At 28.5% G+C, this 57046-nt stretch carries 62 protein-coding genes (2 of these 62 only partly in view); 38 read left to right on the top strand and 24 right to left on the bottom strand.

Features of this window, described 5'->3' with window-relative positions:
• From L8X40_RS01925 to L8X40_RS01885, 9 genes are all read right to left on the bottom strand, one after another.
• Positions 1-538: the start of an autotransporter outer membrane beta-barrel domain-containing protein gene (locus tag L8X40_RS01925; RefSeq protein WP_263667186.1), read on the bottom strand. The gene continues 1691 nt to the left of window position 1, outside the view; only the first 538 of its 2229 coding nucleotides appear in the window; the start codon lies at positions 536-538; its stop codon lies beyond the left edge, outside the window.
• Positions 539-629: 91 nt separating this feature from the next.
• Positions 630-3644, bottom strand: a complete 3015-nt coding sequence (locus L8X40_RS01920; protein ID WP_263667185.1) for an efflux RND transporter permease subunit — start codon at positions 3642-3644, stop codon at positions 630-632.
• 2 nt (positions 3645-3646) lie between these two features.
• The gene (locus L8X40_RS01915) at positions 3647-4387 is read right to left on the bottom strand and encodes an efflux RND transporter periplasmic adaptor subunit (RefSeq protein ID WP_214100341.1); all 741 of its coding nucleotides are present in this window, start codon (positions 4385-4387) and stop codon (positions 3647-3649) included.
• Positions 4384-5640, bottom strand: a complete 1257-nt coding sequence (locus tag L8X40_RS01910) for a TolC family protein (protein ID WP_263667184.1) — start codon at positions 5638-5640, stop codon at positions 4384-4386. Before L8X40_RS01910 ends, L8X40_RS01915 begins: the two co-directional genes overlap by 4 nt.
• A 35-nt stretch (positions 5641-5675) precedes the next feature.
• Positions 5676-6248, bottom strand: a complete 573-nt coding sequence (locus L8X40_RS01905; protein WP_214100343.1) for an anthranilate synthase component II — start codon at positions 6246-6248, stop codon at positions 5676-5678.
• Positions 6245-7993, bottom strand: a complete 1749-nt coding sequence (locus tag L8X40_RS01900) for a bifunctional chorismate-binding protein/class IV aminotransferase (protein ID WP_263667183.1) — start codon at positions 7991-7993, stop codon at positions 6245-6247. The genes L8X40_RS01905 and L8X40_RS01900 overlap by 4 nt, the downstream gene beginning before the upstream one ends.
• 8 nt (positions 7994-8001) lie before the next feature.
• A complete protein-coding gene (locus L8X40_RS01895) occupies positions 8002-8913 on the bottom strand; it encodes an AEC family transporter (protein WP_261544795.1) in 912 nt (303 codons plus the stop codon).
• A gap of 16 nt (positions 8914-8929) precedes the next feature.
• Positions 8930-9664, bottom strand: a complete 735-nt coding sequence (gene fliP / locus L8X40_RS01890; protein WP_087700482.1) for a flagellar type III secretion system pore protein FliP — start codon at positions 9662-9664, stop codon at positions 8930-8932.
• 143 nt (positions 9665-9807) lie between these two features.
• A complete protein-coding gene (locus tag L8X40_RS01885; RefSeq protein WP_263667182.1) occupies positions 9808-12144 on the bottom strand; it encodes an autotransporter outer membrane beta-barrel domain-containing protein in 2337 nt (778 codons plus the stop codon).
• Positions 12145-12307: 163 nt separating this feature from the next.
• Here L8X40_RS01885 and glmU point away from each other — a divergent pair, with 163 nt between their 5' ends.
• Genes glmU through truA form a run of 7 tightly spaced genes read left to right on the top strand, consistent with a single transcriptional unit; the run spans position 12308 to position 18549 of the window.
• Complete coding sequence (gene glmU / locus L8X40_RS01880; protein ID WP_214136183.1) at positions 12308-13600, top strand: bifunctional UDP-N-acetylglucosamine diphosphorylase/glucosamine-1-phosphate N-acetyltransferase GlmU; 1293 nt, start codon at positions 12308-12310, stop codon at positions 13598-13600.
• Positions 13597-14760, top strand: coding sequence for a bifunctional phosphopantothenoylcysteine decarboxylase/phosphopantothenate--cysteine ligase CoaBC (gene coaBC, locus L8X40_RS01875; RefSeq protein WP_263667181.1), 1164 nt, complete (start codon positions 13597-13599; stop codon positions 14758-14760). The genes glmU and coaBC overlap by 4 nt, the downstream gene beginning before the upstream one ends.
• Positions 14757-15377, top strand: coding sequence for a hypothetical protein (locus L8X40_RS01870; RefSeq protein WP_039626453.1), 621 nt, complete (start codon positions 14757-14759; stop codon positions 15375-15377). The genes coaBC and L8X40_RS01870 overlap by 4 nt, the downstream gene beginning before the upstream one ends.
• Before the next feature lies 1 nt (position 15378).
• A complete protein-coding gene (gene uppS / locus L8X40_RS01865; RefSeq protein WP_087700608.1) occupies positions 15379-16047 on the top strand; it encodes a polyprenyl diphosphate synthase in 669 nt (222 codons plus the stop codon).
• Complete coding sequence (locus tag L8X40_RS01860; RefSeq protein ID WP_263667180.1) at positions 16044-16793, top strand: prepilin peptidase; 750 nt, start codon at positions 16044-16046, stop codon at positions 16791-16793. The genes uppS and L8X40_RS01860 overlap by 4 nt, the downstream gene beginning before the upstream one ends.
• The gene (locus L8X40_RS01855) at positions 16790-17815 is read left to right on the top strand and encodes an LptF/LptG family permease (RefSeq protein WP_214100351.1); all 1026 of its coding nucleotides are present in this window, start codon (positions 16790-16792) and stop codon (positions 17813-17815) included. Before L8X40_RS01860 ends, L8X40_RS01855 begins: the two co-directional genes overlap by 4 nt.
• The gene (gene truA / locus L8X40_RS01850; protein ID WP_261529676.1) at positions 17815-18549 is read left to right on the top strand and encodes a tRNA pseudouridine(38-40) synthase TruA; all 735 of its coding nucleotides are present in this window, start codon (positions 17815-17817) and stop codon (positions 18547-18549) included. The genes L8X40_RS01855 and truA overlap by 1 nt, the downstream gene beginning before the upstream one ends.
• Here the strand turns inward: truA and L8X40_RS01845 are convergent.
• Both L8X40_RS01845 and L8X40_RS01840 read right to left on the bottom strand, forming a co-directional pair.
• Positions 18503-19381 (bottom strand): EamA family transporter, encoded by an 879-nt coding sequence (locus tag L8X40_RS01845; RefSeq protein WP_214136191.1) that lies wholly within the window; start codon positions 19379-19381, stop codon positions 18503-18505. The genes truA and L8X40_RS01845 overlap by 47 nt on opposite strands.
• Before the next feature lies 1 nt (position 19382).
• Positions 19383-19835 (bottom strand): methylated-DNA--[protein]-cysteine S-methyltransferase, encoded by a 453-nt coding sequence (locus tag L8X40_RS01840; RefSeq protein WP_214125462.1) that lies wholly within the window; start codon positions 19833-19835, stop codon positions 19383-19385.
• Between the two features lie 110 nt (positions 19836-19945).
• On the opposite strand from L8X40_RS01840, the gene L8X40_RS01835 reads away from it, so the two are divergent.
• The 11 genes from L8X40_RS01835 to L8X40_RS01785 all read left to right on the top strand — a co-directional run bounded on the left by L8X40_RS01835 (position 19946) and on the right by L8X40_RS01785 (position 30510).
• Entirely contained in the window at positions 19946-21193 is a 1248-nt protein-coding gene (locus L8X40_RS01835) for an ankyrin repeat domain-containing protein (RefSeq protein ID WP_087700614.1), read from the top strand.
• Positions 21190-21936: an SDR family NAD(P)-dependent oxidoreductase gene (locus L8X40_RS01830; protein ID WP_263667179.1), complete on the top strand. Its 747-nt coding sequence runs from the start codon at positions 21190-21192 to the stop codon at positions 21934-21936. Before L8X40_RS01835 ends, L8X40_RS01830 begins: the two co-directional genes overlap by 4 nt.
• A 16-nt stretch (positions 21937-21952) precedes the next feature.
• Positions 21953-23665 carry a Na+/H+ antiporter NhaC family protein gene (locus L8X40_RS01825; RefSeq protein WP_214100355.1) on the top strand — a complete coding sequence of 571 codons (1713 nt, stop codon included), beginning with the start codon at positions 21953-21955 and terminating at the stop codon, positions 23663-23665.
• A complete protein-coding gene (gene trmA, locus L8X40_RS01820) occupies positions 23666-24706 on the top strand; it encodes a tRNA (uridine(54)-C5)-methyltransferase TrmA (RefSeq protein WP_261544802.1) in 1041 nt (346 codons plus the stop codon).
• 54 nt (positions 24707-24760) lie between these two features.
• Positions 24761-25183, top strand: a complete 423-nt coding sequence (locus L8X40_RS01815; RefSeq protein WP_087700618.1) for a MarR family winged helix-turn-helix transcriptional regulator — start codon at positions 24761-24763, stop codon at positions 25181-25183.
• Between the two features lie 11 nt (positions 25184-25194).
• Positions 25195-26367: an MFS transporter gene (locus L8X40_RS01810; protein WP_214125467.1), complete on the top strand. Its 1173-nt coding sequence runs from the start codon at positions 25195-25197 to the stop codon at positions 26365-26367.
• Between the two features lie 68 nt (positions 26368-26435).
• Entirely contained in the window at positions 26436-26795 is a 360-nt protein-coding gene (locus L8X40_RS01805) for a CoA-binding protein (RefSeq protein WP_192866647.1), read from the top strand.
• A 2-nt stretch (positions 26796-26797) separates the two neighbouring features.
• Positions 26798-28009, top strand: coding sequence for a threonine ammonia-lyase (gene ilvA / locus L8X40_RS01800; protein ID WP_087700621.1), 1212 nt, complete (start codon positions 26798-26800; stop codon positions 28007-28009).
• A gap of 43 nt (positions 28010-28052) precedes the next feature.
• Positions 28053-28544, top strand: a complete 492-nt coding sequence (locus tag L8X40_RS01795; RefSeq protein WP_087700622.1) for a PAS domain-containing protein — start codon at positions 28053-28055, stop codon at positions 28542-28544.
• A gap of 85 nt (positions 28545-28629) precedes the next feature.
• Positions 28630-29121: a PAS domain-containing protein gene (locus tag L8X40_RS01790; protein ID WP_214125470.1), complete on the top strand. Its 492-nt coding sequence runs from the start codon at positions 28630-28632 to the stop codon at positions 29119-29121.
• Between the two features lie 15 nt (positions 29122-29136).
• Positions 29137-30510, top strand: a complete 1374-nt coding sequence (locus L8X40_RS01785) for a methyl-accepting chemotaxis protein (protein WP_263667178.1) — start codon at positions 29137-29139, stop codon at positions 30508-30510.
• Positions 30511-30526: 16 nt separating this feature from the next.
• On the opposite strand, the gene lon is transcribed toward L8X40_RS01785, so the two are convergent.
• Complete coding sequence (lon, locus tag L8X40_RS01780) at positions 30527-32905, bottom strand: endopeptidase La (RefSeq protein WP_263667177.1); 2379 nt, start codon at positions 32903-32905, stop codon at positions 30527-30529.
• Positions 32905-33561 carry an outer membrane protein assembly factor BamD gene (locus L8X40_RS01775; protein WP_214125471.1) on the bottom strand — a complete coding sequence of 219 codons (657 nt, stop codon included), beginning with the start codon at positions 33559-33561 and terminating at the stop codon, positions 32905-32907. Before L8X40_RS01775 ends, lon begins: the two co-directional genes overlap by 1 nt.
• Before the next feature lie 177 nt (positions 33562-33738).
• On the opposite strand from L8X40_RS01775, the gene fliW reads away from it, so the two are divergent.
• The 5 genes from fliW to L8X40_RS01750 are packed head-to-tail and all read left to right on the top strand — an operon-like array spanning position 33739 to position 36292.
• Positions 33739-34134 (top strand): flagellar assembly protein FliW, encoded by a 396-nt coding sequence (gene fliW, locus L8X40_RS01770; RefSeq protein WP_012661666.1) that lies wholly within the window; start codon positions 33739-33741, stop codon positions 34132-34134.
• Positions 34134-34862: a pyrroline-5-carboxylate reductase gene (locus L8X40_RS01765; RefSeq protein ID WP_263667176.1), complete on the top strand. Its 729-nt coding sequence runs from the start codon at positions 34134-34136 to the stop codon at positions 34860-34862. The genes fliW and L8X40_RS01765 overlap by 1 nt, the downstream gene beginning before the upstream one ends.
• Positions 34859-35155, top strand: coding sequence for a hypothetical protein (locus L8X40_RS01760; RefSeq protein WP_087700628.1), 297 nt, complete (start codon positions 34859-34861; stop codon positions 35153-35155). The genes L8X40_RS01765 and L8X40_RS01760 overlap by 4 nt, the downstream gene beginning before the upstream one ends.
• On the top strand, positions 35139-35867 hold the full coding sequence (locus L8X40_RS01755; RefSeq protein WP_261544804.1) for a type II secretion system protein: 729 nt from the start codon (positions 35139-35141) through the stop codon (positions 35865-35867). Before L8X40_RS01760 ends, L8X40_RS01755 begins: the two co-directional genes overlap by 17 nt.
• The gene (locus L8X40_RS01750) at positions 35864-36292 is read left to right on the top strand and encodes a hypothetical protein (RefSeq protein WP_263667175.1); all 429 of its coding nucleotides are present in this window, start codon (positions 35864-35866) and stop codon (positions 36290-36292) included. The genes L8X40_RS01755 and L8X40_RS01750 overlap by 4 nt, the downstream gene beginning before the upstream one ends.
• Here the strand turns inward: L8X40_RS01750 and L8X40_RS01745 are convergent.
• The 6 genes from L8X40_RS01745 to L8X40_RS01720 form a co-directional block, all read right to left on the bottom strand.
• Positions 36268-36909, bottom strand: coding sequence for a MarC family protein (locus tag L8X40_RS01745; protein WP_087700631.1), 642 nt, complete (start codon positions 36907-36909; stop codon positions 36268-36270). The genes L8X40_RS01750 and L8X40_RS01745 overlap by 25 nt on opposite strands.
• A gap of 48 nt (positions 36910-36957) precedes the next feature.
• Positions 36958-37218 (bottom strand): 30S ribosomal protein S18, encoded by a 261-nt coding sequence (rpsR, locus tag L8X40_RS01740; protein WP_039618521.1) that lies wholly within the window; start codon positions 37216-37218, stop codon positions 36958-36960.
• 11 nt (positions 37219-37229) lie between these two features.
• Positions 37230-37757, bottom strand: coding sequence for a single-stranded DNA-binding protein (locus tag L8X40_RS01735; RefSeq protein WP_214136026.1), 528 nt, complete (start codon positions 37755-37757; stop codon positions 37230-37232).
• A 3-nt stretch (positions 37758-37760) separates the two neighbouring features.
• Positions 37761-38135: a 30S ribosomal protein S6 gene (gene rpsF / locus L8X40_RS01730; RefSeq protein WP_012661658.1), complete on the bottom strand. Its 375-nt coding sequence runs from the start codon at positions 38133-38135 to the stop codon at positions 37761-37763.
• 90 nt (positions 38136-38225) lie between these two features.
• Positions 38226-39191, bottom strand: a complete 966-nt coding sequence (gene holA / locus L8X40_RS01725; protein WP_087700633.1) for a DNA polymerase III subunit delta — start codon at positions 39189-39191, stop codon at positions 38226-38228.
• Entirely contained in the window at positions 39184-41124 is a 1941-nt protein-coding gene (locus L8X40_RS01720; RefSeq protein WP_087700634.1) for an RNB domain-containing ribonuclease, read from the bottom strand. The genes holA and L8X40_RS01720 overlap by 8 nt, the downstream gene beginning before the upstream one ends.
• A 107-nt stretch (positions 41125-41231) precedes the next feature.
• Here L8X40_RS01720 and ilvC point away from each other — a divergent pair, with 107 nt between their 5' ends.
• From ilvC to L8X40_RS01695, 5 genes are read left to right on the top strand one after another with little or no spacing between them, the layout of a single operon-like run.
• Positions 41232-42254 (top strand): ketol-acid reductoisomerase, encoded by a 1023-nt coding sequence (ilvC, locus tag L8X40_RS01715; protein WP_214136025.1) that lies wholly within the window; start codon positions 41232-41234, stop codon positions 42252-42254.
• A gap of 10 nt (positions 42255-42264) precedes the next feature.
• Entirely contained in the window at positions 42265-43323 is a 1059-nt protein-coding gene (locus L8X40_RS01710) for a divergent polysaccharide deacetylase family protein (protein WP_087700657.1), read from the top strand.
• Positions 43310-44077 (top strand): DNA-processing protein DprA, encoded by a 768-nt coding sequence (locus L8X40_RS01705; RefSeq protein WP_087700636.1) that lies wholly within the window; start codon positions 43310-43312, stop codon positions 44075-44077. Before L8X40_RS01710 ends, L8X40_RS01705 begins: the two co-directional genes overlap by 14 nt.
• Positions 44074-44460, top strand: coding sequence for a Holliday junction resolvase RuvX (gene ruvX, locus L8X40_RS01700; protein WP_087700637.1), 387 nt, complete (start codon positions 44074-44076; stop codon positions 44458-44460). Before L8X40_RS01705 ends, ruvX begins: the two co-directional genes overlap by 4 nt.
• Positions 44447-45340 carry an RsmB/NOP family class I SAM-dependent RNA methyltransferase gene (locus L8X40_RS01695; RefSeq protein ID WP_087700638.1) on the top strand — a complete coding sequence of 298 codons (894 nt, stop codon included), beginning with the start codon at positions 44447-44449 and terminating at the stop codon, positions 45338-45340. The genes ruvX and L8X40_RS01695 overlap by 14 nt, the downstream gene beginning before the upstream one ends.
• Before the next feature lie 191 nt (positions 45341-45531).
• On the opposite strand, the gene rpsO is transcribed toward L8X40_RS01695, so the two are convergent.
• Positions 45532-45804 (bottom strand): 30S ribosomal protein S15, encoded by a 273-nt coding sequence (rpsO, locus tag L8X40_RS01690; RefSeq protein ID WP_039618506.1) that lies wholly within the window; start codon positions 45802-45804, stop codon positions 45532-45534.
• A 177-nt stretch (positions 45805-45981) separates the two neighbouring features.
• On the opposite strand from rpsO, the gene L8X40_RS01685 reads away from it, so the two are divergent.
• From L8X40_RS01685 to L8X40_RS01665, 5 genes are read left to right on the top strand one after another with little or no spacing between them, the layout of a single operon-like run.
• Positions 45982-46386 (top strand): Rrf2 family transcriptional regulator, encoded by a 405-nt coding sequence (locus tag L8X40_RS01685; protein ID WP_039618504.1) that lies wholly within the window; start codon positions 45982-45984, stop codon positions 46384-46386.
• A complete protein-coding gene (gene flhA / locus L8X40_RS01680; protein WP_087700639.1) occupies positions 46379-48538 on the top strand; it encodes a flagellar biosynthesis protein FlhA in 2160 nt (719 codons plus the stop codon). Before L8X40_RS01685 ends, flhA begins: the two co-directional genes overlap by 8 nt.
• 9 nt (positions 48539-48547) lie before the next feature.
• Positions 48548-49600, top strand: coding sequence for a DHH family phosphoesterase (locus L8X40_RS01675; protein ID WP_087700640.1), 1053 nt, complete (start codon positions 48548-48550; stop codon positions 49598-49600).
• The gene (locus tag L8X40_RS01670) at positions 49584-49820 is read left to right on the top strand and encodes a hypothetical protein (RefSeq protein WP_087700641.1); all 237 of its coding nucleotides are present in this window, start codon (positions 49584-49586) and stop codon (positions 49818-49820) included. Before L8X40_RS01675 ends, L8X40_RS01670 begins: the two co-directional genes overlap by 17 nt.
• Complete coding sequence (locus L8X40_RS01665) at positions 49817-50446, top strand: hypothetical protein (RefSeq protein WP_263667174.1); 630 nt, start codon at positions 49817-49819, stop codon at positions 50444-50446. Before L8X40_RS01670 ends, L8X40_RS01665 begins: the two co-directional genes overlap by 4 nt.
• On the opposite strand, the gene L8X40_RS01660 is transcribed toward L8X40_RS01665, so the two are convergent.
• A complete protein-coding gene (locus L8X40_RS01660; protein WP_256374638.1) occupies positions 50435-50566 on the bottom strand; it encodes a hypothetical protein in 132 nt (43 codons plus the stop codon). The two genes, L8X40_RS01665 and L8X40_RS01660, sit on opposite strands and share 12 nt — an antisense overlap.
• Before the next feature lie 240 nt (positions 50567-50806).
• Between L8X40_RS01660 and L8X40_RS01655 the strand changes: the two genes are divergently transcribed.
• From L8X40_RS01655 to dnaK, 3 genes are read left to right on the top strand one after another with little or no spacing between them, the layout of a single operon-like run.
• A complete protein-coding gene (locus L8X40_RS01655; protein WP_039641676.1) occupies positions 50807-51589 on the top strand; it encodes an HrcA family transcriptional regulator in 783 nt (260 codons plus the stop codon).
• The gene (grpE, locus tag L8X40_RS01650; RefSeq protein WP_087685043.1) at positions 51586-52095 is read left to right on the top strand and encodes a nucleotide exchange factor GrpE; all 510 of its coding nucleotides are present in this window, start codon (positions 51586-51588) and stop codon (positions 52093-52095) included. Before L8X40_RS01655 ends, grpE begins: the two co-directional genes overlap by 4 nt.
• Before the next feature lie 22 nt (positions 52096-52117).
• Positions 52118-53980 carry a molecular chaperone DnaK gene (gene dnaK / locus L8X40_RS01645; protein ID WP_114640400.1) on the top strand — a complete coding sequence of 621 codons (1863 nt, stop codon included), beginning with the start codon at positions 52118-52120 and terminating at the stop codon, positions 53978-53980.
• Between the two features lie 30 nt (positions 53981-54010).
• On the opposite strand, the gene L8X40_RS01640 is transcribed toward dnaK, so the two are convergent.
• From L8X40_RS01640 to L8X40_RS01630, 3 genes are read right to left on the bottom strand one after another with little or no spacing between them, the layout of a single operon-like run.
• Positions 54011-54664, bottom strand: a complete 654-nt coding sequence (locus tag L8X40_RS01640) for a DNA/RNA non-specific endonuclease (protein WP_263667173.1) — start codon at positions 54662-54664, stop codon at positions 54011-54013.
• A complete protein-coding gene (locus L8X40_RS01635) occupies positions 54661-55104 on the bottom strand; it encodes a GatB/YqeY domain-containing protein (protein WP_263667172.1) in 444 nt (147 codons plus the stop codon). Before L8X40_RS01635 ends, L8X40_RS01640 begins: the two co-directional genes overlap by 4 nt.
• A gap of 10 nt (positions 55105-55114) precedes the next feature.
• Positions 55115-56074, bottom strand: coding sequence for a Ppx/GppA family phosphatase (locus tag L8X40_RS01630; protein WP_263667171.1), 960 nt, complete (start codon positions 56072-56074; stop codon positions 55115-55117).
• 55 nt (positions 56075-56129) lie between these two features.
• Here L8X40_RS01630 and L8X40_RS01625 point away from each other — a divergent pair, with 55 nt between their 5' ends.
• Both L8X40_RS01625 and pdxA read left to right on the top strand, forming a co-directional pair.
• Positions 56130-56897, top strand: coding sequence for a pyridoxine 5'-phosphate synthase (locus L8X40_RS01625; protein WP_263667170.1), 768 nt, complete (start codon positions 56130-56132; stop codon positions 56895-56897).
• Positions 56894-57046, top strand: the start of a protein-coding gene (gene pdxA, locus L8X40_RS01620) for a 4-hydroxythreonine-4-phosphate dehydrogenase (RefSeq protein ID WP_263667169.1). The gene runs 948 nt beyond the window's last position; the window shows 153 of its 1101 coding nt (coding positions 1-153); its start codon is at positions 56894-56896; the stop codon falls past the right edge of the window. Before L8X40_RS01625 ends, pdxA begins: the two co-directional genes overlap by 4 nt.

Raw genomic sequence — 57046 nt, 5'->3', positions numbered from 1 at the left:
GAGTAGATTGATCTGCTGTAAAATTTCCATTTACTTCAAGAGAGCCTTGTAGGCCATGTCCATCGGCGATTAAAATAGCTGAAGATTTTATATCATCTAAAACACCCTCTGCAGGATTAGATGAACCTTTTATACTAAAATCTCCATTTACGATGGATTTTCCATCTAAGCTTTGAAATATCACATCTGTTGCCTCAGTTTTTTTAGCATTAATGGTATAGTTTGTTACATAACTAGCACCTTCTGAAGTATTTTTAAAAGTAAGGTTGTTGGAACCTAAGTTAATATTTACTCTTGAGAGATCTTTAAATTCATCGTTAGCTATAGCATTAGCTAAGTCTGTGTAGGAAAGATTTAGAGTTAAATCACCATTAGTATGATCTGTTTTTAAGTTGAAATTTCTACCATCACTAGTTTCAAAATACTGATTCATAGTGCCATCTGTTATGGTAATTTCTTGTGCTAAGATAGCACTGCTTAATAATGCACTAATACCAACTCCCATTAAAACTTTACTTGTGTAATAAGAAAGTTTCATTTGATTACTCCTTGTAAATTTAAATTGAAAAAAGCAATTATACCCCCCCCATAAATTTAAGTTTAAAGTAAATGAGATTTTCAAAAAGTAATTAAATTTTTTCTCTTTGGTAGATTTTTTTAATTTTCACATCTAAATTATGAGCAAATTTAAATAAAGCTGGCACTACTAAAAGTGTAAGTAAGGTTGAGCTAATAAGACCAAATATAATAGCAATGGCCATAGGAGAATTTCCTTCAAAGCCAGAGCCCCTTGAAAGTGCTAGTGGAAGCATGGAAAAAATCATCGCAAAAGTTGTCATTAAAATGGCTCTTAAACGACTTTTTCCTGCATAAATTAGTGCTTTTTCTACTTCCATACCTTCATCGCATTTTTTATTAGCTACATCTACTAATAATATAGCATTTTTTCCTACCATTCCAAAAAGCAAAATAATAGCTACAAGTACAAATAAAGAAAAGTGATTTCCTGTCATAAAAATTCCAAAACAAGCTCCACCAAAAGCCAAAGGCATGCTTATCATGATGATTAAAGGAAGTATTAAACTTGAATACAAAGAAGCAAGGATTAAATAAATCAAAATCATCCCCAAAGATATGGAAAATAAAAACCCACTAATGGTGTCATCTAAAAAGTCCAAAAAACCAGAATAAGCAAAAGATAGGTCATTGTTTCCTAAAATATAAGCTAAATTGGACTCAAAAATTTTTCTTACTTCACCTAAAGAAATGTTTTCTATGCTTGAAGTGAGTTTTATACTAGTAGTTTTATTGTGTCTGTTAATTAAAGAAAGATCTTTTTTATAAGAAAAGCTAGCAATACTAGCAAGTTTTATACTTTCATTGTTATGATTTTTAAGTTCTATTAGCTCTAAACTGGTTGGATTTTGTTTAAAAGCTTCATCAAAGCTAAGGATAATTTCATCTTTAAAATTTTTATAATCCATATTTCCAACGCTTAAATTTCCAAAGGAATAAGCCAAGACATAAGCAAGTTCTTGAGGATTAATACCAAGTTTGGCAGCTTTTTCTCTATTAATATTAATAGCAATTTCTTCTTTTAAATCCCCTTCATTATCATCTATAGCAACAAAACCTTCGTGTTTTAAAAACACTTCTTTCATTCTATTAATAGCTTCTTTTATTAGCTTTAAATCATCACCTAAAATTTGAATTTGAACTGGATCTTCAATGCCTGCTCCTTCTATTTTAGGGAGTTCTAAAACTTTTATTTTTAAGTCTTTATAGGAGTTTAATTTTTCTTGAAAAAGGCTAATAAGCTTAGGTTGTCTGAATTTTCTTTCATTTAAAGGTTTTAATTTTACATAAATTTTTGCTTTTTTAATTTCCTTTGCGTCATTATATCCTATAAGTAAATATGCATAAGCAACATTTGGATCTTGCTTTATATTTTCATATGCTTTTAAACTTTTTGCCTTCATAGCTTCTAAAGATAGGTCGTTTTTACTTTCTAATAAGACTTGTATTTCACTATCTTCTTCTATAGGTAGAAAATCTAAGCCTATTTTAGGAGCTAAAGAAAAACATAAAATAATTATAATAAGCGTTGATAGGATAAATTTAATCTTGTTAGCTAAAACTTTATAAAGTAGCTTTTCATAAAATAAGTCAAGTTTTATAAATAAAAATTCACTTTTTTTATAAAATGTACTTTCACTAGTATTTAAAAATCTAGCACTTAAGGTAGGTACTAAAAATACACTTACAAGATAGCTTATAATTACCCCAGAAGCAACACTAGTAGCTAATACATTAAAAAATAAACCAGGAACTGAATTCATATAAGCAATAGGTATAAACACACACAATAAAACCGCACTAATGCTTAAAACGCTAAAGCCTATTTCTTTAATCCCTTCAAATGAAGCTTGTAAAGGAGGGAGTGTTTTTGCTTTTTTGGCTATACTTTCAATGATAACTATAGCATCATCTATAAAAATTCCTATACTTAAAGTAAGAGCTATGATGGTTAAGCGATTAATATCATAACCTAAAAGATTAATGAGAAAAAAACTAGAGATAATTGAAGTTGGTAAAACAATAAAAGCTAAAATAGTCGCACTGATATTTCTTAAAAATACATATACTATTAAAAGTGTTAAAATCACGCCAAAAACCATATCAAAAATAACTTGATTGATATGTTTTAAGATGTTTTGGCTCTTATCATAAACTATTTTAATTTCTACATCATTGCCTGCTATTGTTTGCAGTGTTTTTAAGGAATTTTTGATATTTTCTATAACTTTTAAGGAATTATAACCAGAAATTTTATTAAGCTCAAGCAACACCCCATCTTTTGTATCAAGCATTGCAAATTGCTTTTGATCTTCTAAGCCATAGCTAATATTTGCTATATCTTTTAAAAATATTCCACTAAAAATACGTATATTTTCTAGCTCTTTTAAATTTTGTGCTTCAAAATATCCTTTGATGGTGAAATTATCTTTTGAATTTTCAAACTCACCTAGATATTGTTTAAAATTATGGCTTTGGATGATTTTAGCTACATCAAGTGCATTAATATGATATTTTTGTAAGGCATTAGGCAAGAGTTTGATTTGAACTTGTGGTTTTAAAAAGGCTATATCATTGATCGTTCCAACTCCTGAAATTTTCTGTAAAAATGGTTTTATATCATTGTCAATTTTTCGCATAAGTTTTAAATGATCCTTAGAACTTAAAAATAATGATACAACAGATCCTGCATCAGGGGATATTTTTTCTAAGGTTGGCTTTGCTGGAAGATTGATGGTATTAAGTTTATCTCTAATATCGTTTGCAGCTACTTCTAAGTTTTTGCCTAATTCAAATTCAACAACAGAAATAGAAAAATTATTATAACTTGTAGAATTGATATTTTTTATCCCTTGTACATCTGAAATTGCATTTTCTATTTCTTTGGTTATTTTAGATTCTATGAATTTTAAATCTCCATTAGCGGTTGTGGTGATTTTAATCAAAGGAATATCTACTTTTGGATAAAGATTAATAGGCATACTAAAAATAGAAAAAGTACCAAAAATCACCAAAGCGATAAAAAACATCAAAACAGCAATAGGATTGTTAATAGCAAAACGATACAAGATTAATCCTTGGTGATGATTTTTCCTTCTCCAAAAGAACCTGGAGTAAAGTTTAAGGCTTCAACTTCTGCATAAATTTTTCGTGTTTTTATGTCTATACTTGGATAAATAAGTGTAATTTTGCCTTGATATTCTTTTTCATCTGAGTCTATTTTATAAATAAAAATATCACCAACTTTTACCTTATCTTTAAATTTTTCATCAAAACTTAAAAGCAATTTTACTTTTGGATAAGAAAAAAATTCAAATAAAACATGAGAAATTCCCCTAGCTCCATCTCCTATGTCGATATATTTGTTAGAAATAATCCCATCATAAGGGGCTTTTAGAGTTTTTTTATCGATTAAGTCTTTATAATATTGTATATTTAAAAAAGCTTTTTGCTGCAGACTTTGTGCTTTTTGAAACTCAAATAAAACATTTTCATAGCTTTGCTTGTCTATAACTTCTTGTACCTTTTTAAATTTTTCCAAAGAACTTTTAGCATGTTCTAGTGCAAGAGTGGCAAGTTTGTATTCATTTTGTGCTAATTTTAAGGCTATTTGCTCGCTAGAATCTTCAAGTTTAAGTAAAAGTTGATCTTTTTTTATCTTATCATTAACATTCACATAAATTGCCTTAACTATACCAGCACTTTGCAAGGATAATTTTGATTGATTTTGTGCGAGCACATCAAAACTGGCATAAATTTCTTCAGCTTTTAAAGTGAGTAAAGAAAATAAAATTAAAAATACTAATTTCATTCTAAAACCTTTGTTTTTATATCAATTCCAGCTGTAAAATAATACCTTGCTTTTGTGATTTCATATTCATTTTTAGCTAGTTCAAGCTGACTTTGACTTTTGTATTTTAATTCTAATGCATTTAGGTATTCTACATATGAGCAAAGTCCTGCGGTGTATTTTTTCTCAATGGCCTCAAAAGCTAAATTAGCTGCTTTGAGGCTCGCATTTAATGCTTTTATTTTAACTTTAGAAATTTCAATTTCTTGTAAAAGATTATCAAGTTCTATATCTACTTTTCTTTTAGTTTTTTCAAGTTCTAATTGAGTGATTTTGCTTGTATATTTTTGAGCTTCTAGAGCTTTTTGATTAGCACCAAAATCAAAAATTTTCCACTCAAAAGCTAAAATAAAACGATTGCTTTGTCCATGTTCTTTTAGAAAGCTTTCGCTTGTTGATTTTAGCTCATGCGGTAATTTAGGATTGTAGTTCATATCATAAAAACTAAAACTATTTTGTAAAAATATTTTTGGAAACAACTCAGCTCTAGCAGAGTCTATTTTTAAATTTTCTAAATTTAATTTTTCTTGCATAAGGGCTATTTCATAGCTTTTGTTTTTTTCTACACTTGGTTCTTGTAAAATATTTTGAAAAGAAGGCGTAAAATGCATTTTGCTAAGATTATAAATTTCATTTTTTAATTCATATAGTTTTAATTCATTTTGAGCTAATTCATAAGTGCTTAACTCAAATTTTGCTCTTATGCTTTCAAGCTCACTTTGGCTAGCAAGTCCAGCTTGGTAAAAATTTTCTAAGCGCTTGAGTTGATTTTGCAGAGTGATTTCTTTTTGTTTATCACTTGCTATAATACTTTCTAAACTAAGATAATTAAAATACAAAACACTAGCACTAAGTGCCATATAATTTGCCATGTTTTCTTTTTCAAGATGAGCAAGTTGTTTTAGACTTTGCATGCTAGCGATTTTTGCTTCTCTATTACCTCCATCAAAAAGTAAAAATTTAAGCGAAAGGGTGCTCATTAGACTTTCTTGAGGTTCTATGATAAAGCGATCTTTGTTTGAGCCAAGATAAGAAACACCTAAATGTAAACTTGGTAAATAAGCATTTTGCACACTTTCTTGTTCTAAAATACTTTTTGAAAATTGGAGTTGTTTTTGTAAGTAATTTTCATTGTTTAAACTTAAATCTATAAAATCTTTAAGATTGTTAGCTAGCAAAAATAAGGGCAAGAAAAGTAGATATAAAATTTTCATTTTTAAACTTTTTGTTTTATTATAGAAAATATAACTTAAAGTAATGATAAAGCAAGAAAATTTTTAAGTAGCTTTTTGCCATTTTGACTTAGTATGGCTTCAGGGTGGAATTGAACCCCGTAAATATCGTATTTTTTATGTTTTAAAGCCATGATAATATTATCTTCACTTTGGGCTAAAATTTCACATTTTTTACCTATATGGCTAACATAAAGAGAGTGATATAAACAAATTTTAAAATTTTGCTCAAGATTTTTAAAAAGAGGGTTTGGTTTAAATTTTATAGTTTTTACCTTACCATGAGTTGGGTTTGGAAGTTTAGAAATTTTACCACCAAAAACATGTGCTATACATTGGTGTCCTAGACAAATTCCAAGAATTTTTTTATCTTTTTTAAAATATTTTATAGCTTTGAAACTTAACTTTGATTCTTTGGGTGAATTTGGTCCAGGGGAGATTAAAAGATGAGTAAAATCATATTTTTTAAGTTTTTTGGGGTTTTTAAATTTATCGTTTTTGATGATTTTATAAGCAATATTTAATTCTTTTAAATAAAAGGCTATGGTGTAGGTAAAAGAATCATAATTATCTATAATTAAAACTTTCATAAAAACACCTTTTTTAAGCCTCTTAAAGAATTGATAGCATAAATTTCTTTAGCATTTAAAAACTCATTTTTAGTGATATCTTTTTCTTTGATGAGTTTATGTTTTAAGAGTGCTTGTCTATAAATGCCATTGAGGCAGTTTTTAGCATAAGGAGTAAAATACTCATCATTTAAATTTACGATAATGTTGGTTCTTGAACCCTCACAAAGTATGCTTTTTTCATCAAAAAAAACTATATCATAGCAAATATTTTCTTTCCATAGATATGAATTTGCTTCATATAAACTACGCAGAGAAGTTTTATGGTGTGTTAAAAGATTTACTTTTACGATGTCTTTACTTATGAGTAGTTTTTTACTTGAATTTTCTTGTATATTGTTAAAATCAAACTCATAAAGGCCATTTTTGAAAAGTTTTAGTTTAATAGCTTTTGAACCTTTTTGAGTAAAATTACTTTTTGTAAAAAAATGATGATGGTTGAAAACAAAATTGTTAAAATTTTGTAAAGATTTAAAATGGAATTTTTTATCTTTACTCTCTAGTATATTTTTAAAATCATGTATTAATCTTTGAGTATCAAAGCCAAAAAATTTAGCTGAGTTTAAAATTCTTTGTAAATGTTCTTTGAAAAATAAAATAGAATGGTTTTTATAATACATTGTTTCAAATAAATAAAAGTTAGGTTCTAAAATTTTGCTTTTTAGTTTTAATTCTTCAAATTCATCTTGTTTTTGTGAGTCCCACACAAGCCCACTTCCCACACCATATCTTAAAAAATCATCATTATTTTTTTTCTCTAAAGTGCGTATGGCTACGCTAAATTTTGCTTTGTTTTTATGGATTAAACCTATCGCTCCACAATAAATCCCGCGTTTTCTTTGCTCTAAATTTTCTATGAGTTTAATGGTTTCTATTTTAGGTGCACCTGTGATGGATCCACATGGGAAAAGGGCTTTGAAAATTTTAAAATAATCATTTTCTTGTTTTAATTTTCCGCTTATTTTTGAAATGAGTTGGTGTAAGGTAGGGTAGGTTTTAACCTTAAAAAGTTCGCATTTTAAAGAATGCTTTTTGATGAGTTTTGAAATATCATTGCGTAATAAATCAACTATCATTACATTTTCACTAATGGTTTTTTCATCGCATTTTAAAAAGTTTTTTAGAATTTCATCTTCTTTTGGATTGTTTGAGCGTTTGATTGTGCCTTTCATGGGTTTTGTGATGATTTTTTTATTTTTGATTTTAAAAAAAAGCTCAGGTGAAAATGAAGCTAGTTCTAAAAATTCATTTTTCATATAAGCTTTATAAGGGGTATTTTGCTTAGGATAAAGACTTAAAAAACTCTCATACACATTAAGATTTGATTGTAAATGTAATTCTTGAGTGAGATTGATTTGATAACTTTGACCTTTAGCTATAGCTTCTTTGACTTTGTTAAAGTTTTCAAAATATTTTTCTTGATTTAAATTGGATGAAAAATTTGGATAAAAGTCTAAATTTTTTTCTTCACTTATAAAGATTTTTTTTGATTTAAAAGCAAAAAAATACAAAAAAGGTTCTTTGCTTTTATAATTTTTATCTTCTAAATATTTATAAAATTCATATTGAATATAGCCTAAAAAATAATATCGATTTTTGTATTTTTCTATGATTTTAAAAGCTTTTTTACTTTCTTTTTGAGTATGGGCTTTAAGAGTGAAGGCAAGATCATCATAAAGGTATTTTCCAAATATAGCAAATGCCATTTATATCCTTAGCTTAAAAAATATACCCAAATAGGTAAAGAAATAAAGGCAAAAACTATACCAAAAGCCACAGAACTAACCGCTAAATTTGTATCAAGTTTTGCTTTCATGATCATTGCTGCAACCATTGTCATAGTAGGCATAGCTGATTCAAGTAAAGCGATGATAGAGCTAGGATTTAATTTGAAATTTAAAAGCTTTAAAAGTGCTAAAAATATTAAAGGTGTGAGTATCATTTTTCCAAAAATGACTATTATAGTTGCTTTATAAGAAGTTTTTATACTTAAAAAGCCTAAATTTAAACCTATGGCAAAAAGCGCTATAGGTGTGGCACTAGCTCCAAGCATACGCAAAGGTTCAAAGATAAAATCAGGAAGTGCGGTAAGCTTAAAACAAAGTCCTAAAATCAAAGCAACAAAAGGTGGAAAAGTAAAAACTTTTTTAAGATTTTGTAAAAAACTTACCTTTTGCTCGCTAGCTAAAGAGATGATAAAAGGAGCAAGCAAAGCTACAGGTAAAGAAGTAGCAAGAGCATCATAAAGGATAATCTCACCCAGAAAATGAGGATCTTGATAAATTCCACTAATAATAGGTATACCTACAAATAAAGTATTTCCAAAGCTAGAAAGTAAAAAAATACTTACAAGAGTACTTTTACTAAATTTAAAACAAAGAGCTAAAAATACACAACATAATGCTGAAACAATAGCACAGCCCAACCCAAGCAATATAATAGCAATCAAAGAAAAATCAAAATTTAAATGATAAGCACGCTCAAAAATCAAGCAAGGCAAGGCAAAAATAATAGCAAAATCTAAAAAAGCACGTGCTTGTTTTTGTTTTAAAATTTTGATTTTTTTGGCAAAATATCCACCAAAAAGTAAGCAAAATATACTAAATAAAGAGGAAAAAACATACATATCTTACTCTAAATTACTAAGTTAAAAAACTTTTGACTAAATTTTGTATGAGCAAATTCCATCCATCTACTAGTACAAAAATAAGTAATTTAAAAGGCATAGAAATCATAACAGGAGGTAGCATCATCATACCCATAGACATTAATACAGAACTTACCACCATATCAATAACTAAAAATGGCAAGAAAAGTAAAAAGCCTATTTCAAAAGCAGTTTTAAGCTCACTTATCATAAAAGCTGGCACTAAAACTGTTAAAGGTACATCATCTATGGTCTTTGGATTTTCTAAATTTCTAATCCTATAAAAAAGTGCTAAGTCTTTTTCTCTAGTATTTTTAAGCATAAAATCTTTAAAAGGTTTAACACCTTTAGCAAAAGCTTCTTCATAGCCTATTTGCTCAGCAATGTATGGTTTTATACCTTCATTGTATGATTTTGTAGCCACAGGCTCCATAATAAAAAAAGTTAAAATTAAAGCCAAAGTTATTAGTATGGTATTTGGTGGCATAGTTTGGGTGCCAAGAGCTGTTCTTAAAAAAGAAAATACTACGACAAGTCTTAAAAATGAAGTCATTACAAAAATAATAGTAGGGGCAAGAGCTAGTATAGTTAAAACTATAACTATGTTTAAGGTTGTTACAAGTTGTTGAGGACTATTTGGGGCACTAAGGCTTAAATTTACAGTTGGTATGGTTGCTTCAGCACCAAAAAGAGTTAAACTTAATAAAAATAAAACTAACAAAACTCTCAAAATTTTTCCTTAGTTAAAATTAGAAGCAGTATTTTAGCAATTTTACTCTTAAAAATGCAATTTATATGATCGAATTAATGGTTTATTTTTAAAATGCTAGAGTGAAAAACTCTAGCATTTAGGAGTTTCTCAAAAAATATTTTTTAGAATTTGTATTTAAAACCTACTTGACCACTTACATAAGTTTCATTTTTACCATCTGTTTTACCAGCTAGTATTTGTTTAGCTCCAATACCTGCATTTAGGCTAAATTGCTCGTTAATATCTACATTTCCACCTATGATGATTTGTCCATAAGTTTTTTTCTTATCATTACCTTTGATGATAAAATTTGAATTTGATCCAACAAATCCAGCTACATAATCATCTCCATTATTCATTACATATTGTTCTATTTTTGGAGTGATAAATAAATATGATGTTTCGCTCATATATTTTCTAAATTCAGCACCGAGTTCTAAAGATATAGAATTATTTGTCATGCTTTGAACTTCTTTTGCAAACATACCACTTTCTTTATAACTTGGAGTGTGTGCGTAGTAGTAATTTATACCAGCAAAAGGCTTGATAAATAATGATGATGAATTTGGATTAAAAATTCTACCAGCATTAGCGCTTAAGCCAAAGAATTTACTATCAAAATCAGCATTACTAGAATCACTTAGCATTGCTACACTTTGATCTGTTGGAGAAATTTGTCCATAAGCTCTTAAATTAATTTCCCATTGATCATTTGGATTAATCAAAGAATAAATACCAAATTGATAGTTATCTGATTTTTGCTCCATAACACCATCTTTGATAGTTGAATCAGCATAGGTAAAGTAAAAACCAAGTAAAGCATTATCATTGATTTTTCTATCAGCACCTAGTGTAAATCCATATAAAGCACCACTATCTCCATCTATGATATTTGCACCACCAAAAACATTACCCCAAAAGCTATTGTTAAACGAAGAATTTCCATAATAATTATAAACATCACTTGCTAGTGCTACTATATGGGTTGTAGCAAATTTTTCTACTAAAGCTTTATCTTGATAAGGATTTGAAAGTTTTGCTACTCTTGTTCCAATGGCTAGATCATTTGCTACACCTATAGATGAATTAACAGAAGAATTTTGAGCATTATTTACTATAGCTTTTGCACTTGCTTTTGTATTTGTAGTAAGTGTGTTTAGATTTTTTCCTGTGGTATCTAGAGTGAGTGCTGCAACAGCATCATTGCTAAGTTTAGAATCTAAAATACTATTTAGCATATTTACAGCTAAATTTTTATTTTCTAAACTAACATCTTTCATATTTTCAACTAAATCACCACCATCAAATTTTCCACCATTATCTTGTATATCTTGGATTTGTTGTTCTAATTTTTTAATTTGTTCTTGCAGTTCTTTTTCTGCTTGCGCTATGGCTTCAAGCATAGCATCATCGCCAATATATCCTGGTTTTTGGTAGGAATTTTTGTTATACTCTTCATCATATTCTATATTCTTTTTTATATTCTCAAAAGTATCTAAGGCTTCTTTTCTAATATCAATTTCAGATTTTAATATTTTTGATAAATCTCTTACATTTTCATTAGCACCACCGCTAATTAAAAGACTTTTGCCATCATTAGAAACACTAAGTTTATAATCTGTAAATTGAGCCAAATCAGTATCTTCAAAAAATACATTTTTTGGAAGTAAATTGCTTGTTTCAAGCATGCTCGTTATATCTTTAGTATATAGTGCTGTTACTATGTTTTTATCTATATCTTGGTTAAAATTGCCTGTTGTTTTTATAGCTACATAGTTATTTATACCTAAATTTGAAACACTATTTGTACTTATACCTATAGCCGAATCTTTTATATTTACATCTCCATTTACAGAGATTAAACCACCTTTTTTATTTGCATCAAATATACCAATAAAAGAATTATTTACATTTAAATTTCCTTGTATGCTCATATAGCCATCTTTTTCGCCATATCCATTCCATACAAATAAACCAGGTCTATCAAGTTCTTCGTTGTATATATTGTCAATTGTTATAGGTGAGCTACCATTGAATGTAACATTTCCCTTTATATTAAAGGCTTTATTTGCTTCTAAAGTAGCTCTATCAGAATTTAAAATGATTTCTTTTGCTTCTAAATTAACGCTATATAAATCATATTTTGCTTCATTAGTCGAAGTGCTACCTACATCTATCCAATTATCTCCATCTCCAATAGTTAAAATACCACTTGTTTTGATATTAAATTCTTTTATAGGTTTATCATGATTTTCTCCACCATAGTATGATTGAATATCTGAAGGGCTTATTTTTAATTCTATATTTTCTTTAGAATCTAAACTCCAAATTCCATCTTTATAGTTAAAAAAATCAGATAAATTTATATAATTTATCTCTTGTGCTAAAGCAGTGCTGCTTAATAAAGCACTAATGCTAACTCCCATTAAAACTTTACTTGTGTAATAAGAAAGTTTCATTTGATTACTCCTTATAAATTTAAATTGAAAAAAGCAATTATACCCCCCCCCATAAATTTCAGTTTAAAGTAAATGAAAATCTGTAAAAAACAAATAACAACTAGTAAGAATTTTTACTTTAGCTTGTTAAAATAAGCAATAATTTTTAAAACAAAGGTAAATTATGAAAATTTCTGTGCTTATTTTGGCTGCTGGACTTGGCACGCGTATGAAATCACAAAATCCAAAAGTGCTTCAAAAAATTTGCTCAAAAGCAATGATTTTACATATTTTAAAACAAGCATATAAGATTAGTGATGATGTATGTGTAGTGCTTTCTCATCAAAAAGAAAAGGTTGAACAAGTTGTTTTAGAGTATTTTCCAAATACACGTTTTTTAGAACAAGACTTGCAAAATTTTCCAGGTACTGCAGGGGCTTTAAGGGGCTATGAGAGTAAGCATGAAAAAGTATTGATTTTATGTGGTGATATGCCTTTAGTTAAAGCAGATGATTTGGAAAAAATAGCTTTAAATGAGAGTGATTTTAATGTGGCTGTTTTTGAGGCAAAAGATCCAAAAAGTTATGGAAGAATAGTATTAAAAGAAAATAAAATTCAAAAAATAGTAGAAACAAAAGATGCAAGCAAAGAAGAACTTGCTATAAACATTTGCAATAGTGGTGTTTATGCTATAAAAGCACAAATTTTAAAAGAAGTATTGCCTTTGATAAAAAATGATAATAAAGCTAAAGAGTATTATTTAACCGATGCAGTTTATTTAGCAAAAGAAAAGGGCTATGAAATCGATGCGGTGTTTGTAAATGAGCAAGATTTTATGGGGGTAAATGATAAAATTGAGCTTTGTCTAGCTCAAGATCTTATGCAAGAAGCAATTAAAAAAGAATGGATGAAGCAAGGAGTGATTTTTCACATGCCTGCGACGACTTTTATTTCAGATGAAGTTGAGTTTGTAGGCGAGTGTGAAGTGTATGAAAATGTGCGTATAGAAGGAAGATCAAAAATCATTAATTCTATCATTAAAAGTTCAAGTGTGATTGAAGATAGTATAGTAGAAAATAGCGATGTAGGACCTTTAGCACATTTGCGTCCAAAATGTCAGCTTAAAAATACCCATATAGGAAATTTTGTAGAATGTAAAAATGCTTTATTAAATGGAGTTAAAGCAGGACATTTGAGTTATTTAGGAGATTGTGAGATAGATGAGGGAACTAATATAGGTTGTGGCACTATCACTTGTAATTATGATGGGGTTAAAAAACATAAAACCAAAATAGGTAAAAATGTTTTTGTGGGTTCAGATACGCAATTTATCGCTCCAGTTGAGATAAAAGATGAGGTAATCATCGCAGCAGGAAGCACAGTGCATAAAAATGTAGAAAAAGGTTCTTTGTATATTAGTAGAGCTAATGCTCAGATTGTAGAAAATTATTATTATGAAAAACTAGGTAAAAAATGAAAACAATCTTACTAGCAGTAAGTGGAAGCATAGCCTTTTATAAAGCTTATGAGCTGATTTCTTTATTAAAAAAAGAAGGCTTTAGGGTTAAAGTTTTGCTAAGCTTGGGCGCTTTGAAATTTGGCACTAGGCTTAGTTTTGAAGCTTTAGCAGATGAAGTTTTATGTGAAGATAATGAAAGTTGGCAAAATACTAATAATCATATAGCCTTTAGCAAGACTTGTGATTGTGTGCTTTTTGCACCTGCTAGTATAAATTCTATTAATAAGCTAAACTATGGTATAGCAGATAATTTATTTATTCAAACTTTAATAGCAGTAGATAAAAATAAACCATTTTTAATCGCACCTGCTGCAAATACAAACATGTATTTACATTTTAGCACTCAAAATTCTTTAAAAAATTTAAAAGAGCAAGGTTATATCATCATTGATCCTATAGTTAAAACTCTAGCTTGTAAAGATGAGGGTTTAGGAGCTTTGGCTGAACTAGATAGCATTATAAATGCTTTAAAAAGAAGTCTAATGCAGGAAGATTTTTTTAAAGATAAAAGTTTTGTTATAAGCGGTGGCGGGACTAAAGAAAAGATCGATGATGTAAGATGTATTAGTAATTTTTCAAGTGGTAAAATGGCAAAGGCTATTGCTGATGCTTTATATTTTTTAGGTGCTAAGGTGGCGTTAGTTAGCTCAGTAGAGTTTAAAACACCTTATGCATTGGAAAAATTTGAATCTTCTTTAGAATTAAAAGAAAAATTGCAAAAATACAAAGATTTTGATGCTTTAATTATGGCTGCTGCTGTGAGTGATTTTACTCTAAAAGCTTATAAGGGTAAGATTAAGAAAAATGAGCATTTAAACGGACTTAATTTAAAATTAAAGCTGAATGAAGACATCTTAAAAAATTTAGATTTTAAAGGTAAAAAAATAGGCTTTAAAATGGAATTTGATGTGCAAAATGCTTTAGAAAATGCTAAAAAATCTTTAGTTAGTAAAAATTTAGATATGGTGTGTTTAAATGTCTTAAATGAGCAAATGAACTTTGGAAGTGATGAAAATAGCATTTGTTTTATCACTAAAGATAGCACCTCTCAAAGTTCTAAACAAAGCAAAGAAAAACTTGGTTTTATTTTAGCACAAGAATTAAGGAAGCTTTGGTGAATATCATCAACTCAACCTTACCTGTAAGAATGCAAATTTTAGAAAAACGTGCATATAACCGCTATGTATTGCTTTTAAACACTAAAAAGCTTGAAACGAAAAGCATGATAGAGCTTGAAGTAGGGGAGGAGTATTTAGCTGAAGTTTATGAAGATAAAGGCGTGATTTCTTTTAAAAATCTTTTGAAAAAGCCTAAAATTAGACTTTTTGAAGAGGGAGCTGAACTCATAGAAAAACTTTTGCAAGAAGGTGATGAAAAAGCTTGGTATAAAAAATTCATCATTCAAAGACTTATGGAAAGTAAAAGCGCATATGAGTTTGAAATTTATAAAGAAATGTTTTTTGCATTTTTTGAAGGAATTTATCATATACCTTTTGTTTATGAGGGAAATAGGGCTTTGTTTGAAGCTAAGAAAAATGGAAATATTTTAGAAGTGTATTTGTATTTTGAAATTTTTGGTGCTTTAAAAATTATAATTGATAATGGTAAAATCACACGCATACAAACACCTTTTGCTAAAGTAGCGCATTTTTTAAACGAGTATTTTAAATTTGAAGTAGTTAATACGCTTAACCCTATGTTTGTTTTTAAAAGATTGATGGATATAAAGGGATAGAATGAATGAATTAAAACATCTTGCTGTGGTAATGGATGGCAATAGAAGATGGGCTAGAAAAAATGGACTTTTAGAAAAAATTGGCTATAGTCAAGGTGCTAAAGTTGTTGAAAAAATCATAGAAGTATGTATAGATGAAAAAATTCAAAATCTAACCCTTTATGCTTTTAGTACAGAAAATTGGCAAAGACCAAAAGAAGAAGTAGAGTTTCTTTTTAAGCTATTAAATAAATATCTTGATGAATCTTTAAATAAATTTATAGCGAATGAAGTGCGTTTTAAAGCTATAGGAAATTTAAGTCTTTTAGACGAATTAACCTTAAAAAAAATACAAAATTTTCAAGAACAAACTAAAAATTACACAAGATTATGCGTAAATTTAGCTATTTCTTACGGAGGCAAGGATGAGATAGTTAGAGCGGTTAAAAAGGTGATTGAAAAAAATCTTGAAATTAATGAAGCAAATATACAAGCAAATCTTGACTTAAGCGAGGATGTAGATTTGTTTTTAAGGGTAGGGAGTGCTAAAAGAATTTCAAATTTTTTATTATGGCAGTCAAGTTATGCAGAAATTTATTTTAGTCAAACCTTATTTCCTGCACTTACTAAAAAAGAAATCGCAAATATCATTACTGAGTTTAAAAAACGCAAAAGAACCTTTGGTAAATGATATTTTTCTTTTTATTATTGGGACTTTGCGTGGGTTCTTTTGTCAATGTTTTGATTTTAAGAACGATTAATAAAGAAAGCACAATAAGTCCAAGATCAAAATGTCCTAAGTGTTTCAAAACTTTGAAAGTTTATCATCTTTTTCCTTTGTTGTCTTTTGTATTTTTAAAAGGCAAATGTGCTTTTTGTAAAGAAAGAATTTCTTTGATTTATCCTTTTAATGAATTTCTTTGCGCGTGTTTGTTTGTCTTTGCTTTTTATTTAATCGAAGATGTTTTTCAAATTTTAATTTTTGCTTGTATGCTAGCTATATTTTTAGCGCTTTCTTGGATGGATTATTATCTAAAAGCAGTGAGTGAGCTTTGGCTTTGGATTTTATTTATTTTAGCTTTTTGTTTTGATTTTTTGCAAAATGGCTTAAATTTAGAGGATTTTCAAGATAGCTTTTTATTTCGAGTGTGTTTTGGGGCAGGGTTAATTTTCATACTAAAAAGTGTGATTAATTTTATTAAAAATTTTAAAAAAAGAGATGAAATTTTAGAAAGTTTAGGGGAAGGTGATGTTATAATAATAGCTTTGATTTTTGGAATTTTTGGCTACGAAAAAGGCTTTTTGATTTTATTTATTGCAAGTTTTTTAAGTCTTTTGATGTTTATAAAAATAGCCAAGAAAGATTATCAAATGCCTATGATTCCTTTTTTATTTTGCGGAATTTTGATTAATCTAAGTGTAGAAAGTATATTATGAAACTAGTTTATAAGTATTTGCTTAATCAGTTTTTAAGCACAATGTTGTCTTTATTTTTTACTTTATTTATTATTGTTTCGATTATATTTTTTATACAACTTGCTAAAATTACTGCTTATATTGAAATTACTTTTTTTGAATTAATCAAATTATATATTTTTCTTTTACCAAAGATATTGATTTTTACTTTACCTATATCTTTTTTCATAGCTTTAACTTTAGCCTTTTATAGGCTTTCTAGGGAAAATGAAAGCACGGTGTTGTTTGCTTTGAGTATAGCTCCAAGTATGATAGCAAGTTTTTTTGCAAAAATTGCAGCTTTAGTAAGTGCTTTTATGCTTGTGGTGGTTTTGGTTTTTATACCTATATCTTTTGAACTTTTTGATAATTTTGTAGATTATAAAAAAATTAGTGCTAAAGTAAGTATAAAAACAGGGGAATTTGGACAAAGATATGGAGAATGGCTTGTTTTTATCGATGCTAAAAATTCTGATGAAACTTATAAAAATATTATAATGTATCATCCAAAGAAAAACCCACAAGATAAAGAACAAGTGATTTTAGCTAAAGAAGGAAAGTTAGAAACAAATGATGGGGTTATTACTTTTAAACTAGATGAAGGAAAGGCTTATGAAATTAAAGAAGAAGATTGGCATATTTCTAGTTTTAAAAATTTATTAATTAAAAGTAAACTTTCTTCTAAAGAATTAAATACTCAAAGTTTTTATGGGTATTGGTCTGATGTAACAAGCAATAAAGAAAAAGCAAAAGAATTTGTTATTTATATTCTTATAGCTTTATTTCCTTTAGCTAGCGTGCTTTTTGCACTCTCTTTTGGTATAGTAACTTATCGTTATGAAAAAGGTTTTGCTTATTTTGGAATTTTTGTGATTATTTTTGCTTATTTTACGCTTTTGATTAGTTTTTATAATCCACCTTTTGTAGCTATTGCTGTGATTTTTTCAAGTTTTTTAATTACTTCTTTGTTTTATTTTAAAGCAAAAATTGCAAGTAAGTATTAATGCTTTTAAAATTAACTTTTTCTTATGATGGTTCTAAATTTCAAGGTTCAGCTACCCAGCCACACAAGCTTAGTGTCCAAGATACCTTAGCGCAGGCCTTGTCGCATTTGGGTATTTATGAAAAGCCTTTATTTGCTTCAAGAACTGATAAAGGTGTGCATGCATTTAATGCAGTTGCTTGTGTCAAAGCAGGAGAACATTTTAAAGATTTTGTATATTTAAAAAATAAAATCAATCATTTTGCACACCCATTTATACATATAAAACATATTCAAAGAATGCAAGAAAATTTCCAAGTGCGTTTTGATGTGCAAAAAAGAGCATATCGCTATATTATAAGTCATGAAAAATATAATCCTTTTTTAGCCTCTTATGTGTATTTTTATCCAAAAATAAATATTAAATTAGCCAAGGAAATTGCTTTTTTATTTGAAGGAGAGCATGATTTTAAACTCTTTCAAAAAGAAGGCTCTGATAATAAAACAAGCATAAGAAAAATGTATAAAACTAGAGTTTATACTTATAAAAATCATACTGTGTTTTATTTTGAAGCAAATGGTTTTTTAAGATCACAAATTAGAATGATGATGGCAAGTATTTTAAAAGTATTAGAAGGAAAAATGAGCCAAAATGAGCTTTTAGAGCAAATCAATGCTAAAAAAGCTCATTGTAGATTTTTAGCTCCTGCTAGTGGTTTGTATTTGAGTAAGATTTCTTATTATAATAATGCATGATTTTTTTATGTATAAAAAATGAAAAAAGAATGATCAAAGTACCTATGCAAAAAGGTAGTAGCTCTACATCTACTCCAAAAATACTCATATTGATAAAAATACTTATAGGTATAATGGCATTATTCATCAAGGCTAAAACCCCGCTATCTACTTCAGTGGAGCCTTTATTCCATAAAAAATATCCAAATCCTGAAGCAATAGTGCCAAGATAAATTAAAGCTATCCAAGAGCTTAAATTGGATGGTAAATTATTATAATCTCCAAAAAATAAAAAAGCAGGTAAGGTTATGCTGGTTGCTCCTAAATAAAAATAAGAAAAAGCTTCTTTTTGACTTAAATTTGCATTTTTTTCTAATAAAATTTTATAAAAACTTTGTCCAGCTCCAAATACTAAATTAGCCCCTTGAATAAGTAAAAAGCCATATAAAAAATTAGAGTTAATATTATCAAATTTAACCACAAAAGCACCTATAATACATATAAAAATACTTATGAAATATAAATATCTAAGATTTTTTGAAAAAAGCCCATAAAAAAGCACAACATAAAAAGGCGTAAAAATAGTAAAAAGTGCTACTTCGCTTACACTTAAATATAAAAAAGAATGATAATAAAATAAATTCATCACGCCAAGTTGCAAAGCTCCAATGCTTATGAGTTTTAGTTTTAAATGCAAATTTATCTTAAAATTTAAAAAAGGTAAAAATACCAATAAAGACAAAAAAACTTTTGCAAATGCTGCAAAAAAACTATCCATTTCTAAGGTAATAAAATGCCCAATCAATGGAAAAGAAAAAGCCCAAATAAAACTTGCTAGCAATAAACTTGGCATTTTAGAGCACGCCTTCTAATTTAAGTAAAGCTTCTTTGATAAATAAACCACCATTATATCCACCTAAGTGATTTTTAGCTACCACTCTATGGCAAGGTATAAAAATTGCAAGTTTATTTTTAGAATTTGCATTGCCCACTGCTCTAAAAGCTTTTGGATGATTGATAAAAGAAGCAATTTCTTGATATGTTTTAGTTTGTCCATAGGGAATTTTAATTAAAGCTTTATATACCTTTTGTTCAAATTCGCTTCCCTGAAGAGCTAGGGGAGTATTAAAAGCAAAAAGCTTTTTGTTAAAATAAAGGTCTAGTTCTTCTAAGGCTTGCTCTAAAATAGCGTGTTTATCTTTGGTAAAATCAGGCTTATATGTAGTAAAATCAACATTAATAAGCTTATCTTTATCACTTTGTAAAAGAATATAAGCAAAACTAGCTTTATAAAAACTTTGATACATATTTTTCCTTATTTTAAAAGCAAGCATTGTATGAATTTTAAATTAATTAATTGTTATTAAAGCAAAAATTTAGTTAAAATAGTGATTTAATTTATATTCAAGGAAAATACTTGAGAATTTTACTATTTAGTTTGATTATAAGTTTAAATGCTTTAGCTTTGGATTATACTTGTGAGTATGTTAAGGAAAATAAGGTTGATTTTTTCAAAGAATTTGAGCCAAAAAATACACAAGATTTTGCTCAAGTGGATTTAAATTGCGCTTTTTCTTTAAAAAATCATCAAATCACAAAAAGATTATATGAGCTTGCTAATGAAATTAGAGGAAGCAATAGTGCTTGTATGGGCGGAGAATATTTTAGCGATTTGAGAAAATTTGATTTTAAATTATTAGAAATTGCACTTGATCCACAAGGTTATCAGAAAACTTTACAAGATCCTATAATACTTGAAGAAAAATTTGCAAAATTAAAAGCTTATTTTAGATTTTGGGCTTATCAAAGTATTGGAAATTTTAAACTTTTTAAGGAATTTTGGAAAGAATACAACAATGCAATCAACCCTTTAACTAAATATTTTCAAGAGGAATTTAATTTAGATAAAGCAAGTGCGATTTATTTTGCTAGTAATGCTTTGAATGAATTTTTAAACTGGGCAGTTGGTGAAACTAAAATTTTTAAAGATATTTCAGATTTTGAAAAATTTGTGGCTAATAAAAATAATTCTTTAGAGCAGATTAAAGAATACATTTATACTAAAAAAATTAGCAATTTAGAATTAAATAATGGTTTTAAATCAGCCTTGTTAAATAATAGAGAAAGTGAAATTGTAAGTGAATTTATAAAATTAGGTGTAAAAATAAATGAAGGTTATGAGTCTGCTTTATTTTTTGCACTAGATAATGCAGAAAATGTTAAGGTTTTGCTTGAAAATGAAGCGGTGGTTGATTATAAAAATTCTTTTGGTAAAACACCGTTGTTTTATGCTGTTGAATATAACAACTATAAAGTTGCTAAACTTTTGCTTGAAAATGGCGCGAATGTAAATCAAAAATATATTAATGATAATGAAAAACTTTCTATTGCTAGCATGGGAAGCAATACTCCATATTTTATTACCTTATGTGCACTTGAGCATACTTCTAAAAATATCTTTATGCATGGGGCAAATTATGCAGATGTAAAAATGCTTAAATTGCTTATAGATTATAAGGCTAATTATAAAGAAATAGATGATTTGGGATTTAATGCACTTGATTTTGCCATCATTGCAAAAAAAGAACAAAATATTAAATTTCTAAAAAAACTTGGTTTAAAAGAAAATGAAAATTTGATGTTATATGAAAAGGCGCAACCATGAAAACTGCTTTAATAACAGGAGTAAGCTCAGGCTTTGGTTTAGAAAGTTTAAAAGCCTTAATAGAGCTTGATTATAAAGTTATAGCTATAGCAAGACGCAAGGAAAGATTAGAAAAACTACAAGAACTTTATGGAGATAAAATTTATCCTATGATGCTTGATGTTAGAGATAAACAAGCAGTTTTTGCGGCAGTTGAAAATCTACCTCAAGATTTACAAAATATTTCTTTACTTGTTAATAATGCAGGTCTTGCTTTGGGTTTAAATGAGTTTGATTCTTTAGATATTGAAGATATTGAGGCCATGGTAGATACTAATATCAAAGGCTTTTTATATATAGCAAGAGCTACTTTGCCTTTACTTAGAAAGGCAGAAAACGCTCATGTGATTAATCTTGGTTCAATTGCAGCAAATGTGCCTTATTATGGAGGCAATGTTTATTGTGGAACCAAGGCTTTTGTAGCGCAATTTTCTAAAGCTTTAAGGACGGATTTACGTGGAAGTAATATAAAAGTAACTAATATCGCTCCAGGACTTTGCAAAACTGAATTTAGTGAAGTAAGATTTAAAGGTGATATTAAAAAAGCTGATGAGGTTTATGAAAATACTAAATATATCAAAGCTGAAGATATAGCAAGAATTATTACTTTTATCATTAGCTTACCTGAGCATATTAATATTAATGAAATAGAACTTATGCCTGTAACTCAAACATGGGCAGGAACTTTTAGCGAAAAAATATAAAAACTTAAGGAAAAATATGAAAATTTTTTATTTACTACTAGCTCCTTTACTGTTACTTGCTGATGCGCAAGCAAATGCAGAACTTTTTGGAGTTTGGACGCTTTTACCGCCAGTGATAGCTATTATCTTAGCTTTTATTACTAAAGATGTGGTGCTTTCGCTATTTATTGGTGCATTAAGTGGCACTTTTATGTTGGGACTTATTGAAAGTAGCATTTATCATGCTATCATAGCTTCTTTTACGGGGTTTATTTCTAAAGTAGTAAATGCTATGGCAAGCCCTGGTAATGCAGGGATTTTATTACAAGTTTTAACTATAGGTGGAGTTGTAGCTCTTATTACAAAAACAGGAGGTACTAAGGCTGTAGCTGTTTGGCTTTCTACTAAAGCTAAGCAAGCAAAAAGCTCGCAATTTGCTACTTGGTGTATGGGGATTTTTATTTTCTTTGATGATTATGCTAATTCATTAATCGTAGGTCCTATCATGCGTCCAGTGACAGATAAATTTAGAGTAAGCCGTGAAAAACTTGCTTTTATTATGGATGCAACTGCAGCACCAATTACTGGTCTTGCTATCATTTCTACTTGGATAGGACTTGAAATTTCTTTAATTCGTAGTGGATATGATCTAATCGATAATGCAACTTTTGCGCATTTGGGTATAGCAAAAGAAGAAATCAATGCTTTTGAAATTTTTGTGCAAACCTTACCTTATAGATTTTATAATCTTTTTATGTTGATTTTTGTTATTTTAACTATTTATACAGGTAGAGAATTTGGACCTATGCTAAAAGCTGAACTTAGAGCTAGAGCGGGTAAATTTTCTCATGGTCATGAGCAAATTGATAATATAGAAGATAAAGTTTTAGAGCCAAAAGAACATGTAAAATTGCAAGCTTCTAATGCTATTATACCTTTGGCTGTTTTGATTGTATTTTCATTTATAGGTTTTTATTTTAGCGGTTATAACGCCTTAGATGATGCAAGTATTAAAGCACAAATTGATGCAGCACCACTTAGTTTATTTGCTTTTAGAGAAACTTTTGGCGCAGCTGATGCTTCTGTGGTATTATTTCAAGCAGCACTTTTAGCTACCATAGTGGCTATTATTTTGGGAATGTATAGAAAAATATTTACTTTAAAAGAAGCTATTGCAGTTTGGACTCATGGTTGGAGAACTATGATTATGACTGTGATTATTTTACTTTGCGCATGGTCATTAGCTTCTGTGATTAAAGATTTAGGAACTTCTAAATATTTAATTGATTTATTTTCAGATAAAACACCTATTTACTTGCTCCCTACGGCAATTTTTATTTTTGCTTCTATTATTTCTTTTTCAACAGGAACTAGTTATGGGACTATGGGTATTTTAATGCCTTTAGCTATTCCTTTGGCTATGGCTGTTGGGGTTCATAATGAATTAAGCGGAGCAGAGTTGCACCAATATATGATTATTAATATTTCAGGGGTTTTAACAGGGGCTATTTTTGGAGATCACTGCTCACCAATTTCTGATACCACGATACTTTCATCTATGGGGAGTAAGTGCGATCTTTTAGCTCATGTTAGCACGCAAATGCCTTATGCTTTGAGTGTTTGTGCTATTAGTATACTTTGTGGTTATCTACCAGTGGCACTAGGACTTAATGTATGGCTAGGACTTGTTTTTGGAATCTTAGCTATGATAGCTTTACTTTTTGTGGTTGGCAAAAAGGTAGATGCATAGATGCATTTTGAAGAAAAAATTGCTTTAAATAAAGCATTGTTTTCTTCTTTATATGATGGAGAAATTCAGTGCTTTAAATCACCTTTAAAAGCTTATAGAACTAGGGCAGAATTTTCTATATATCATCATGAAAATGGGAAAATTTCTTATGCAATGTTTGAAAATAAGAAAAAAATTCCTATTGAAAAATTTGATATAGCAGATGAAAAAATTCAAAAATACATGCCTATTTTATTAAATAATCTAAATGAAAATTTAAAACATAAGCTTTTTGGAGTAGAGTTTTTAGCTACAAAATTAGATTTAAGTGTAACTTTACTTTTCCATAAAAATATAGAGCTAATTACACAAGATTTACAAAAATTAGCAGAAAAATTAAATCTCAAGCTCATAGCAAGAAGCAGGGGTAGAAAACTTGTATTTAATGGGGAAAATTTAAGACAAGCTCTAAAAATCAATACAAATGAATTTTTATATGAGTTTAATAATGATTGTTTTATCCAGCCCAATACTTATATCAATGAAAAGATGATTGAATGGGTTGTATCTTGTGTAGAGAGTGATTTTAAGCAAGATTTATTAGAGCTTTATTGTGGTTATGGAAATTTTACCATAGCCTTAGCAAGAAACTTTAACAAAGTTTTAGCAACTGAAATTTCTAAAAAAAATATCGAATTTGCTTTAAAAAATTGTGTCTTAAATTCTATTGAAAATATAACTTTTACAAGGCTTTCTAGTGAAGAGTTAAGTCAAGCTTTGAATAAAGAAAGAGAATTTAACCGCTTAAAAGGCATAGATTTAGATAGCTTTAGAATATCTCATGTTTTAGTTGATCCTCCAAGAGCAGGACTTGATCTAAGTGTGATTGAACTTATTAAAAATTATGAAAATATCATTTATATTTCATGCAATCCTATCACTTTAAAAGAAAATCTTGAAATTTTATGTCAAAGTCATGAAATTTTAAATTTGGCCTTTTTTGATCAATTTGCCAATACTCCTCATCTTGAATGTGGGGTGCATTTAAGAAAAAAAGCTTAGTATAAGTTAGAATTTATACAAGCTTTGTTATTATAAAAATAGTTGATTTAATCAATTAATTTTTATAAAGGATTTCTCATTTTATTTCAAAAAATTACCTATACAAATAGAAAAATACTCTATAAAGTCAATGAAATTTTAAAACCCTTTGGATTAAAATCAAGTGATTGGAGGGTTTTTGTGTATTTAAATCAGCATGGTTGTAGCACTTTAGCTCCAATATGTGAGTTTTATCAGATGGATAAAGCTATACTTTCTAGAGTTGTTTCTAAATTAGCAAAACTTGAATATATAGAGTTTTTAAAAGCAGATGATAAAAGAGAAAAAATTATTACTTTAAGTGCTAAAGGTAAAGAAATTTTTTTTGATGCAAATGTTTGTATAAGAAAATATGAAAGAAAGATTTTAGATATCTTAGATGTAAAAGATCAGGAAAGACTTTTAAAATTACTTGATTATATCAATGAGAAAATTTAAAAGGTTTTTTCATGGGATTAAGTAAAAAATATAATTTATTTAATATAAATTTTTTCTGTATTTTTGGGATAAATTTTGCTATTTGTCTTGTTTTTTATATGAGTACTATTTCTAGTACAGATTATGTTTTGGGTGTTTTAAATCTTCAAACTAGCACCGCAGGTCTTATCATGGGAGCTTTTGTTATAGGTGCTTTACTCTCTAGACTTTATTTTGGTTCTATAATTGATGATGTTAATATAAAAAAGGTTATAGTATTTTCGCTTTTGTTTTATCTTTTTATTAATTTGATGTATTTGAAATTTTATAATGTATATTTTTTGATTTTGATACGCTTTTTAGCAGGGGTTTGTTATGGAATTTGTTCTTGTGCATGCGGGGCAGCTATTGCTAGGATAATACCTAGCAATAAAAGAGGAGTTGGTATAGGATATTATGCCACAAGTGTTGTTTTAACTTCAGCTTTAGGTCCTTTTTTGGCTATAAAACTTGACTCTATCAATCAATTTTGGCTTAGTTTTTTAATAGCTTGTTTGAGTATTGTCTTTGCATTGGTCTTATCTATTTTTTTAAAAGTAAGAAGATTTAAAAAACATCATCATATAAAAAGAAAATTTAGTATTTATAATTATTTTGAAAAATCAGTTTTAAATTTAGCCTTGGTAACCTTTTTACTCGCATGTCCTTTTGGCGCTATTATAGCTTATATGAGTGCTTATACCCAAAGTTTAAATTTAGCTTTTGCTGGATCTATGTTTTTTGTGGTATATGCTGGATTTTCTATGGTTTTTAGACCACTTGCTGGTAAAGTGTTTGATAAATATGGTGCTAATATAGTGATGATTTTTTCCTTTTTAAGTTTTATAGTGTGTTTGCTTTTACTTACCTTTGCCTCGAGTTTTTATATGATTATTTTAGCTGGAGTTTTTTGTGCACTAGGTTATGCTAATGCTACTTCAAGTGCTCAAGCTTTAGCTATAAAACTTGCACCCAAAGAAAAAATGGGTTTGGCTAATTCTACATTTTTTATAGCCTTAGATTTTGGTATAGGAGTGAGCCCTTATTTACTAGGTATTATAGAACCAAGTATAGGTTTTGCTAATGTTTATGCTTTTTGTGCTTTGTTAGTTGCAATAGCTTTGATTTTATATTATTTGTTGATTGTAAAAAAAGCTTCTTGTTAATTTGATTTTGGATACAATGCTTTAAAAAGGAAAAAGCATTGAGTGATAGTCATAAAATACTAAGTTCTATGAAAAATATAGCCATCATAGGACTTAGCCCTAATCAAGATAAACCTTCTCATTTTGTAAGTAAATATTTACAAGATTTAGGTTATAAAATTTATCCCATCTATCCTAAAGAAGATTTTATTTTAAAGGAAAGAGTTTATAGAAACTTAAAAGATATTCCTTTTGAAGTTGATACTGCTATAATGTTTAGAAAAGCAAGTTTTGCAAATGAAATTTTTGAAGATCTTTTGAGTAAAAAGATTAAAAATTTTTGGATGCAACTTGGCATTATCAATGAAGAAATAATGCAAAAATGTAAAAAATATGGTATAAATTGCGTTCAAGATCGTTGCATTAAAATAGAACTACAAAAAGGATAAACATGGTTGAATTAAATAAAATTTATCAAGCAAAACAAAAAATTGCAGATTTTGTATTAAAAACTCCTTTTGTGCACTCTTCTTTTTTGAGTGAGTTTTTGGAAACTGATGTTTTTTTAAAATGTGAAAATTTACAAAAAACAGGTGCTTATAAAATCAGAGGAGCTTATAATACAATAGCTAATTTAACTAAAGAACAAAAACAAGCAGGTGTAATAGCTGCAAGTGCTGGAAATCACGCACAAGGGGTAGCAATTAGTGCTAAAAAATTTGGTATAGAAGCTGTGATTGTTATGCCTGAAGCTACGCCTTTGTTAAAAGTAAGTGCGACTAAAAATTTAGGTGCAAAGGTGATTTTAAAAGGAGATAATTTTGATGAGGCTTATGCTTATGCACTAAATTACGCCAAAGAACATCATTTAAATTTCATTCATCCTTTTGAGAATGAAAGTATTATAGCGGGGCAGGGTACTTTAATGCTTGAAATGCTTGATGAAATAAGTGATTTAGATATGATTTTGGCTCCAGTTGGTGGGGGAGGTTTGATTAGCGGTGTGGCAAGTGCCGCTAAGCAAATTAATCCTGCTGTAAAAGTTATCGGAGTGAGTGCTAAGGGAGCTCCTGCGATGTATGAGAGTTTTAAAAGTAAAAAAATAATCAATTCAAAAGCTGTTAGAACTATAGCTGATGGTATAGCAGTGCGTGATGTGAATAAAATTAATTTTGATATTATTCTTGAATGTGTTGATGATTTTATTCAAGTTGATGATGAAGAAATAGCTAATGCAGTATTGTATTTACTTGAAAAACATAAAATCACAGTTGAAGGTGCTGGAGCATCAGCAGTTGCTGCACTTTTGCATAAAAAAATAGATTTAAAAAATCATAAAAAAATCGGTGTGATTTTAAGTGGTGGAAATATTGATGTGCAAATGTTAAATATCATTATAGAAAAAGGTTTGTTTAAGGCATTTAGAAAAATGCTTATCAACGTTACTTTGATTGATAAACCAGGTGCTTTAAGTGCTTTAAGTGATGCGATTAAAGAGGCTCAAGCTAATATAGTTAAAATTGACTATGATAGATTTTCAACCAAGCTTGAATATGGCGATGCGATGATTTCAATTACCTTAGAAACTAAAGGAAAGGAACATCAAGATTTAGTTAGAAAAATACTTTATGATAAAGGATTTAATTTCAATGAAATTTTATGATAAATAAAATATAATATTTTGTAAATAAATAATAGGAAAAAAAATGTCGCAAGAAAAAATTTTAGAGCCAGATACTTTAATAACCTCTAAAACAGATTTAAAAGGGGATATTATTTACGCTAATGATGATTTTTTGAAATATGCAGGTTATAAAATGGAAGAAATCTTATATAAACCTCATAATATTGTGCGTCATCCTGATATGCCAAGAACTGTTTTTAAGTGTTTGTGGGATTATATACAAGATGGGAGAGAAATTTTTGCTTTTGTAAAAAATAAAACCAAACAAAATGATTATTATTGGGTTTTTACTAATGTTACGGCTTCGTTTGATGAGCAAGGAAATATTATAAATTATTATTCAGTAAGAAGAAAACCTAAAAGAGAAGCTATACCGACAATAGAGCAAGTGTATAAAATTCTTTTAGAGGCTGAGGAAAAGGGCGGTATAAAAGCTGGAGTTGATGAGCTTGTTAAAATAGTTAGCTCTTATGGTATGAGTTATAATCAGCTAATCTTAGAGCTTCAAAAGTGATTTTTATAAATTTTATTTATAAATTGTTGTTTGTATATAAGATATAATCACTCTCTTTTTTGATTAAAACTGAGGAGATCAAATTATGTCTGTAGAAAAAATTCTAACATCAGATGTTTTGATAACATCAAAAACAAATTTAAAAGGTGAGATTATTTATGCAAATGAGGATTTTTTGAAATATTCTGATTATAAAATAGATGAAATCTTATACAAACCTCATAGTATTATGCGTCATCCTGATATGCCAAGAACGGTTTTTAAATATTTATGGGATAACATTCAACTTAAAAAAGAAGTTTTTGCTTTTGTAAAAAATAAAACAAAATATAATGATTATTATTGGGTATTTGCTAATGTTACTGCTTCGTGTGATACAAACGGAAGTATTTTGAATTATTATTCAGTAAGAAGAAAACCTAAAACAGAAGCCATTAAGACAATGGAAGAAATATATAAGATACTTTTAGTGAAAGAAAAGGATAATGGTGTTAAATCCGGGATTGAAGAGTTGGAAACAATAGTGAAATCTTATGGAATGACTTATAATGAACTAATGATGGAAATTCAAAAATAACTAAAAAGGATTTTTATGAAAAATATTATGTTTATCGGTATTATTTTAAGTATGTTAGGCTGTGGAATTTCTTTGTTTTTTACAGAATTTATTTCCTCTGGATTTTTTTTAGTTTTGTTTTTGTTGCTTATATGCAATTTATTTATCTTAAAAAAGGAAGAGGAATTTAGTGATAAAATTTTACATCTCAGTAGAGAGCTAAAAAATGGTAATTTTGATTCAAGAATTGTATATATTAAATGCAATAATAAAAAACTAAAAGAAATTGCGGATAATCTTAACAATACTATAGATGGTTTAGAAGCTTATTTGAGAGAAATTAATACTTCTATTGCTTGTTCGCAAAAAGGAGAATATTTTAGAAGGGCTATTCCTGAAGGTTTAAAAGGAATTTTTGTTCATAATATTAATTTTATCAATAAAGCTTTGGATGATATAGAAAAAACAGGAAAATCTGTTTTTAAAAATGCTTTATCGAGAGAATTGATGGATTTAAGTTTAAATAGTCAAAATAAAAATTTAAATGATTTATCTTCTGCATTAAACGGGATTATTAAATTAATGAGAGAAGTTTTTGGTGATATTAAGATTATTTCAGATACTGCTCAAAAAAATGGTCTAGAGGTTGGCAACTTGCAAGATTCAATTTCCTCTATGATGCAGGTAGCTGATGAAAGTAAAAACGCTGTTGATACTTTTGCTTCAAATGCTCAAAGCATTAATGCGATTGTTGAAGTTATTAGAGATATAGCAGATCAAACCAATCTTCTTGCACTAAATGCGGCTATTGAGGCTGCTCGTGCAGGAGAGCATGGTAGAGGTTTTGCGGTGGTTGCGGATGAAGTAAGGCAACTTGCAGAAAAAACTCAAAAAGCAACAGGTGAGATTACTTTAGCAATTCAAGTAATGAATCAGGAAATTAGCTCTATACAAGAAAATAGTGAAAAGGTATTTGATATTGCAAATTCTTCTAATAGTAAAATTGCTGATTTTAGTGAAGCATTTAGGGAATTAGAGGATAAAAGTTCCCATTTAGGAAAAGAATTTGTTAGTTTTGCTTCTGATTTGACTTTATCAGCTATGAAAATAGATCATATTTTATATAAATCAGATGTATATTTAACACTTAACGGTTCACAAGAGAAACTTCAAAATTTAGATCCTATTTCTACTTTATGTAAAGATGAAGATGCTAAAAGTATTTTCTGTCCTTTAATTTCTCAAAGCGAAATGGACTCTAAAAGTGAAAAAATACAACATTCTGCAAATAAAGCCATAGAAGTAGCTAAAAAAGAAAATATAACAAAAGAAGATTATGATTCAATTATTAGTGATATAAGAGAGTTAGAAAAAGACAGCAAGTTGATTATGGATAAACTAGAAGCTTAATAAGCTTCTAGTTTTTTTACACAAGAGCTATTTTTAATACTTCATTTAAAGTTTTTACCCCAATTATTTTCATATTTTCTATTACTTCCTCTGGGATATCTTTTAAGTCTCTTTCGTAATTTTTATGTGGGATTATGGTCGTTTTAATATCAGCTTTGTAAGCAGCAATTAATTTTTCTTTTAAGCCACCTATTGGTAAAACATTACCCATTAAGTCAATCTCTCCTGTCATTGCAACATCAGATCTTACTTTTTTATCACTAAAAATAGAAGCAATAGCTGTAGTAATTGTTATGCCTGCACTTGGTCCATCTTTTGGTGTTGCGCCATCTGGAACATGAATATGAAGATTATATTGATTGTAAACACTCTCATTTTCTTTATAAAAAAGATTTTCAGGTACTATAATTTGCTTTTCATCAATTAAATTTTTAATAAGACTTTGGGCAATTTTTGCTGATTCTTTCATTACATCACCCAAACTTCCTGTAAGAGTTAGCTCGCCTTTACCTTTGATTTTAATAGTTTCTATTTTTAATACATCTCCACCCACTGCAGTCCATGCAAGTCCATTTACTTGTCCGATTTTGTTTTCTTTTTCATGTTTTTCTATTTCAAAGACTTTTTTGCTTAAAAAATCTTTTAAATTTTTAGTATTGATTTGAATGTGTTTAGTATTTTCCTCTAAAAGAAGTTTTTTAACACATTTTCTACAAACTTCAGCAATCTTTCTTCTTAAATTTCTTACACCTGATTCTCTAGTATATTCATTTACTATTAATTCTATAGCATCATCATCAAAGCTAATTTCTTTTTCCTTGAGTCCATGTTTTTTTATTTCATCAGGTATGAGATAGTTTTTGGCTATTTGGAATTTTTCTTGAGGAGTGTAAGAGCTAAGCTCTATAAATTCCATTCTATCTTTTAAAGCAGCAGGTATTAAGCTTGCATCATTTGCAGTAGCTATGAAAATGATTTTACTTAAATCGATGTTGAAATTTAGATAATAATCCCTAAATTTAGTATTTTGTTCAGGATCTAAGATTTCAAGTAAAACCGCACTTGGATCTCCTCTATGGTTGCGACTTAGTTTATCAATTTCATCAAGCACAACAACAGGATTGCTTTGTTTAGCTTCTATAAGTCCTTGTATAATACGTCCTGGCATAGCTCCTATATAGGTTCTTCTATGTCCTCTTAATTCATTAACATCCTCTAAACCGCCTAAAGCTATGCGCACCAACTCTCTTTTTAGTGCTTTTGCGACCGAATTTGCTAAAGAAGTTTTACCAACACCTGGAGGTCCAACTAAACATAAAATAACTTTAGCACCATCTCTATCTTTGATTTTGCGTTTTTCTAAAAGTTCTTTAACGGCAAAGTATTCTTCAATGCGTTCTTTTGGTTTTTCTAATGCATAATGATCACTGTTAAGTTGTGAAGACACATCTTTTAAATTAAGTTTTTTCTTTGAAGAGTGCTCAAAAGGTATATCTAAAACTGTCTCTATGTAAGTTTGCACCATAGATGCTTCTGAATTATCTTGATGAATTCTTTCATATTTTTGAATTTGTTTTTTGATTTCTTTGTAAGCTTCTTCATACATAAAAGCTTTTTTCTTTTCTAATTTTTTATTATATTCTTCTACTTCACTTTCTTTTTGTATATCACTTCCAAGTTCTCTTTGAATTTGTTTGAGTTGTTCTTTTAAGAAATATTCTTTATTGACTTTGTCTATTTTAGAATGAACTTTGTTTTTGATTTCTTTTTGGATTTTATTTGCTTCAATTTCTTTAGCTAAATAATCAATTAAATTTAAAAGTTTTGTTTCCAAGTTTGTTTCAATAAAAAATTCATATGCTTGTTGCTTTTTGATTTTGATAGAATTTAGTATCAAATCACAAATTCTACTAGGCTCAACATCTTCTTCTATGGTTCTTAAAAGATCAGGTGGAAAATAATGACTCACAGTAGATAAAGCTTTAGCCTTTTCTCTTACTACTTCAATGATGGCCTCTTTTTTTGTGTTGCATAATGGTTCTTGGTGGATTAAATCAACTAGAGCAAATAAAGGATCATCTGAGATCTTCTCAATAATCTTAGCTTTAGCATAACCTTGAAATAAAATTTTAATCCTACCATCAGGCAGTGGAACTTTTCTCATTATAGTCCCTATTACCCCGCAATCATAAATATCATCAAAACCACGCCCACCTTCAATTTTTGATGGCGCTACAAAAATCATGCTTTCATTTTGCAAAGCAGTATCTAAGGCTTTGATATTTTGCATGTCATTTAAAAAAATCGGTGTTATCATAAAAGGGTATAAAAAAAGCTCATCTTCCACAAGAACGGGAAGTTTTGTTGGATAGTTTTGAGTATTTTCTAATTTCATTACATTATACCTTCTTCAAATATTTTTCTATACCATGGAAGTTCTGGTTTGATCATATCGATTTTATTAAAATCGGAATTTTCTATTTTTTGCTTATAAATCTCATAGCTTTGCTCTCTATTTTTTTTCTCGTACAACTCTGCTATACTTGTATCAAGATAAAAAACTGCAAGATTAAATTTAGTAAGCATGGTGTCAATTAGATCATTATATTGCACATTAGGGTAGTTTTGATTGTATTCATTGATTTCTTCTATTGTTTTTAGCATTAGTGCTTGGTTGCGATTTGGCACAGCAAAAGAGTCGAATTTGGCTTTGATTTTTAAATATCTTATATAAGCTACATTTTTTGAATCACCAAATTTATTTAAGTATTCATCAAGATAAAAATTTGCCATTTCATATTCTTCTTCGCTTATATGAGCTTGAGCTAATATAAGTAAAGTTTGCTCTAATAATGGATCAGCAATATGCTCAGCTGCCATTGAAGTATAGTGTTTATCAGCTGCTTCAAGATTTTTTTCTTGCAAATCTTTTATAATTTGTTGATACCATTCCATTGAGCTTAGATTATATAAATCTTCAGCTTTTTTTGAGCTGCATGCCCCTAAAAATAAACTCGCAATAATAAGTGAAAAAATAAAAAGTTTTTTCATAGTGTTACCTTATAAATTTTTGATAATTTATAATTATAGTGTTTTTATGTTTATGAAAATGTTAATTTTTAAAACTAAAATTATATTCAAAAACTTTTAATTAGTGTAATTTTAAAGTTGGAACTAAAATTGCTTTATGAGTTGTAATTTCTTAGTCAATAGATTTTAGGAGGCAAGATGAACTTAGAGGTTAAATGTCCTATTTTAGGGTTTGAAGATACCAAAAATATGAACTTTTATAAAATAGATGAGGTTTTTTATAGACTTAAAAGCCTTGATGGTAAAGATTTTTCTTTTGTGATGATTGATCCTTATATGATCCGTCCTGATTATGATTTTGAAGTGCCTGATTATTATCAAGAATTGCTAGCTTTAAATGAGCAAACTAATTTTGGAGTATTTGTTATCGTAGCTATTAATGAACCATTAGAAGAATCTACGGTAAATTTTTTAGCACCTGTTGTGATGAATTATGATAATAATTCTTTAGTGCAAGTGATTTTAGATACAAGTAAATATCCTAATTATTTTCAGTCTGAAAAGATTTCAGCTTTTATTAAACAAACAAAATAATGTCTGAAATTTATATTTTAGGAAATGGTGCTATGGCAAATGCTATAGCTAAAGGTTTGAAAGATACTTATAAAGTAGTTGTTGTTGCTAGAGATTTAAAAAAAGCTAGTAGCTTAAATCTAGAAGTTTTATCTTATGAAGAATTTGACATAGAAGATAAAAATGTTATTTTAGCATTTAAACCTTATGCTTTAGAAGAAGTAGCTATAAAATTAAAAGGTAAGGCAAAGTGGCTCATTTCAGTTTTAGCAAATACTACTTTTGAGCGACTTCATTGTATTAATGCGCAAAATTATATAAAAATTATGCCAAATACAGCAGCTGAATTTAAAGCCTCAGCGACCGCGTATTTAATGGAAAATGATTTATATAAAGATGAAATTTTATCTTTGCTAAATACTTTTGGTAGAGCCATAAATTTACAAAATGAAAAAGAATTTGATGTGGCTATGGTTTTAAGTGGTTGTGCTCCTGCGTTTTTGGCTTTGGTCGCAGAAAGTTTAGCAAATGCAGGTGTGAAAAATGGTTTAAAAAATGAACTTAGTTATGAACTTGCTCGTGCAAGTTTTGAAAGTTTTAGCACTTTGTTTAATCATGCACATCCTGCTATTATTAAAGAAAAAATTTGTTCTCCAGCAGGAGTAACTATAAAAGGAATTGAAGCTTTGGAAAAAAGAGCTTTACGCGGTGCTTTTTTTGAAGCTTTTAATGCAAGTTTAAATAAATGAAGCAAGCTTTTAGTCTCCTAGAGCTTGCTTTTTGTATTGTAATTTTATCTTTTATTTTTGGATCTTATTATCTTGTATTTGCAAATAAATCTTTAAATGTTATATGGCAAAATCAAACCCTTTTTAATGAAGAAAAAGAATTATTTATGCAAAATCCTTCATATAAAGCAAAAGAAATACATATAAATACTTATAACTTTTTAGAATACACTAGTAATGAGTTTAAACTTAAATCTTTAAAAATAAAAGATTTATCCTACAAAGAAGCTTTTATAGATGAAAAAAGCTTTTAGCTTGTTAGAGCTTGCACTAAGCCTTGTTATCTTGGGCATATTGATTACCATCTTAAGCAATCCGGCTATACATCTTTATAATCATAGTTATAAAATTAAAAATTCCAACACAGTATTTTTAAATTTAAACCAAACTTTGCTTAGTATGGAAAAATTTTATCATTCTTGTTTAAATGTGACATTGACAAGTAGCTCTTTTGAATGTTATATGAGTGCAAATGATGATATTTTTTATGATATATCGTTAAAAAAGTTAAATTTTAGTGGTGTTATTTTAGAAAATAATGAAAGTTTTTTTAGTCCAAAAAGCAATTTGCATTTTGTAGAAAATGGAAGCTCTAAAGGAATTTTAAGTAATTATAAAGATATGCATAGTGAAAAAAAGTTAAAAATATATGCTAATGATTATATGTATTTTTATGATATAAAAAAATCAAAAATTTATAAAGTGCTAGTTAGCGATAGAGAGAAAATATATTTTATTAATGAGAATTTTATTGGATTTTATACTATTTTATATGCTTATATTATGGTATATTTTGAAAATGAAAATATTTATATACAAATAGATGATTTAAATCATAACAAACGATCTTTTTTGCTAGCTCAAAATATTTCAAAGCTTATTTTCAAACAAGATGATAAGGCGCTAAAAGTTTTAATATGCGATAAAAGTCAAAATGAATGCTTATCTAAGTGGATGTTTTTATGAAAAAATCTTTTGCTATGGTTTATACAATATCTTTTATTATATTTATCTCTTTTGTTATGATATTTATAATAAAAATTTCTTCATATTCTCCAAGAATTATGAAAGATTTAACTCTTTATACTCAAGGAAAGATTTTACTCCATGATGCAAAAGAGCTTTCTAAATATTTTTTATATCAAGCCTATTTAGAGGGTAAAGAATGCTTAAATGAATATAATTTTGAATATAATAATATAAAAATACGAATTGATTATGCTTATCCTTTAGGTGAGTGTAAAGGATACAAATTGATAGCAAATAATGCTAATGCAAAAAGCATTGTAGCAATAAATATTAGCGTTTTGTTAAATGATAATAAAACAGTAAATGAAGAAGTGTTTTTACAAAAAAGTTTTTTTATTTATCCTAAATTAGATTGGATGTAAGTTTGAACCCCAATAGCTATCATTTTCACTCCCATAGCCATAATAAAAACTAAAGCAATGCGTGAAAAAACATAAAGCACAAGCTTTCCTATGACTTTTTCAATAGTAGCTGAAAAGTGGAACAAGGCAAAAATAAAAGCAAAGGTAAGTAATACAGAAGCTACAGCTATGGCTAAATTTTGATCTTCTGAAATAACCACTATAGTAGAAAGTGTTCCAGGACCTACTAGCATAGGAAATGCCATTGGCACTATACTTTTTTTTAATAATTCTTTATGGCTTAATCCTTGATAGTGTTGAAATTGAGAACTTGATGGAGTAAAAAGTAAGTTTTTAGTGCTCATAATGATTAAAATCAAACCACCTGCAACTCTTAAATCATTAATATCTATTTTAAATAAATATTTCATGATAAACGGTCCAGAAAGTAAAAAAACTAAAACAATACAAAATGCAGTATAAATGATATTTCTAAAAAGTTTTTTTCTTGTATCAGCATCTAAGCCCTCAGTCATTGCGAGAAATTGAGGAAGATTTCCAAAAGGATTTAAAACTGCTATAATAGCAACAGAAGCAAGCAAAATAACATAAATTTCAGATTCTATATCTGAAAACATAAAACAACCTTTTATTTTCCCAAGCTAAAAAGCTTGGGATTGATTTAATTATAATCCTTCAAAAGGATTAGTAACAACTTCTTTTCTATCTACGATATAAGGGATCAGCGCTACATGTCTTGCGCGTTTAATAGCAACTTCAACCATTTCTTGGTGTTTTTTGCTAGTGCCTGTTAAACGGCGTGGCATGATTTTAAATCTTTCTGATAAAGCATGTTTTAACAATGCTGTATCTTTATAATCGATGAAATCAACTTTAGCTTCAGTGTATTTGCAATATTTACGTGAATATTTTCTTTTTTCTGCCATGATTTTTTCCTTTAAAATGGTAATTCTGTGTCATCATCATATTTATCAATATCAATTTCCTTCATAGGAGCTTCTTTTTGAGGATTTTGATAAGTATTTGATGGGTTTGTTCTAGTTTGTACTTGAGCATAAGGATCAAAGCTTTGTTGTTGATTAAAATTCTGATTATAGCCATAATTTTGATTGTCAAAATTGTTTTGCTGACTATTTTGCACAGTTGAACCTAACATTTCTAAATTTTCAACTTGAATACTGTGTTTTGATCTATTTTGTCCATTTTGATCACTCCACTGCTCAAATCTTAAACGACCTTCAATTAAAACTTTACTACCTTTGTTAAGATATTGATTAGCAATCTCTGCTGTTCTACCAAAAAAACTAATGTCGATAAAGCAGGTTTCTTCTCTTTTTTCTCCTGTATTTGTACTAAATCTTCTTGTTACAGCTATAGCAGAAGAGCCTATTGCACTACCTGATGGAGCATAGCGCATTTCTATATCCCTTGTAAGATTACCTACTAAAACGACTTTATTAAACATTAATTAGCCTTCTGTACTTTCACTAGCTTTGATTTCTTTTTTATTTTGTTTGATACCTTTGCTTAGTTTTTCCCAAGCTGCAATTTCTTTTTTATTTTCATATTTTACGATTAAAAATCTAATTACTTCTTCAGTGATTCTTAATACCCTTTCAAGCTCTGCAATTAAATTTGTAGGAGCCTTGAAATAAATTACAAAATAAGTTCCTCTTTCGTATTTTTTAATTTTGTACGCAAGTTTTCTTGTTCCCATTGGAACTACGCTTTCAATTTCTGCGCCATTTTTTGTAAGGACTTCTTTTACGAATTCCAACTTAGCACTTACTTCTTCTTCTGTAAGTGTTGGTTTTAATATGAATAAAACTTCATAATGTCTCATTTAATTTCTCCTTGTGGATATAAAGCCTAAATTTTTAGGCAAGGATTTCGCATAAAATGCGAATTTTATTCTACCATAAGTTTTCTTAATTTAACTTTTTAACATGGAGCTAAGTTGCAAAAGTGTTGCGATTAAAAACTCTTTTTTTTCTATTTTAGAATTCTTTTTTAATTCGTATTCGCAATTACAAAGTATTAAAAAGATATTTTTATATTGTGATATTTTGATCATAAGAGCTTGTTTTTGAAGATTTTGTGCCACAGAAATAGGCGGGGCATAGCCTAAAATTTCCTTTAAGTCTAAATTTCCATAAATTTTAATATGTAAAGCTATTTTAAAAAGTCTATAAAAATTTGCATATAAGGCATTAATCAATGCTATTTCATTGTAATTTTCTAAAATATTTTCAAGTTCATTTCTTAAATCTTTTTTTTGCATTAGTTTGTCAAAAAAATTTTCAAAGCTAATAGTGCTTAAACTATAACAATGCTCTTGAATGATTTTTTCATCGATATTTAAACCACTAAATTTATTTAACTCATTAGCTGCTAAATATAAATTTTCATTAAAATTATAAAAAAGAGCATAAAGGGCATTTTGAGTAATATTGATATTTAACTCTTTAGCTTTTAAAGCTAGTAATTCCATACCCTCCTTAGCTGAATTTACTTTATAAAATCTACAAAAATTATTAGCAAAAATTTTCTCCGCTTCACTTTGTTTAGAGCTTTCATCATAAATTTCAAGTAAAAAATAATTATCTTGTGAATTTTGACAAAGCTGTAAAAGTTGCTTGAGTTCTTTACTTGGGATTTTCTTTTGAGTTTTGATTTCTAATAGTTTTCTTTCGCTAAATAAGGAAGCGCTAGATAAATAATCATAGGCTTGCTTAAAATCATATTCTTCAAAATAAAATCTTAAACTCTCATCAAAAGAGTATTTGTCTTTAATAAATTTAGTATAAAGCTCTATTTGGAAATTATCTGCTCCATAAAGTAAGAAATAATTAGGAAAATTATTGCTATTAAGTAAGCTTTGGAGTTGATTTTTATACATTTTGGTTTCTTTCTAAACTAAAATGTTTAGTGATTTTACCAAAAATTTTAGCACTAACAATATCTACTTCAGTGATTTCTACTTCCACATTTTCTAATAAATTTGCCCTTGAGCCTATGATGGTAATCAAAGCTCCTTTAATTTCATCATTTAATTTTACTTGCAATGAACTTTGATTTTCTACCACCAAAGCTTTAAATTTTTTCCTTATATTTTCTTTTGCCCATCTTGCAAATTTTCTATCCATAAAATACCAAGCAACCTTATCTGCTTCTCTTTCTAGTAAGCTTAATTCCTCGCAAGTACTTTGTATATTTAAAAGCAAATAATTAAACATTTTTACATCATTGTTGATTTTAGCTTTTAAAAGTCTGTGTAAAATAAGATCAGAATACCTTCTAATAGGGCTTGTAAAATGGGTATATTTATCAAAACCTAAGCCAAAATGTCCCGCATTTTCACTAGAATATTCTGCCTTTTTTTGTGCTTTGATGATGAGTTTATCTACTTCTTCTCTTATATTTAGCTCATTTGCTAAGACTTGAATGTCTTTAAATAATTCTATGACATTATTTTTAGGATTAATATCTATGCTAAGTGTTGAAAGATCAGCTAGCAATTGATCTATTTTTTTATAATCAGGACTTAAATGATTTCTAAAAACTCCTATATCAATGATTTTTGCTGCAGCTTTATTGGCTAAAAGCATGCAATCTTCGATTAAATTATGCGAGGCCGTGTCATTTTCAAGGCGTGTTTTTATGAGTTTATTATTTTCATCTAAAGTCATTCTTAGCTCTTGGGTTTTAAACTCACAAGCATTTTTTAATCGTTTTTTGCGTAAATTTTGAGTGATTTTAAAAACTTCATAAAGCCAATTGATTGCGCCTAAATCTTCTTGCGTTTGTAAATACTCATCAACTTCATCGTAATTAAAACGGCGTTTTGAGTTGATAATAGCCTCAAAAAGCTCTTCTTTAATCACTTCATTGTTTTGATCTAAACTTATTTTAAAACAAAATGCTAATCTATCTTCGTTAGGTTTTAGTGAGCAAATATTTTCACTCAAAGCTCTTGGTAGCATAGGTATGGCAATATGAGGAAAATAAATCGAAAAACCCCTTGATCTTGCTTCTTTATCAATAGCACTATAAGCATGCACATAAGCGCTTACATCAGCTATGGCTACATAAATAGCATGCTCGTTTTTATCATAATAAATTGCATCATCAAAATCTTTTGCATCAATTGGATCAATGGTGCAAAAATTTAAATTTCTAAGATCTTTTCTTGATGGATACATACTCGCATCAACTTTATTTCCATAGGCTCTTGCTTCATTTTCACATAAATTATCAAAAACTGCATTTTTATTAAAAAGTGCTAAGGAAATTTTTTCATCTATAAAATCATCATCAATATGCCCTATCACTTCAGTGATATTATTATCATGATTTTCTACTTTTAAAATAGTTCCTAAAGGCAGAGCTTTTAAGGATTTTTGAGAGGCTTTTAAGGCACATGTAAGTCCTGTTTGAATATTTACTCCAAGGACTGCTTCGCCGTATCTTTTAGTTATAACCAAAGAAGTTTCATGGGCTCTTTTAAGTATTAAAATAACTTTAGCACTTGGACGCTTTTTTTTAAGAGGGAGTAATTTTGCTACAACTATATCAGCATAATTTGCTCCTTTTAAATTTTTATTTTCTATGAGCAAATCACGCTTAAAAGCAGGATCAAAACTTTCTAAAAATCCCGTTCCATTAACTGAAATATCAATCTTACCAAAAGTAAAGCCATCTTTTAAATAGTACTTGTTTTTATAAAATTTAATAATATCACAAGTTAATAATTCTCTAATGATTTGCTTGTTTTTATTGGTAATTTCATCAGCATTTAGACCATAGCTTAGTTGATTAAATAATTCTTTCATAAGACTCTTTATAGTAATTTTTCAAAACTTAAATTTTATCATAAAAGGATTAAATTTATATTTTTTAGTTATAATCTTTGCTTTAATTTTAATTTTAGGAGTGCATAATGGCTGTATCAATTTATTATGATAAAGATTGTGATATTAATTTAATAAAATCAAAAAAAGTAGCTATTATAGGTTTTGGCTCTCAAGGTCATGCTCACGCTATGAATTTAAGAGATACTGGTGTAAATGTTATCATAGGCTTAAAAGAGGGTGGGCAAAGTTGGGCAAAAGCCCAAAAAGCAAATTTTATAGTAAAAAGCGTAAAAGAAGCTACTAAAGAAGCAGATTTGATTATGATTTTAGCTCCTGATGAAATTCAAAGTGAAATTTTTAATGAAGAAATTAAACCTGAATTAAAAGCAGGTAAAACTCTTGCATTTGCACATGGATTTAATATCCACTATGGACAAATTGTTGCTCCAAAAGGTATAGATGTGATTATGATAGCTCCTAAAGCTCCAGGTCATACTGTAAGGCATGAATTTAGTATAGGTGGGGGTACTCCTTGTTTAATTGCTATCCACCAAGATGAAAGTAAAAATGCTAAAAATTTAGCTTTAAGTTATGCTAGTGCTTTAGGTGGTGGTAGAACAGGTATTATAGAAACGACTTTTAAAGCTGAAACTGAAACAGATTTATTTGGTGAACAAGCAGTGCTTTGCGGAGGACTTAGTGCTTTAATCCAAGCTGGTTTTGAAACCTTAGTTGAAGCAGGGTATGAACCTGAAATGGCGTATTTTGAGTGTTTGCATGAAATGAAATTAATTGTAGATTTGATTTATCAAGGTGGTATTGCTGATATGAGATATTCTGTTTCTAATACTGCTGAATATGGAGATTATATCACAGGGCCTAAGATTATTACCAAAGAAACTAAAGAGGCTATGAAAGGTGTTTTAAAAGATATACAAAATGGAAGTTTTGCTAAAGATTTTATCTTAGAAAGAAGAGCAAATTTTGCAAGAATGCACGCAGAGCGTAAATTAATGAATGATTCTTTGATAGAAAAAACAGGACGCGAACTTCGCGCTATGATGCCTTGGATTGGTGCTAAAAAATTAGTTGATAAAGATAAAAACTAATTTGAAAACTATAAATAAAAAATACAAAGTGCTTTTAGCACTTTGTCTTGTTATATTTGGAATTTTTCTTTTTGCATTTGGAGCTTTGTTTTTAAAAAAAGAAGAAAATAAAGTTTTAGATTTCAATCAAACCATAGCTGAAAAAGAACCATTGTCACCTACAATAGAGCAAGAAAATAATTTTAGTTTTAATGATATAAATTTAACTTTAGAAAATGAAAAATTAGAATTTTTAGATAAAAATATTAGTGAAATTTTAAACTTAAGCCCTGCAAATATAGAGTTAAATCAAACTAAAGAGGATAATCAAACTTTAATTTTAGAAGTAATAGAGAAAAATGCAAGCAAAGAATTAAAAAATAAGGAGCAAAATATAACAGATAAAAACGAGGATAATAAAACTCAAATCCTAGTGCAAAAAAATACCAAACCTCGTCTAGCAATTATTATAGATGATATGGCAAGTCACACTCATGTAGATATGCTTAAAAAAACAAATTTAAAATTAATCCCATCTTTTTTTCCACCTGATAAACGCCATCCTTATACAGCTGAGTTTGCAAAGGATTTTGACTTTTTTATGGTGCATTTACCTCTTGCAGCTATAAAATATGATAAGGCAGAATTAAATACTTTACATCCTAGTGATGATATGGAAAAAATAAGCAAGCGCGTAGCTTTTGTAAAAGAACAATTTCCAAAAGTAAAATTTATTAACAACCATACAGGAAGTTTATTTACTGCAAATATGCAGGCTATGGATAAATTACTTAATGCTTTTAAGCAAAATGATTTTATTTTTGTAGATTCAAGAACCATAGGAAATTCTAAAGCTAAAAATTTAGTAAGTCGTTTTGAACAACCTTATATAGCTAGAGATGTTTTTTTGGATAATGAAGATAATATAGCATATATTAAAAACCAACTCAGACAAGCAGTAGAAGAGGCAAAAAAGAAAGGTTTTGCTATCGCTATTGGTCACCCAAGAGAAAAGACTTTTAAGGCTTTGGTGCAAAGTAAAGATTTGTTAAATTCAGTTGAGCTTGTATATTTAAATGAAATTTATTGAGAATATTGAAGATTTTAAAAATCTTTTAAATCCGCCTTTAAAGATTTATTATAAAGGTAATTTAGAGCTTTTAAATGCTAGAAAAGTAGCTATTATAGGTTCTAGAAAAATGAGTGTTTATACTAAAAATTGTCTTGTTGAATTGGTGACTTTGCTAAAAAAAGTTAAGGTTTGTGTGGTAAGTGGTGGGGCTTTGGGGGTGGATATCCAAGCAGCTAAAATAGCCTATCCTCAAACCATAGCTATATTTGCTAATGGGCTTGATGAGATTTATCCAAAAGCAAACACAAATGAAATTTTAAATATTTATGAAAATGCATTAGCTTTAAGTGAAAATGAAGGAAATTACAAGGCAAAACCCTATGATTTTTTACTAAGAAATAGACTTATCATTGCTTTAAGCGAGGTTGTTATAATAGCCCAAGCTGATTTAAAAAGTGGTTCTATGCAAAGCGCAAGGCTTGCTTTAAGTATGAATAAACCTATATATGTATTGCCTCATAGGAAAAATGAAAGCGAAGGAACAAATTTGCTTTTAGCTACAAAAAAAGCAAATTTAATTCATGATTTTGATGAATTTGTAAAAATGTTTGGAGAGTTTCATCAAGAGCAAAGTGAAGATGATTTGTTAAGTTTTTTAAAGCATGAAGATGATTTAGAAAAAGTTTTAAAAAAATTTGGCGATAGAGTTTATGAGTATGAACTTGAGGGTTTGGTAGAAATATCTGGAGTAAAAATAAGAGCTTGCTTATGAAAACTTTAGCATTAGATATAGGTTTAAAGCGTATTGGTGTTGCTTTGTGTGTTAATAAAAGTATAGCTATGCCACTTGAAGCTATTATTAGAAAAAACCGTAATCAAGCAGCAAATGAAGTAAAAAAGTATATCAAAGAGTATGGTGTAAATACTTTAGTAGTAGGAGTTCCTTTAGGTGGATCTAGCGAGAATGAAATGCGAAAAAGAATAGAACATTTCATATCTTTACTTGATTTTGACAAAGAAGTTTTTTTTGTTGATGAGAGTTTTAGTTCAAAAAATGCACAAGAACTTGGTATGGTGAATTTAAAGAAAAAAGATGGTAAGCTTGATTCTTTAGCTGCATATTTATTTTTAAAGGATTTTTATGGCCTTGCTTGATTTAAATACAGCTTTAGATGAAATTTATACAAAAGAGCAAAAAGAACAAATCCTTCAAAGTTTTAATCAAGAAAAATATGTCAATATTTTTAGAAATTCTTTACTTATTGATAATGATGAATTAGAAGAAATTTTAAATAATGAAAATATAGAATTTGAAAAAATTGATCCATATTGTTATAAAATACCTAGTATTTTTAAAAGCAAACTAAGCTCAATGAATGCTTTTAATGAGGGCAAGTTTTATATACAAAATTATTCTTCGTATTTATGTGCTAAAACTTTAGGTGTTAAAGCTGGTGAGAATGTGCTAGATATGTGTGCAGCTCCTGGTGGAAAAAGCTTAAATTTAGCTAATTTTATGCAAAATGAGGGTTATTTAGCAAGTTGTGAATTATCTAAAACACGTTTTTTTACCTTAAAAAAAACTATGGAAAATTATCAAGTTAAAATTGCAAAATGCTTCTTAAAAGACGCACGCACTATAGGCAAGGCTTGTCCTTTAAAATTTGATAAAATTTTACTTGATGCGCCTTGCTCAACTTTTGCAAAAATGGGTTTTGAAATCCAAAAAAATACAAAAGAAATTAAGCAAATTGCAAATTTACAAAAAAAACTTTTACACTCAGCATTGCTAGCTTTAAAACATGGTGGAGAATTAGTGTATAGTACTTGTACATTTTTAAGAGAAGAAAATGAAGCGGTTTTAGAAAATGCATTAAGAAATGAAAATTTTAAATTAGAATTGCTTGATTTTAATCTAGCTAATGTTGATTTTATTTACTCAAGAAGTGATGAATTTGATTTATCATTTGCCAAAAGAGTTTTACCGGATGACTATGCGGATGGTTTTTTTATAGCAAAAGTGAAAAAACTTTAAAAATCAATAAAATTAAATGTGAAAAATATTTTTATTCACAAAACTTAAAGTGCTATTTTTAGGTGCTTAGAAGCTAAAATCACATTGTGAAACTCTTGTGAATAAAATATCAAAATTTTGAAAACTTAAATTAAAATAGTAGTAAATAAATATAATAAAAAATATATAAAGAAGATAAATAAGCACGAGGCTTATTTATCTCTTAGGTTTAATTCGCTGATTAATTTAGTGTAAGCTTGATAATCTTTTCTTTTTAGATAAGATAAAAGTCTTTTTCTTTGACCAACAAGCTTTAAAAGACCTAAACGAGAAGAGAAATCTTTTTTGTAGATTTTTAAGTGTTCTGTTAAATCTGAAATTCTTGCACTTAAAAGTGCGATTTGAACTTCTGGAGAACCTGTATCTCCTTCTTTTCTAGCAAATTTTGCAACTATTTCTGCTTTTTTAGCCGAATCTAAAGCCATAATAGACCTCCTGAGCGGTATTTAAATTAAAAGATGTAATTATAACTAAAAAACCAAAAAGAATGCTGAAATTTAAAAAATATGAAATTTAATATTTATCGATACTTATTTTTGATATAATAAAAATTTTTATTAATAACCAAAAATAATATTATATTTATAACTTGAAAGGAACAAATGTTATTTACTAAAGCTAGCGAATATGCTTTATTATCTTTAATTCATATAGCAAAATCTCAAGAACCACAAGATGTAGATACCATGTCAAATGTCTTAGATATACCTAAAAGCTTTTTAGCAAAAATTTTACAAGCTCTTGCTAAAGACGCACTTTTGAAATCTTATAAGGGTGCTAAAGGTGGATTTATGCTTGTTAAAAAGCCAAGTGAATACACTTTAAAAGAAATTATTAATAGCGTAGAGAAAAAATCCATTAATGTCTTTGAATGTAGTAATGGAATTTGTCCTTCTCAAAAAGAGGATAATTGCAAAATTATGCCAGTTTTAGTGAAACTTCAAAACAAAATCGATGATTTTTTAGTTTCTATCACTTTAGAGGATATTATTCAAAATAATGGCTAAAAGAGATATTTTTAGCTTAGTGTTGCCTTGGGTTGCTCCACTTGTTGCACCTATTTTAAAGGCAAAAAGTTTAACCATAGTAGCTGTAATTATTGCAATTTTAGCAATTATTATAGTACCTTTACCAAGTATAGTTTTAGACTTTTTTCTTGCTTTAAGTATTGCAATTTCAGTTTTAATTATTTTAATTTCTTTGTATATACCAAAGCCTACGGATTTAACGACTTTTCCAACGTTGATTTTGATTATCACACTTTTTAGGCTTTCACTTAATATTGCTACAACGCGTATGATTTTGAGTGAGGGTCACCAAGGTCCAACTGCTGTTAGTGATATAGTGGCAAGTTTTGGAGAATTTGTTGTTGGTGGTAATTATGTTATAGGTATGGTTGTTTTTTGTATTTTGGTTTTGATTAATTTTATGGTTGTAACCAAAGGTAGTACAAGGGTTTCTGAAGTTCAAGCAAGATTTACTCTTGATGCAATGCCAGGCAAGCAAATGGCTATTGATGCGGATTTAAATGCAGGTTTGATTGATGAAAAAACTGCACGTGCAAGACGTCAAGAAATCATAGCTGAAGCAAATTTTTATGGAGCAATGGATGGTTCTTCTAAATTTATAAAAGGGGATGCTGTTGCTGGGATTATTATCACTATTGTAAATTTAATTGGTGGGTTTATGATAGGTTATTTTCAGCATGATATGGAGCTTGGAGAATGTGCTTCAACTTATACTATATTAACGATAGGTGATGGACTTGTTTCTCAAATTCCTGGACTTATAACTTCAACAGCAACTGCAATTATCATCACGCGTGCTAGTAAAGATGAGGATAATTTTGCTGAAGGTTCTATTAATCAGCTTTTAGGGGAATACAAAACACTATTAATTGTAGGCTTTGTTTTATTTATTTTTGCTTTAGTACCTGGTTTACCACATTTTTCTTTGGGCTTTATGGCTTTAGTGTTTTTAGGACTTGGTTATATGATAAAACAAGTACAAGAAGGTAAAATTCAAATCAATACAATTTCAGCTAAAAAAACCCAAGAAGCTGATGATCAAGAGCAAGCTAAACCTCAAAAACGTAGCGAGGAAGAAATTTTAAAAGAAGAAGAAAATAAAATCACAGATATTTTAAAATTAGAAATTTTAGAATTAGAATTAGGCTATGGACTTATTAAGTTAGCAGAAAGTGAATTAACAGAGCGTATTAGATCAACAAGACGCAATATAGCTCAAAGTTTAGGCTTTTTAATGCCAAAAATTAGAATTAGAGATAATTTACAATTAAAGCCTAATGAATATACTTTTAAACTCAAAGGTGTGGGTATAGCTAGTGCTGAAATTTATCCTGATAAATATCTAGCTATGGATAGTGGATTTATCACTGAACCTATCGAGGGTATAGCTACTAAAGAACCTGCCTTTAATTCTGATGCTTTGTGGATAGAATCATCTTTAAAAGATGAGGCAACACTGAATGGTTATATTGTAATTGATCCAGCAAGCGTGATTTCAACCCATATGAGTGAGCTTATAAAAGCTAATGCTTCAGAGCTTTTAACTAAACAAGAGGTTCAAAATTTATTGGATAAAATCAAAAATGATTATCCTATCGTGGTAGATGATTGTTTAAGAGTTGCTAGTATAGGTTTGATTCAAAAAGTTTTAAAAGCTTTACTTAAAGAGCATATTCCTATTAAAGATATGCTTACGATTTTAGAATCAATTAGTGATATAGCTGAAGTAAGCAAGAGTTTGGATATGATTATTGAGCATGTAAGAGCTTCTTTAGCAAGAGCAATTACAAATTTATATGTAGATGAAAAAGGGCAAATTAGCTTTTATATTTTTGATGCAGCTGCTGCTGCAAAATTAATGGAGCATGTGCAGTTTAAAGATGGTTCGTATCATTTAATGATAAATGTAGCTCAAACTGGTGCTTTAGTGGAGGCTTTAAAAGCTGAACTTGCAAGTGTAGCAAATACAAGAATTAAGCCTTTCTTGCTTTGTGTTGAACCACAACTTAGAAAATTTATAGCCGATATTTGCTCTAATTTTGGTATTAATATTACAGTTTTAAGTTTTGCTGAGATTGCAGAAAATACCAAATTTGAAACAGAAGGCATCATAAAAGTTGATAATTTATAAAGGAAAAATATGAAAATTTATCATCTTTCACATACGGATTTAGATGGTTATGCTTGTCAGTATGTGCTAGATTTTTATTTTAAGAATTGTTATTTTTATAATTCTAATTATGGTAAAGAGATTAATGAAAATTTTAATGTGATTTTTAAAAATATAGAGGAAGATTTAAAGCAAAATCCTAATGAAGAATTTGTGATTTTAATCACGGATTTAAATTTAACTTTAAGTCAATGTGAAGATTTTCAAAAAGCTATAGAAGGTAAAAAAATCAAGCTTTTACTTTTAGATCATCATCAAAGTGGCTTAGAATGTATGCAAAAATATCCTTGGTATTTTTTAGATGATAAAAGATGTGCTACTAAGATTGTTTATGATTTTTTTAGTAAATGTTATGGTGAAAATAAAGCTTTGTCAGAATTTGTAGATGTGGTAAATGCAGTAGATATTTGGTTGAGTGAAGATGAGAACTTTGAACTTGGAAAAGTACTGCTTAGTATGGTTTCTGGAGCAAAAGAAATCAATAGAGTAATGTTTGCGCAAGAAAATATCAAATATCTTTTTTATCTTTTTGATGTTTGTAGAAAATACATTCATCAAAAAAATGCTCATATTAATTTAGATGATGATTTGCATGGCTTAAAAAAATCTTTTTTTAAAAAAGAAAATGATGATACTTTAAGCAATTTAATTTCTAAATTCGTAGTAGAAAGATTAAGTGCAAATAAAGAAAAATTTAGTGTATTTTATAAAGGAAGTAAAGGTTTATTAACTTCAAATATAGGCAATACTTCTGTAATTGGAAATGATTTTTTAATGCAAAATCCCGATTTTGATTTTTTTGTTGATCTTAGTTCAAGAAAAACCTTAAGTTTTAGAGCAAATAATAAAGTCGATGTGAGTTTGATGGCTAAAAGCTTGGTTAATGGGGGAGGGCATAAAAATGCTAGCGGTGGATTGTTTGCCGCGTATAAAGATAGCTCTAATTATGATTTTATAAAAGCACAATTTATTGATTTAATTAAAAGTAAGGAATTAAAGGAAAATAATGAAAACAAATCATGATTTTAAAGAAGAAATAGAAAATTTACAATATGAGTTAAGTATAGTTTTAGAAGCAATGCTCTTGTTTGCTGGGGTAAAAAGAGCAAAATTAGAAAAAGCAATTGGAGTTTATATTGATTGTATTGATGAGGTTTGCCAAAATACTCAAAAAGAAGGAGTTGATGAGATTTTAGAAGTAGTAGAGCACTTAAAAAATCATCATAAAGATTTATTTGAATGAAAATTTTATTATTGCTTTTTGCGGGAATTTTTTCTTATGCAAATATCTATGAAGATTTAAGTGATTTTGCTTACAATAAACAAAACACGCTAAATTTAAGCTCAAGTCAAGCTTTATTTTTAGAATACAAACAAAACAAACAAGCTTGCGCGGATATAGTGCTTGCTAAAAATAAGGCTTTCGTGGTTAAAATTTATCCATTGTGTGAAAATTTAAGCGAAAAAAGTCTAAATGAGTACTTAAATACGCAATTTATAAGTTTATACACTAAAGATTTATCAAAATTAAGAAAAGAAATTATTGATATTAAAAATATAATGCGTGATTTTATGATTTATTATACCTTACATCAATCTTTTGCAAACGAAATTAAGAAAATGAGTAAAAATGATAAACTGCAAGCGTATGAACTAGATGAGAAAAAAGGTGGAAAAATTCTTTACAAGGTTAATAATCAAGCTTGTGTAATTTTTGATTTATATTTAGATGAAAATTTGCAAGCTAGTATGCAAGTAAGCGGAATGGAAAATTTGGATAAAACTTGTATGGAGTTAATCTCATCCCCTGATTTTAAAGACTTATCTTTTACAAAAGAGGGTATGAGAAAATATAAATTAAAAAACTAATCTAAAAAATCTTAAATAATACAACTTTAAAATTCTACTCAAAGCCATTTTTTTTCTTTCTATATTAGAAAACACATATGCTTCAAGATCTTGCTTTTCTCTTAAAGTAAGATTTTTCATTATTATAAACCTTTTAAAAAATATTGCTAGACGCAATTATATTATCTTTTCTTTTAAAAAAACTGAAAAATAAGTTTTTATATATTATATTTAAATGACTAAATAAACTTTAGTTATATAGACTAAATAATTTTAAATATTTTTATTTAAAAATAACTTGACATTATTATACTAAAGTTGTATAATTATTTTATCACTTAAAAACATTGAGTGCTAAATTAAAAAAACTAAGGTTTTATAGTGAAGTCTTATAGTAAAAAAGATTTAATTTTAAAAACCATCATTGAGACTTATTTAGAGGGTAATAATCCTGTTGGTTCTAATGAGTTAAATCATAAAGTTAGCATACCTGCTTCTACTATAAGAGTTTATTTTAAAAAATTAAGTGATGAAGGTGTATTAACGCAACTTCATATTAGCAGTGGTCGCATACCAACTTTTAGTGCTATGAAGGCTTATTGGTATGAGCAACTTTGCGAAAATGAGATTGTGATTAATGATCTTGCCTTGTTGGAGTTTTTGCTTGATAAGTTTGAAATTTATACCTTAGTTTATGGTGGCGATGAGCTTATTTTGCAAGATATTACTAAAGTTAATGATAAATTTATCATACTTGATTTTGGACAAAATGAGTTGGTTTTAAGATTTAGTCAAGATGGTTTTATTTTTTTGCAAAGACTTGTAGGACTTGATCTAAAAAGTATTGAAAATTTAGCTTTTAGAGTTGAGTTTAAAGAGTTGTTAGAGAAGATAGCTATGCTAAAAGAAGCTATGGTTTATTATAGATATAATGAGAGCAAAGCTTATCAAATTTATCAAAATGATGAATTTGCTAAGCTTTTATCTCCTCAAATTGGATTTTATTTTAATGACAAATTGCAATTTGATCCTTTATTTGAAGAGGGTTTTATGGGGTTAAAGCTTAAGGGTACATTTTTAGGTAAAGAATCTAATGTGGTTTTTGCTGGTAGTGTGTATTCTGATTTTAAAACAATGTTAAATATTATAAAGGAGGCTGCGTGAGCGAAGAAAAGCAAAATGAGCAAATGCAAGAAGAAGCAGTGGAAAATTCAGAAAATCAAAACAATGAATTAGAAAAACTTCAGGCAGAGTATAATGAGTTAAAAGATACTTATTTAAGAGCAAATGCTGAATTTGAAAATATTAAAAAAAGAATGGAAAAAGAAAAAATTTCAGCAACAATTTATGCAAATGAAAGTTTTGCTAAAGATTTGCTTGATGTAGTTGATGCATTAGAGGCGGCTATTAATGTAGAAGCTAATGATGAATTAAGTTTAAAAATCAAAGAAGGGGTTCAAAACACTTTAGACTTGCTTTTGAAAAAACTTGAAAAACATATGGTTAAAGTAATAGAAGCAAATGGTGAGTTTGATCCAAATTTACATGAGGCGATGTTTCATGTTGAAAGTGCTGATCATGAAAGCAATCATATCGTCCAGCTTTTACAAAAGGGCTATATGATGAATGATAGAGTGATTAGATCAGCAAAAGTTAGTGTTGCAAAATAAAATTTAATAAAAAGGATAAAAAATGGCAAAAGTTATAGGTATAGATTTAGGTACAACAAATTCTTGTGTGAGTGTGTATGAAAGAGGCGAGAGTAAAGTTATCCCAAATAAAGAAGGTAAAAATACTACTCCTTCGGTAGTTGCTTTTACAGACAAGGGTGAAGTTTTAGTTGGAGATAGCGCTAAGCGTCAAGCTGTGACTAATCCTGAAAAAACTATTTATTCTATAAAAAGAATTATGGGTTTGATGATCAATGAAGAGGCGGCAAAAGAAGCTAAAAATCGCTTACCTTATCATATCACAGAAAGAAATGGGGCTTGTGCGATTGAAATAGCAGGTAAAATTTATACTCCACAAGAAATTTCAGCAAAAGTTTTAATGAAATTAAAAGAAGATGCAGAGGCTTTCTTGGGCGAAAAAGTAGAAGATGCAGTTATTACTGTTCCAGCGTATTTTAATGATGCACAAAGAAAAGCTACAAAAGAAGCAGGGCAAATTGCAGGATTGAATGTGTTAAGAATTATTAATGAACCAACTGCAGCAGCTTTGGCGTATGGACTTGATAAAAAAGAAAGTGAAAAAATTGTAGTTTATGATTTAGGTGGTGGTACATTTGATGTTACTGTGCTTGAAACAGGTGATAATGTTGTAGAAGTTTTAGCAACCGGTGGTAATGCATTTTTAGGTGGCGATGATTTTGATAATAAATTAATCGACTTTTTAGCAAATGAGTTTAAAGATGAAACAGGTATTGATCTTAAAAACGATGTAATGGCTTTACAAAGATTAAAAGAAGCAGCTGAAAATGCTAAAAAAGAATTAAGTTCAGCTAATGAAACTAATATTAATTTACCATTTATCACAGCTGATGCAAGTGGTCCAAAACACTTAACTAAAACTCTAACAAGAGCTAAATTTGAAAGTATGATTGATGGTTTAGTTGCTGAAACTATTAGTAAAATTAACGAAGTAGTAAAAGATGCAGGGCTTGATAAAAGTGAAGTAAAAGAAATCGTTATGGTGGGTGGTTCTACTCGTGTTCCACTAGTACAAGAAGAAGTTAAAAAAGCCTTTGGAAAAGAGCTTAATAAGTCAGTAAATCCTGATGAAGTTGTTGCAATAGGTGCAGCGATTCAAGGTGCGGTTATTAAAGGTGATGTTAAAGATGTATTATTGCTTGATGTTACTCCGCTTTCTTTAGGTATTGAAACTTTAGGTGGTGTGATGACTAAAATCATCGAAAAAGGCACAACTATACCAACCAAAAAAGAGCAAGTTTTCTCAACCGCTGAAGATAATCAAAGCGCAGTTACTATCAATGTTTTACAAGGTGAGAGAGAATTTAGCCGTGATAATAAATCTTTAGGAAATTTCAATCTTGAGGGAATTCCACCAGCACCTCGCGGTATGCCACAAATTGAAGTAACTTTTGATATTGATGCAAATGGTATTTTAACAGTTAGTGCAAAAGATAAAGCTACAGGTAAGGCTCAAGAGATTAAAATCACAGGTTCAAGTGGATTAAGTGAAGAAGAAATCAATAATATGGTAAAAGATGCAGAGCTTCACAAAGAAGAAGATAGAAAACGCAAAGAGGCAGTAGAAGCTAGAAATGCTGCTGATAGTTTGGTACATCAAGTAGAAAAGTCTTTAAGTGAGCTTGGAGATAAAGTAGGCGATGATGATAAAGCAAATATTCAAAAAGCTTTAGATGAGTTAAAAGAGACATTGAAAAATGCTAATGCTTCTAAAGAAGAAATCGAAGGCAAAATGAAAGCTTTAAGTGAAGTTTCTCATAAATTAGCAGAAAATATGTATAAAAAAGAAGAACCAAACGCTCAAAAGAAAAAAGACGATGATGTAATCGATGCTGAAGTTGAGTAAAAACTAAACTAGAAGCCTTGCGCTTCTAGTTTAATCAATATATTTTTTACAATCTTCCTTAAAATAATTTCTATCAAATCTTGCAAAATTATCATTATTTGGAACTTTATAGCATTCACTGAAATTTTTAGCCTTAAGAATTTTGACATAAAAACTAGGAATGGCTATGTTGTTTTTAATGCGTTTTGGCTTATCATCATAAAGTATTAAATTTAAGACTTCTAATTCTTTATTTTTCTTTGCTAAATATCTTTCTCTTTGTTCGATTTCATTCCAAATTTCTGCATTGATATCTTTTTTTTGTGGAGTTATGTTGCTCATTAAAAAAGTACTAAGTTGAGCTTGTGGGGTTGCATTCATGGATTGATTTGGCACGACATGCCCTCTTGTATAGCCACTTCTTAGATAATCCTCCCAATAAGTTCTGTATTTTTTAGGTATATTGGTATCTTCTTGAAATCTTGGGCGTTTTTTGATGTGCCCTTGATTTAAAATTTTAGCTTCTAGTTTATAAGCAATTGCCTTAGTGCCTTTATAGTTATAATCATAACAATTGATATAATAATACTTATCCATCAATAAAGAGCAGTCTTTAAAATACGGCTTAAAGCTAGGATGTAACTCATATTGGGTATAAGCAAAAGAGCTTAAAGCTAAGGCACAAAGTGTTAAAACTTTTTTCATGCTAAAAGCTTTCTTACCATTTCATTAAGTCTTTTACCATCAACGCTTGCGCCAAAAGCTGCTTTAGCTTCTTTCATCAAAATACCTTGTTCTTTTAAAGAGCTAATTTGTAATTTATCTATAAGTTTTTTTAGCTCACTTTCTAATTCCTCATCGCTAAGTTGTTTTGGTAAATAAGCACTTAAAATAGCTACTTCTTGGAGTTCTTTTTGTGCTAAATCTTCTCTAGAGCCTTTAGAAAAAGCCAAAGCTGCTTCATTTCGTTTTTTAATCTCACTTGCAATGATTTTGTATATTCTTTCATCACTAAGCGTAATTCTCTCATCAACTTCTATTTGTTTAAAGCTAGCATTAAGCGTTCTTAAAGTATTTCTTTTAAAATCATCTTTATTACGCATAGCTTCTTTAATGTCTTCTAAAATTTGATCTTTTAAACTCATTTTTTCTCCTTTAAAATTTGATATTTTTAAAATGTGCTATACACACACCTTCTCTAACACCATCATCAATCACAATGAGCTTTTGCTTATTAAATAAAGCAAAAAGTATCATTGAGCCTGCTATGAGGTATTTTTTTCTATTTTCTCCAAGATAAATTTTAGCTTTTTCTTGTTCTAAATTCCAAATTTTTAATGCAAAATCAAAAAAATCTTTGCGTTTGAGTATTTTACCATTAACACTTTCTTCTAGGTAATCTTTGTATTTTATGTTTTGTTTATAAGCACAAAGTGTGGTAGGTACTCCTGAATTTAGTATGAAAAAATTTCCTTTTAATTTTATATCTTTACTAAGATTAAAAGCTTTTAAGACAAGCTGCTTTAAATGTGCAGGGTAGGGGCTTAGATGAATTTTTAATTTTTCATCTTTAATGCGTGCAAGATTTTGCGGGTATTTTTTAAAAAATCTTACATAAGCACTTGGTTTTATAGCTTTAAAATGCATTCTTTCATAAAAACTAATAATTCCAAAATCATAACTTTTACTAAACTTATCATTTGAAATTTCACAAGAAGCACCACCCAAATCACAATAGTTTAAGTCTTTTCTAAAAAGTTTAAGAGTTTTAAGACGCTCTTGCATACCTAAAATGCTTAGTTTTGCTTCGGTTTTTGCATCGATTAATTTTATATCAAGTTTAAATTCTTTTTGAATTTTTTCAAAAATAAACTCAGTATTTTTTGCTTTTCTAAAAGCAGCTGTGGCGACTGCTTTGGCTTGACTTAAATCATAATTTTTTTCTTTTAAGATTTTTAAAGCGCTAAAAATTCTTTCTATGGCTTCATCGCTAATGGTGTCATTTTGCATATTTTTAGCTGCGCCTATGATAAATTCTTCGCTTTTTAATTTATTAAAATTCTCATCCATTAAAACAGCTCTTAATGTATTTGAACCCATATCAATACCTAGCACTAGCTCTCCTTAAAAAATTTAAAGTATAATAGCAAAAAACTTATAAGGAAAACTTATGCTTTTAGGGGTTAATATCGATCATATAGCAGTTTTAAGAGAAGCTAGAAAAGTAAATGATCCTGATTTGCTTGAGGCTGCTTTTTTGAGTGCAAATTTAGCTGATCAAATCACTATCCATGTAAGAGAAGATCGTCGCCATGCTAATGAGTTTGATTTAGAAAATATCTTAAAATATTGCAAATGTGTAGTGAATTTAGAATGTTCTATTGATATGATAGAATATGCTTTAAAATACAAACCCTCGCGCGTTACTTTAGTGCCCGAAAAAAGACAAGAGCTTACAACAGAAGGTGGTTTAAATTTAGATAATGAAAAACTACAAGAAGCTATTAATGCTTTAAAGCAAGAGCAAATCGAAGTTTCTTTATTTATTGATCCAAATTTAGAAGATATTAAAAAATCATCTTCTTTAAATGCTGATTTTATAGAACTTCATACAGGCTTGTATGCTAATATTTATAATGCGCTATATACTAATATCAATCAAACTTCTTATGCATTGCCTAAATTAATTTTAAGTAAGAATGAACTCAAAAAGCTTTTAGAAAATGAACTCCAAAGATTAAAACAAAGTGCAAGTTTGGCTAAGAGTTTAAATTTAAGAGTGGCTGCTGGACATGGGCTTAATTATAAAAATGTAAAAAATATTGTAGATATTTTAGAGATAGAAGAGTTAAATATAGGTCAAAGCATAGTAGCAAGATCGGTTTTTGTGGGCTTAGAAAAAGCTATATTGCAAATGAAAGCTTTGATTAAAAGATGAAAAAAATTGCTATTAGTATAGGGGATTTAAATGGCATAGGTATACAGATTTTATTAGCTTGTCATGATGAGCTAGTAAAAATTTGCGAACCTTATTATTTTGTACATTATGAATTATTTCAAAAAGCAAGTAAGCTTTTGAAAATAAAT

The organism is Campylobacter sp. CNRCH_2013_0855 (genome assembly GCF_025773025.1).
GTDB classification, from domain to species: domain Bacteria; phylum Campylobacterota; class Campylobacteria; order Campylobacterales; family Campylobacteraceae; genus Campylobacter_D; species Campylobacter_D jejuni_C.
This window is presented reverse-complemented; position numbering and strand designations above follow the sequence as displayed.

What these genes read in the sequence shown, in the direction of transcription:
- L8X40_RS01670 (WP_087700641.1), top strand. Translation starts at nt 49,584, where the DNA reads ATGAAAACAAATCATGATTTTAAAGAAGAAATAGAAAATTTACAATAT.
- L8X40_RS01685 (WP_039618504.1), top strand. Translation starts at nt 45,982, where the DNA reads ATGTTATTTACTAAAGCTAGCGAATATGCTTTATTATCTTTAATTCAT.
- rpsF (WP_012661658.1), bottom strand. Translation starts at nt 38,135, where the DNA reads ATGAGACATTATGAAGTTTTATTCATATTAAAACCAACACTTACAGAA.
- L8X40_RS01895 (WP_261544795.1), bottom strand. Translation starts at nt 8,913, where the DNA reads ATGTATGTTTTTTCCTCTTTATTTAGTATATTTTGCTTACTTTTTGGT.
- L8X40_RS01750 (WP_263667175.1), top strand. Translation starts at nt 35,864, where the DNA reads ATGAAAAAATCTTTTGCTATGGTTTATACAATATCTTTTATTATATTT.
- L8X40_RS01840 (WP_214125462.1), bottom strand. Translation starts at nt 19,835, where the DNA reads ATGTATCAAAGTTTTTATAAAGCTAGTTTTGCTTATATTCTTTTACAA.
- L8X40_RS01765 (WP_263667176.1), top strand. Translation starts at nt 34,134, where the DNA reads ATGTCTGAAATTTATATTTTAGGAAATGGTGCTATGGCAAATGCTATA.
- L8X40_RS01855 (WP_214100351.1), top strand. Translation starts at nt 16,790, where the DNA reads ATGAAACTAGTTTATAAGTATTTGCTTAATCAGTTTTTAAGCACAATG.
- ilvC (WP_214136025.1), top strand. Translation starts at nt 41,232, where the DNA reads ATGGCTGTATCAATTTATTATGATAAAGATTGTGATATTAATTTAATA.
- L8X40_RS01810 (WP_214125467.1), top strand. Translation starts at nt 25,195, where the DNA reads ATGGGATTAAGTAAAAAATATAATTTATTTAATATAAATTTTTTCTGT.
- holA (WP_087700633.1), bottom strand. Translation starts at nt 39,191, where the DNA reads ATGTATAAAAATCAACTCCAAAGCTTACTTAATAGCAATAATTTTCCT.
- L8X40_RS01905 (WP_214100343.1), bottom strand. Translation starts at nt 6,248, where the DNA reads ATGAAAGTTTTAATTATAGATAATTATGATTCTTTTACCTACACCATA.
- L8X40_RS01675 (WP_087700640.1), top strand. Translation starts at nt 48,548, where the DNA reads ATGAAAATTTATCATCTTTCACATACGGATTTAGATGGTTATGCTTGT.
- L8X40_RS01900 (WP_263667183.1), bottom strand. Translation starts at nt 7,993, where the DNA reads ATGGCATTTGCTATATTTGGAAAATACCTTTATGATGATCTTGCCTTC.
- L8X40_RS01830 (WP_263667179.1), top strand. Translation starts at nt 21,190, where the DNA reads ATGAAAACTGCTTTAATAACAGGAGTAAGCTCAGGCTTTGGTTTAGAA.
- L8X40_RS01705 (WP_087700636.1), top strand. Translation starts at nt 43,310, where the DNA reads ATGAAATTTATTGAGAATATTGAAGATTTTAAAAATCTTTTAAATCCG.
- ilvA (WP_087700621.1), top strand. Translation starts at nt 26,798, where the DNA reads ATGGTTGAATTAAATAAAATTTATCAAGCAAAACAAAAAATTGCAGAT.
- L8X40_RS01665 (WP_263667174.1), top strand. Translation starts at nt 49,817, where the DNA reads ATGAAAATTTTATTATTGCTTTTTGCGGGAATTTTTTCTTATGCAAAT.
- glmU (WP_214136183.1), top strand. Translation starts at nt 12,308, where the DNA reads ATGAAAATTTCTGTGCTTATTTTGGCTGCTGGACTTGGCACGCGTATG.
- L8X40_RS01845 (WP_214136191.1), bottom strand. Translation starts at nt 19,381, where the DNA reads ATGCCAAGTTTATTGCTAGCAAGTTTTATTTGGGCTTTTTCTTTTCCA.
- L8X40_RS01910 (WP_263667184.1), bottom strand. Translation starts at nt 5,640, where the DNA reads ATGAAAATTTTATATCTACTTTTCTTGCCCTTATTTTTGCTAGCTAAC.
- L8X40_RS01755 (WP_261544804.1), top strand. Translation starts at nt 35,139, where the DNA reads ATGAAAAAAGCTTTTAGCTTGTTAGAGCTTGCACTAAGCCTTGTTATC.
- trmA (WP_261544802.1), top strand. Translation starts at nt 23,666, where the DNA reads ATGCATTTTGAAGAAAAAATTGCTTTAAATAAAGCATTGTTTTCTTCT.
- L8X40_RS01760 (WP_087700628.1), top strand. Translation starts at nt 34,859, where the DNA reads ATGAAGCAAGCTTTTAGTCTCCTAGAGCTTGCTTTTTGTATTGTAATT.
- flhA (WP_087700639.1), top strand. Translation starts at nt 46,379, where the DNA reads ATGGCTAAAAGAGATATTTTTAGCTTAGTGTTGCCTTGGGTTGCTCCA.
- L8X40_RS01635 (WP_263667172.1), bottom strand. Translation starts at nt 55,104, where the DNA reads ATGAGTTTAAAAGATCAAATTTTAGAAGACATTAAAGAAGCTATGCGT.
- lon (WP_263667177.1), bottom strand. Translation starts at nt 32,905, where the DNA reads ATGAAATTAGAAAATACTCAAAACTATCCAACAAAACTTCCCGTTCTT.
- L8X40_RS01795 (WP_087700622.1), top strand. Translation starts at nt 28,053, where the DNA reads ATGTCGCAAGAAAAAATTTTAGAGCCAGATACTTTAATAACCTCTAAA.
- coaBC (WP_263667181.1), top strand. Translation starts at nt 13,597, where the DNA reads ATGAAAACAATCTTACTAGCAGTAAGTGGAAGCATAGCCTTTTATAAA.
- L8X40_RS01860 (WP_263667180.1), top strand. Translation starts at nt 16,044, where the DNA reads ATGATATTTTTCTTTTTATTATTGGGACTTTGCGTGGGTTCTTTTGTC.
- L8X40_RS01775 (WP_214125471.1), bottom strand. Translation starts at nt 33,561, where the DNA reads ATGAAAAAACTTTTTATTTTTTCACTTATTATTGCGAGTTTATTTTTA.
- dnaK (WP_114640400.1), top strand. Translation starts at nt 52,118, where the DNA reads ATGGCAAAAGTTATAGGTATAGATTTAGGTACAACAAATTCTTGTGTG.
- uppS (WP_087700608.1), top strand. Translation starts at nt 15,379, where the DNA reads ATGAATGAATTAAAACATCTTGCTGTGGTAATGGATGGCAATAGAAGA.
- ruvX (WP_087700637.1), top strand. Translation starts at nt 44,074, where the DNA reads ATGAAAACTTTAGCATTAGATATAGGTTTAAAGCGTATTGGTGTTGCT.
- L8X40_RS01785 (WP_263667178.1), top strand. Translation starts at nt 29,137, where the DNA reads ATGAAAAATATTATGTTTATCGGTATTATTTTAAGTATGTTAGGCTGT.
- truA (WP_261529676.1), top strand. Translation starts at nt 17,815, where the DNA reads ATGCTTTTAAAATTAACTTTTTCTTATGATGGTTCTAAATTTCAAGGT.
- rpsR (WP_039618521.1), bottom strand. Translation starts at nt 37,218, where the DNA reads ATGGCAGAAAAAAGAAAATATTCACGTAAATATTGCAAATACACTGAA.
- L8X40_RS01805 (WP_192866647.1), top strand. Translation starts at nt 26,436, where the DNA reads ATGAAAAATATAGCCATCATAGGACTTAGCCCTAATCAAGATAAACCT.
- L8X40_RS01625 (WP_263667170.1), top strand. Translation starts at nt 56,130, where the DNA reads ATGCTTTTAGGGGTTAATATCGATCATATAGCAGTTTTAAGAGAAGCT.
- L8X40_RS01885 (WP_263667182.1), bottom strand. Translation starts at nt 12,144, where the DNA reads ATGAAACTTTCTTATTACACAAGTAAAGTTTTAATGGGAGTTAGCATT.
- L8X40_RS01720 (WP_087700634.1), bottom strand. Translation starts at nt 41,124, where the DNA reads ATGAAAGAATTATTTAATCAACTAAGCTATGGTCTAAATGCTGATGAA.
- rpsO (WP_039618506.1), bottom strand. Translation starts at nt 45,804, where the DNA reads ATGGCTTTAGATTCGGCTAAAAAAGCAGAAATAGTTGCAAAATTTGCT.
- L8X40_RS01825 (WP_214100355.1), top strand. Translation starts at nt 21,953, where the DNA reads ATGAAAATTTTTTATTTACTACTAGCTCCTTTACTGTTACTTGCTGAT.
- L8X40_RS01915 (WP_214100341.1), bottom strand. Translation starts at nt 4,387, where the DNA reads ATGAAATTAGTATTTTTAATTTTATTTTCTTTACTCACTTTAAAAGCT.
- fliW (WP_012661666.1), top strand. Translation starts at nt 33,739, where the DNA reads ATGAACTTAGAGGTTAAATGTCCTATTTTAGGGTTTGAAGATACCAAA.
- L8X40_RS01660 (WP_256374638.1), bottom strand. Translation starts at nt 50,566, where the DNA reads ATGAAAAATCTTACTTTAAGAGAAAAGCAAGATCTTGAAGCATATGTG.
- L8X40_RS01745 (WP_087700631.1), bottom strand. Translation starts at nt 36,909, where the DNA reads ATGTTTTCAGATATAGAATCTGAAATTTATGTTATTTTGCTTGCTTCT.
- L8X40_RS01790 (WP_214125470.1), top strand. Translation starts at nt 28,630, where the DNA reads ATGTCTGTAGAAAAAATTCTAACATCAGATGTTTTGATAACATCAAAA.
- L8X40_RS01735 (WP_214136026.1), bottom strand. Translation starts at nt 37,757, where the DNA reads ATGTTTAATAAAGTCGTTTTAGTAGGTAATCTTACAAGGGATATAGAA.
- L8X40_RS01695 (WP_087700638.1), top strand. Translation starts at nt 44,447, where the DNA reads ATGGCCTTGCTTGATTTAAATACAGCTTTAGATGAAATTTATACAAAA.
- L8X40_RS01640 (WP_263667173.1), bottom strand. Translation starts at nt 54,664, where the DNA reads ATGAAAAAAGTTTTAACACTTTGTGCCTTAGCTTTAAGCTCTTTTGCT.